Origin of the sequence: Bradyrhizobium sp. SZCCHNR3119, assembly GCF_032487775.1 — a bacterium.
Lineage (GTDB): Bacteria > Pseudomonadota > Alphaproteobacteria > Rhizobiales > Xanthobacteraceae > Bradyrhizobium.
This window is the reverse complement of sequence record NZ_JAUEUV010000002.1, coordinates 1304894-1359018: the sequence shown is the minus strand read 5'-3', so window position 1 is coordinate 1359018 and position 54125 is coordinate 1304894. Positions and strand designations below refer to the sequence as shown.

62 protein-coding genes (2 of these 62 running past the window's edge) are annotated in these 54125 nt (G+C 64.2%); 37 read left to right on the top strand and 25 right to left on the bottom strand.

Going from position 1 to position 54125, the window contains the following annotated elements; translation table 11 throughout:
- The 3 genes in view from QX034_RS33780 to QX034_RS33770 are tightly spaced (at most 2 nt apart) and all read left to right on the top strand, a layout consistent with a single transcriptional unit that may run on beyond the window.
- Positions 1–388, top strand: the final stretch of a protein-coding gene (locus QX034_RS33780) for a fumarate reductase/succinate dehydrogenase flavoprotein subunit (protein WP_316196331.1). The gene continues 1385 nt to the left of window position 1, outside the view; only the last 388 of its 1773 coding nucleotides appear in the window; the start codon falls outside the window, past its left edge; its stop codon occupies positions 386–388.
- Positions 389–390: 2 nt separating this feature from the next.
- Positions 391–624, top strand: coding sequence for a ferredoxin family protein (locus QX034_RS33775; protein WP_022724287.1), 234 nt, complete (start codon positions 391–393; stop codon positions 622–624).
- A gap of 2 nt (positions 625–626) precedes the next feature.
- Positions 627–1604 (top strand): HEAT repeat domain-containing protein, encoded by a 978-nt coding sequence (locus QX034_RS33770; protein ID WP_316196330.1) that lies wholly within the window; start codon positions 627–629, stop codon positions 1602–1604.
- Positions 1605–1640: 36 nt separating this feature from the next.
- Here QX034_RS33770 and QX034_RS33765 read toward each other — a convergent pair whose 3' ends face one another.
- On the bottom strand, positions 1641–2528 hold the full coding sequence (locus QX034_RS33765; RefSeq protein WP_315744401.1) for an MBL fold metallo-hydrolase: 888 nt from the start codon (positions 2526–2528) through the stop codon (positions 1641–1643).
- Positions 2529–2756: 228 nt separating this feature from the next.
- On the opposite strand from QX034_RS33765, the gene QX034_RS33760 reads away from it, so the two are divergent.
- Together QX034_RS33760 and QX034_RS33755 are read left to right on the top strand one after the other, a co-directional pair.
- Positions 2757–2966, top strand: a complete 210-nt coding sequence (locus tag QX034_RS33760) for a hypothetical protein (protein ID WP_315703234.1) — start codon at positions 2757–2759, stop codon at positions 2964–2966.
- A 662-nt stretch (positions 2967–3628) separates the two neighbouring features.
- Positions 3629–4021, top strand: coding sequence for a response regulator (locus QX034_RS33755; RefSeq protein ID WP_315703235.1), 393 nt, complete (start codon positions 3629–3631; stop codon positions 4019–4021).
- A gap of 16 nt (positions 4022–4037) precedes the next feature.
- On the opposite strand, the gene rpsU is transcribed toward QX034_RS33755, so the two are convergent.
- A complete protein-coding gene (rpsU, locus tag QX034_RS33750; protein ID WP_315703236.1) occupies positions 4038–4328 on the bottom strand; it encodes a 30S ribosomal protein S21 in 291 nt (96 codons plus the stop codon).
- A gap of 131 nt (positions 4329–4459) precedes the next feature.
- On the bottom strand, positions 4460–4795 hold the full coding sequence (locus QX034_RS33745; RefSeq protein WP_315703237.1) for a phasin family protein: 336 nt from the start codon (positions 4793–4795) through the stop codon (positions 4460–4462).
- Between the two features lie 264 nt (positions 4796–5059).
- On the opposite strand from QX034_RS33745, the gene QX034_RS33740 reads away from it, so the two are divergent.
- The 3 genes from QX034_RS33740 to QX034_RS33730 all read left to right on the top strand — a co-directional run bounded on the left by QX034_RS33740 (position 5060) and on the right by QX034_RS33730 (position 5917).
- Positions 5060–5269: a cold-shock protein gene (locus QX034_RS33740; RefSeq protein WP_315703238.1), complete on the top strand. Its 210-nt coding sequence runs from the start codon at positions 5060–5062 to the stop codon at positions 5267–5269.
- A 96-nt stretch (positions 5270–5365) separates the two neighbouring features.
- Positions 5366–5608, top strand: coding sequence for a transcriptional regulator (locus QX034_RS33735; RefSeq protein WP_315703239.1), 243 nt, complete (start codon positions 5366–5368; stop codon positions 5606–5608).
- Positions 5609–5683: 75 nt separating this feature from the next.
- Positions 5684–5917, top strand: coding sequence for a hypothetical protein (locus QX034_RS33730; protein WP_315703240.1), 234 nt, complete (start codon positions 5684–5686; stop codon positions 5915–5917).
- Here the strand turns inward: QX034_RS33730 and QX034_RS33725 are convergent.
- The gene (locus QX034_RS33725) at positions 5904–6368 is read right to left on the bottom strand and encodes a cation:dicarboxylate symporter family transporter (protein WP_315703241.1); all 465 of its coding nucleotides are present in this window, start codon (positions 6366–6368) and stop codon (positions 5904–5906) included. The genes QX034_RS33730 and QX034_RS33725 overlap by 14 nt on opposite strands.
- A gap of 63 nt (positions 6369–6431) precedes the next feature.
- Positions 6432–7595, bottom strand: a complete 1164-nt coding sequence (locus QX034_RS33720; protein WP_315703242.1) for a mandelate racemase/muconate lactonizing enzyme family protein — start codon at positions 7593–7595, stop codon at positions 6432–6434.
- Between the two features lie 119 nt (positions 7596–7714).
- Here QX034_RS33720 and QX034_RS33715 point away from each other — a divergent pair, with 119 nt between their 5' ends.
- Positions 7715–8605 carry a LysR substrate-binding domain-containing protein gene (locus QX034_RS33715; protein ID WP_315703243.1) on the top strand — a complete coding sequence of 297 codons (891 nt, stop codon included), beginning with the start codon at positions 7715–7717 and terminating at the stop codon, positions 8603–8605.
- A 999-nt stretch (positions 8606–9604) separates the two neighbouring features.
- Here the strand turns inward: QX034_RS33715 and QX034_RS33710 are convergent.
- Positions 9605–10099: a septal ring lytic transglycosylase RlpA family protein gene (locus QX034_RS33710; RefSeq protein ID WP_315703244.1), complete on the bottom strand. Its 495-nt coding sequence runs from the start codon at positions 10097–10099 to the stop codon at positions 9605–9607.
- 635 nt (positions 10100–10734) lie between these two features.
- Here QX034_RS33710 and QX034_RS33705 point away from each other — a divergent pair.
- Together QX034_RS33705 and QX034_RS33700 are read left to right on the top strand one after the other, a co-directional pair.
- Positions 10735–11049 (top strand): hypothetical protein, encoded by a 315-nt coding sequence (locus tag QX034_RS33705; RefSeq protein ID WP_315703245.1) that lies wholly within the window; start codon positions 10735–10737, stop codon positions 11047–11049.
- Between the two features lie 4 nt (positions 11050–11053).
- Complete coding sequence (locus tag QX034_RS33700; protein WP_315703246.1) at positions 11054–11284, top strand: hypothetical protein; 231 nt, start codon at positions 11054–11056, stop codon at positions 11282–11284.
- Between the two features lie 269 nt (positions 11285–11553).
- On the opposite strand, the gene QX034_RS33695 is transcribed toward QX034_RS33700, so the two are convergent.
- Together QX034_RS33695 and QX034_RS33690 are read right to left on the bottom strand one after the other, a co-directional pair.
- Positions 11554–11814: a hypothetical protein gene (locus QX034_RS33695; RefSeq protein ID WP_315703247.1), complete on the bottom strand. Its 261-nt coding sequence runs from the start codon at positions 11812–11814 to the stop codon at positions 11554–11556.
- A 141-nt stretch (positions 11815–11955) separates the two neighbouring features.
- The gene (locus QX034_RS33690; protein WP_315703248.1) at positions 11956–12627 is read right to left on the bottom strand and encodes an XRE family transcriptional regulator; all 672 of its coding nucleotides are present in this window, start codon (positions 12625–12627) and stop codon (positions 11956–11958) included.
- A gap of 221 nt (positions 12628–12848) precedes the next feature.
- Here QX034_RS33690 and QX034_RS33685 point away from each other — a divergent pair, with 221 nt between their 5' ends.
- The 4 genes from QX034_RS33685 (at position 12849) to QX034_RS33670 (ending at position 16647) form a co-directional block, all read left to right on the top strand.
- On the top strand, positions 12849–14345 hold the full coding sequence (locus tag QX034_RS33685) for an amidase (protein WP_315703249.1): 1497 nt from the start codon (positions 12849–12851) through the stop codon (positions 14343–14345).
- Positions 14346–14451: 106 nt separating this feature from the next.
- On the top strand, positions 14452–14802 hold the full coding sequence (locus tag QX034_RS33680; RefSeq protein WP_315703250.1) for a RidA family protein: 351 nt from the start codon (positions 14452–14454) through the stop codon (positions 14800–14802).
- 15 nt (positions 14803–14817) lie between these two features.
- Positions 14818–16056 (top strand): FAD-dependent oxidoreductase, encoded by a 1239-nt coding sequence (locus QX034_RS33675; RefSeq protein ID WP_315703251.1) that lies wholly within the window; start codon positions 14818–14820, stop codon positions 16054–16056.
- Positions 16057–16272: 216 nt separating this feature from the next.
- Positions 16273–16647, top strand: a complete 375-nt coding sequence (locus QX034_RS33670; protein WP_315703252.1) for a hypothetical protein — start codon at positions 16273–16275, stop codon at positions 16645–16647.
- Between the two features lie 41 nt (positions 16648–16688).
- On the opposite strand, the gene QX034_RS33665 is transcribed toward QX034_RS33670, so the two are convergent.
- The gene (locus QX034_RS33665) at positions 16689–17942 is read right to left on the bottom strand and encodes a polysaccharide deacetylase family protein (protein WP_315703253.1); all 1254 of its coding nucleotides are present in this window, start codon (positions 17940–17942) and stop codon (positions 16689–16691) included.
- A 195-nt stretch (positions 17943–18137) separates the two neighbouring features.
- On the bottom strand, positions 18138–19001 hold the full coding sequence (locus tag QX034_RS33660; protein ID WP_315703254.1) for a polysaccharide deacetylase family protein: 864 nt from the start codon (positions 18999–19001) through the stop codon (positions 18138–18140).
- Between the two features lie 111 nt (positions 19002–19112).
- Between QX034_RS33660 and mgtE the strand changes: the two genes are divergently transcribed.
- From mgtE to QX034_RS33640, 4 genes are all read left to right on the top strand, one after another.
- The gene (gene mgtE, locus QX034_RS33655) at positions 19113–20528 is read left to right on the top strand and encodes a magnesium transporter (protein ID WP_315703255.1); all 1416 of its coding nucleotides are present in this window, start codon (positions 19113–19115) and stop codon (positions 20526–20528) included.
- Positions 20529–20623: 95 nt separating this feature from the next.
- Positions 20624–20911: a helix-turn-helix domain-containing protein gene (locus tag QX034_RS33650; protein ID WP_315703256.1), complete on the top strand. Its 288-nt coding sequence runs from the start codon at positions 20624–20626 to the stop codon at positions 20909–20911.
- Between the two features lie 70 nt (positions 20912–20981).
- Entirely contained in the window at positions 20982–21800 is an 819-nt protein-coding gene (locus QX034_RS33645; protein WP_315703257.1) for an aldo/keto reductase, read from the top strand.
- Between the two features lie 113 nt (positions 21801–21913).
- The gene (locus QX034_RS33640) at positions 21914–22738 is read left to right on the top strand and encodes a hypothetical protein (protein WP_315703258.1); all 825 of its coding nucleotides are present in this window, start codon (positions 21914–21916) and stop codon (positions 22736–22738) included.
- Between the two features lie 16 nt (positions 22739–22754).
- On the opposite strand, the gene QX034_RS33635 is transcribed toward QX034_RS33640, so the two are convergent.
- On the bottom strand, positions 22755–23432 hold the full coding sequence (locus QX034_RS33635; protein WP_315703259.1) for a DUF599 domain-containing protein: 678 nt from the start codon (positions 23430–23432) through the stop codon (positions 22755–22757).
- Positions 23433–23566: 134 nt separating this feature from the next.
- Here QX034_RS33635 and QX034_RS33630 point away from each other — a divergent pair, with 134 nt between their 5' ends.
- The 5 genes from QX034_RS33630 (at position 23567) to QX034_RS33610 (ending at position 26896) form a co-directional block, all read left to right on the top strand.
- A complete protein-coding gene (locus QX034_RS33630) occupies positions 23567–24226 on the top strand; it encodes a glutathione S-transferase family protein (protein ID WP_315703260.1) in 660 nt (219 codons plus the stop codon).
- Positions 24227–24317: 91 nt separating this feature from the next.
- Entirely contained in the window at positions 24318–24686 is a 369-nt protein-coding gene (locus QX034_RS33625; RefSeq protein WP_315703261.1) for a YidB family protein, read from the top strand.
- 205 nt (positions 24687–24891) lie between these two features.
- A complete protein-coding gene (locus QX034_RS33620) occupies positions 24892–25083 on the top strand; it encodes a hypothetical protein (protein WP_315704252.1) in 192 nt (63 codons plus the stop codon).
- 375 nt (positions 25084–25458) lie between these two features.
- Positions 25459–26433, top strand: coding sequence for a hypothetical protein (locus QX034_RS33615; RefSeq protein WP_315703262.1), 975 nt, complete (start codon positions 25459–25461; stop codon positions 26431–26433).
- Between the two features lie 22 nt (positions 26434–26455).
- Positions 26456–26896, top strand: coding sequence for a DUF1489 domain-containing protein (locus QX034_RS33610; protein ID WP_315703263.1), 441 nt, complete (start codon positions 26456–26458; stop codon positions 26894–26896).
- A 38-nt stretch (positions 26897–26934) separates the two neighbouring features.
- Here the strand turns inward: QX034_RS33610 and panC are convergent, their stop codons facing one another.
- The gene (panC, locus tag QX034_RS33605) at positions 26935–27786 is read right to left on the bottom strand and encodes a pantoate--beta-alanine ligase (protein WP_315703264.1); all 852 of its coding nucleotides are present in this window, start codon (positions 27784–27786) and stop codon (positions 26935–26937) included.
- Positions 27787–28050: 264 nt separating this feature from the next.
- Here panC and QX034_RS33600 point away from each other — a divergent pair, with 264 nt between their 5' ends.
- From QX034_RS33600 to QX034_RS33585, 4 genes are all read left to right on the top strand, one after another.
- Positions 28051–28974 carry a division plane positioning ATPase MipZ gene (locus QX034_RS33600; RefSeq protein ID WP_315703265.1) on the top strand — a complete coding sequence of 308 codons (924 nt, stop codon included), beginning with the start codon at positions 28051–28053 and terminating at the stop codon, positions 28972–28974.
- A gap of 409 nt (positions 28975–29383) precedes the next feature.
- Positions 29384–30262 carry an alpha/beta fold hydrolase gene (locus QX034_RS33595; protein ID WP_315703266.1) on the top strand — a complete coding sequence of 293 codons (879 nt, stop codon included), beginning with the start codon at positions 29384–29386 and terminating at the stop codon, positions 30260–30262.
- 101 nt (positions 30263–30363) lie between these two features.
- Positions 30364–31119 (top strand): VWA domain-containing protein, encoded by a 756-nt coding sequence (locus QX034_RS33590; protein ID WP_315703267.1) that lies wholly within the window; start codon positions 30364–30366, stop codon positions 31117–31119.
- 72 nt (positions 31120–31191) lie between these two features.
- On the top strand, positions 31192–31908 hold the full coding sequence (locus QX034_RS33585; RefSeq protein WP_315703268.1) for a DnaJ domain-containing protein: 717 nt from the start codon (positions 31192–31194) through the stop codon (positions 31906–31908).
- A gap of 239 nt (positions 31909–32147) precedes the next feature.
- Here the strand turns inward: QX034_RS33585 and QX034_RS33580 are convergent, their stop codons facing one another.
- The gene (locus QX034_RS33580; RefSeq protein WP_315703269.1) at positions 32148–33896 is read right to left on the bottom strand and encodes a D-alanyl-D-alanine carboxypeptidase; all 1749 of its coding nucleotides are present in this window, start codon (positions 33894–33896) and stop codon (positions 32148–32150) included.
- Positions 33897–34291: 395 nt separating this feature from the next.
- Between QX034_RS33580 and QX034_RS33575 the strand changes: the two genes are divergently transcribed.
- From QX034_RS33575 to clpA, 3 genes are all read left to right on the top strand, one after another.
- A complete protein-coding gene (locus QX034_RS33575; protein WP_315703270.1) occupies positions 34292–34636 on the top strand; it encodes a phasin family protein in 345 nt (114 codons plus the stop codon).
- A 722-nt stretch (positions 34637–35358) separates the two neighbouring features.
- The gene (gene clpS / locus QX034_RS33570) at positions 35359–35694 is read left to right on the top strand and encodes an ATP-dependent Clp protease adapter ClpS (RefSeq protein ID WP_315703271.1); all 336 of its coding nucleotides are present in this window, start codon (positions 35359–35361) and stop codon (positions 35692–35694) included.
- 414 nt (positions 35695–36108) lie between these two features.
- The gene (gene clpA / locus QX034_RS33565; protein WP_315703272.1) at positions 36109–38505 is read left to right on the top strand and encodes an ATP-dependent Clp protease ATP-binding subunit ClpA; all 2397 of its coding nucleotides are present in this window, start codon (positions 36109–36111) and stop codon (positions 38503–38505) included.
- A 101-nt stretch (positions 38506–38606) separates the two neighbouring features.
- Here the strand turns inward: clpA and QX034_RS33560 are convergent, their stop codons facing one another.
- The 4 genes from QX034_RS33560 to QX034_RS33545 all read right to left on the bottom strand — a co-directional run bounded on the left by QX034_RS33560 (position 38607) and on the right by QX034_RS33545 (position 41702).
- Positions 38607–40028: an MFS transporter gene (locus QX034_RS33560; RefSeq protein ID WP_315703273.1), complete on the bottom strand. Its 1422-nt coding sequence runs from the start codon at positions 40026–40028 to the stop codon at positions 38607–38609.
- Positions 40029–40136: 108 nt separating this feature from the next.
- Positions 40137–40472: a cytochrome c gene (locus QX034_RS33555; RefSeq protein ID WP_315769451.1), complete on the bottom strand. Its 336-nt coding sequence runs from the start codon at positions 40470–40472 to the stop codon at positions 40137–40139.
- A 56-nt stretch (positions 40473–40528) separates the two neighbouring features.
- A complete protein-coding gene (locus QX034_RS33550) occupies positions 40529–40690 on the bottom strand; it encodes a hypothetical protein (protein WP_315703275.1) in 162 nt (53 codons plus the stop codon).
- Between the two features lie 55 nt (positions 40691–40745).
- A complete protein-coding gene (locus QX034_RS33545) occupies positions 40746–41702 on the bottom strand; it encodes a helix-turn-helix domain-containing protein (protein ID WP_316196329.1) in 957 nt (318 codons plus the stop codon).
- A gap of 196 nt (positions 41703–41898) precedes the next feature.
- Between QX034_RS33545 and QX034_RS33540 the strand changes: the two genes are divergently transcribed.
- Positions 41899–42939, top strand: a complete 1041-nt coding sequence (locus QX034_RS33540) for a carbon-nitrogen hydrolase family protein (protein ID WP_315703277.1) — start codon at positions 41899–41901, stop codon at positions 42937–42939.
- Between the two features lie 230 nt (positions 42940–43169).
- Here QX034_RS33540 and QX034_RS33535 read toward each other — a convergent pair whose 3' ends face one another.
- The gene (locus tag QX034_RS33535; protein WP_315703278.1) at positions 43170–43625 is read right to left on the bottom strand and encodes a PEGA domain-containing protein; all 456 of its coding nucleotides are present in this window, start codon (positions 43623–43625) and stop codon (positions 43170–43172) included.
- 98 nt (positions 43626–43723) lie between these two features.
- The gene (locus QX034_RS33530) at positions 43724–44656 is read right to left on the bottom strand and encodes a glycine/sarcosine/betaine reductase selenoprotein B family protein (protein ID WP_315703279.1); all 933 of its coding nucleotides are present in this window, start codon (positions 44654–44656) and stop codon (positions 43724–43726) included.
- A gap of 152 nt (positions 44657–44808) precedes the next feature.
- Here QX034_RS33530 and QX034_RS33525 point away from each other — a divergent pair, with 152 nt between their 5' ends.
- Together QX034_RS33525 and tsaA are read left to right on the top strand one after the other, a co-directional pair.
- The gene (locus QX034_RS33525) at positions 44809–45879 is read left to right on the top strand and encodes a transglycosylase SLT domain-containing protein (protein WP_410050931.1); all 1071 of its coding nucleotides are present in this window, start codon (positions 44809–44811) and stop codon (positions 45877–45879) included.
- A 102-nt stretch (positions 45880–45981) separates the two neighbouring features.
- Positions 45982–46476, top strand: coding sequence for a tRNA (N6-threonylcarbamoyladenosine(37)-N6)-methyltransferase TrmO (gene tsaA / locus QX034_RS33520; RefSeq protein WP_315703281.1), 495 nt, complete (start codon positions 45982–45984; stop codon positions 46474–46476).
- 107 nt (positions 46477–46583) lie between these two features.
- On the opposite strand, the gene QX034_RS33515 is transcribed toward tsaA, so the two are convergent.
- From QX034_RS33515 to QX034_RS33500, 4 genes are all read right to left on the bottom strand, one after another.
- Positions 46584–47009 carry an HIT family protein gene (locus QX034_RS33515; protein WP_315703282.1) on the bottom strand — a complete coding sequence of 142 codons (426 nt, stop codon included), beginning with the start codon at positions 47007–47009 and terminating at the stop codon, positions 46584–46586.
- Between the two features lie 66 nt (positions 47010–47075).
- Positions 47076–48287 carry a GNAT family N-acetyltransferase gene (locus QX034_RS33510; RefSeq protein WP_315744368.1) on the bottom strand — a complete coding sequence of 404 codons (1212 nt, stop codon included), beginning with the start codon at positions 48285–48287 and terminating at the stop codon, positions 47076–47078.
- A gap of 101 nt (positions 48288–48388) precedes the next feature.
- The gene (locus QX034_RS33505; protein ID WP_315703284.1) at positions 48389–49141 is read right to left on the bottom strand and encodes a glycerophosphodiester phosphodiesterase; all 753 of its coding nucleotides are present in this window, start codon (positions 49139–49141) and stop codon (positions 48389–48391) included.
- Positions 49142–49167: 26 nt separating this feature from the next.
- Entirely contained in the window at positions 49168–49635 is a 468-nt protein-coding gene (locus tag QX034_RS33500) for a RidA family protein (protein ID WP_315730180.1), read from the bottom strand.
- Between the two features lie 248 nt (positions 49636–49883).
- Between QX034_RS33500 and QX034_RS33495 the strand changes: the two genes are divergently transcribed.
- The gene (locus QX034_RS33495) at positions 49884–50741 is read left to right on the top strand and encodes a cell envelope integrity EipB family protein (protein WP_315703286.1); all 858 of its coding nucleotides are present in this window, start codon (positions 49884–49886) and stop codon (positions 50739–50741) included.
- Positions 50742–50826: 85 nt separating this feature from the next.
- Here QX034_RS33495 and QX034_RS33490 read toward each other — a convergent pair whose 3' ends face one another.
- Together QX034_RS33490 and QX034_RS33485 are read right to left on the bottom strand one after the other, a co-directional pair.
- Positions 50827–52152, bottom strand: a complete 1326-nt coding sequence (locus QX034_RS33490) for a DNA polymerase IV (protein ID WP_316196327.1) — start codon at positions 52150–52152, stop codon at positions 50827–50829.
- Positions 52131–52430 (bottom strand): DUF3572 domain-containing protein, encoded by a 300-nt coding sequence (locus QX034_RS33485; RefSeq protein ID WP_315703288.1) that lies wholly within the window; start codon positions 52428–52430, stop codon positions 52131–52133. Before QX034_RS33485 ends, QX034_RS33490 begins: the two co-directional genes overlap by 22 nt.
- A gap of 217 nt (positions 52431–52647) precedes the next feature.
- Here QX034_RS33485 and QX034_RS33480 point away from each other — a divergent pair, with 217 nt between their 5' ends.
- Entirely contained in the window at positions 52648–53013 is a 366-nt protein-coding gene (locus QX034_RS33480) for a response regulator (protein WP_315703289.1), read from the top strand.
- Positions 53014–53023: 10 nt separating this feature from the next.
- Positions 53024–54125: the 5' portion of a PleD family two-component system response regulator gene (locus tag QX034_RS33475; protein WP_315703290.1), read on the top strand. The gene runs 317 nt beyond the window's last position; the window shows 1102 of its 1419 coding nt (coding positions 1–1102); its start codon is at positions 53024–53026; the stop codon falls past the right edge of the window.

Genomic DNA, 54125 nt, shown 5'->3' with positions numbered 1-54125 from the left:
GCGCAAATATGAGCTCGGCATGCGGCGGCTCGCCGAGGTGCGTGAAGATATGCAGGAGCGCATGATCGCGCGCAACGCGCATGAGCTGCTGCGTACGCTCGAAGTACAGTCGATCATGGATTGTGCCGACATGGCGGCGCATGCCTCGCTGTTCCGTGAGGAAAGTCGCTGGGGCCTCTATCACTGGCGCACGGACTTTCCCGAAAAGGACAACGAAAACTGGTTCTGCCACACGCTGCTTAGCAAGCAGGACGGCAAGATGACCAGCGAGAAGCGCGCCGTCGAACCTTATGTGGTGCCGATCGCGGACGACGAAAAAGATCTGTACGACAAGCAGCGCATCCGCGTCAGCGTCGTGAACGACGACCGGCCACAGATAGGAGTTTGAAAATGCCGCTTGCAACATATCAAACCTCGGTGCCGGTGGTCGTCGACGACGCCAAGTGCATCGCCGATAAAGGCTGCACCGTTTGCGTCGACGTCTGTCCGCTCGACGTGCTCAGGATCAGCGATATGACCGGCAAGGCCTACATGGCCTATGACGAATGCTGGTACTGCATGCCGTGCGAGGCCGACTGCCCGACCGGTGCTGTCACCGTCAACATTCCCTATCTGTTGAGGTGAACATGTCGAGCCCCTTCGAGTCTTATGACAATCTTGAGGATGCCGACGAGCGGTTGCAGGCGGCCGATCCGGCCGAACGGCGGGTCGCCATTATCGCGCTCGGTCATTCCGGCGATCCCGCCGCGGTCGCTTACCTTGCCAATATGGTATCCGATCCCGACTCCGGCGTGCGCCAGCAGGTCGCGATGGCGCTTGGGGAGTTCGACGGCCCGGGGGCGGCAAGCGCGTTGGTGAAACTGCTGGTCGATCCCGAAAGGATCGTTGCCTCGGTCGCGGCCGATAGCCTGGCCGAGTTCAAGGACCCGGCCTCTGCGGACGTCATCCTGCCCCTCGTCAAACATCCTCACGCGTTTGTTCGCATGGGGGCCTTGCGGGCGTTGAAGGAGTTGCGCCGCAAAGACACGCTGAAGCCAGCGCTGGAAGCGCTCCAGGATCAGGATGCGGCAGTGCGTGTGCAGGCGATCGGCGTGATCGGGTTTTTGAAGCTTGAGGAGTCCATTCCCGCGCTGACCGCGCTGATCCACGATCCTGACGCTCATGTGCGGCGCGGAGCGGTCAGTGCGTTGGCGTTCTCGCAGATGAAACCCGCGGCGGAAACCATCACACGGGCGCTCAAGGACGAGGACTGGATGGTGCGGGAGATGGCTGCCGAGACACTGGGACTCAACGCCAACGGCGCATTGGCTGCCGATCAACTGATCGCCTGCCTTGCCGACACGTTCTGGCAAGTGCGGTTGAAGGCCATCCGCAGTCTCGGCCGGATGAAAATCGAGCAGGCGGTGCGCCCAATAGGTCAATGCATCACGCATGAGCAGGCGAACCTGCGCAAGGAGGCGGCCGCCGCGCTCGGCGAGATCGCTCATGCCGAGGGCGGGGCGTATCTCGCGCTGGTTGCCAACGATGCCGATCCTGACGTCCGCAAGAACGCGCGCTGGGCGCTGCAGCAGATCGCGGCGAGGACGGCGAGAGCAGGATCCTGATGAGTCGTGTTTTGGTTTCTGCGGGCGCGCACGGCGTCAGAGAGCGTTGATCGGTACTTTCAAGAAGGTCTTGCCGCTTGGGTCGGGCGGAGGCAAGTGGCCCGCACGGATGTTGACCTGAAGCGAGGGGATGATCAGCCGCGGCATGGCCAGGGTCCTGTCGCGCGCCTCGCGCATGGCAACGAAATCATCCTCGGTCACGCCGTCCCGGACATGGATGTTGCGCGTCCGCTCTTCGGCCACGGTGGTCTCCCAACGGACCTCGCGCCCATTCGGCGCATAGTCGTGGCACATGAACAGCCGGGTTTGCTGCGGCAACGTGTGCAGGATCTTTCGGATCGAGCGAAACAGGATGCGGGCGTCGCCTCCGGGAAAGTCAGCCCGTGCAGTCCCGCCATCGGGCATGAACAGAGTGTCGCCCACGAAAGCAGCGTCACCGATCACGTGGGTGGCGCAGGCCGGCGTGTGTCCCGGTGTGTGCATAACGAAGCCGGTCAGGCTGCCGATCGCATAGGTCTCGCCGTCCTTGAACAGCCCGTCGAACTGGCTGCCGTCCCGGCGAAACTCCGTGCCTTCGTTGAAGACCCTCCCGAACGTGTCCTGGACCGTCAGGATGTGGTCGCCAATTCCGATTTTTCCGCCAAGGCTTTTTTGGATGTAGGGCGAGGCCGACAAGTGATCGGCATGCGCATGGGTCTCGATCAGCCATTCGAGCCGCAGGCCGTTGCGTTTGACGTGATCAATGAGGATGTCGGCAGATTTGAAGCTGATCCGTCCGGCCGCGTAGTCGATGTCCATGACGGGATCGATGATCGCGCATGACGCCGATTGCGGATCCTTTACGACATAGCTGATCGTGCTGGTGTCCGGATCGAAGAAGCCCGTCACCGTCGGCTTCACATCGGTGGCGATGGGATAGGACATGGTCTCCTCCAGTTCTGGGTCCGGCAGTCGGGCCGGCTGTGGCTTTGCCATAGGGTCGCAAAGTGGTCCAGCGCGGCAGCTCGTCTCGGGGCGGCGAGCGATGAGCTGTCAGCCGAGCACGAACTGATCGATCCATCACAGCGATTGTTCCAAATCAATGCTCGGCACGGGCTGCAGGGCGAGCATTGAAGGCCTCAAGAGTCGCTTTCGAAATCCGGAGAATGACACATGCTCAAGGTAGCTAGTCTCATTTGGATCATGCTGGGTACGGTGCTTGCGGGCAGCGCAGTCACCGCGGTGCTGGCGATGCAGGGGCTCGGCGCAAATCCGATCAAGATCATACCTCTCGCGGCGTTAGCCGGCTTCGTGATAGCCATGCCGCTCGCCTACCTCGTTGCCACGAAGATCGGCGGCGGCAGCGAAAAGCGAACTGTGTAGTTCGGCTGCCGGCTGCGCAGAGCGCGGCGCCCCGGCGCGCCGGTCATGCGGGGGCACAACATCCGGCGCGGACTTCGGAGAGCGGTACGAGTGTTCCGTCTCCGAAGCTCGTATTGTCTCAGGGCAGGCTCGCTTGCGGCCTTTGGAAGCGAATAATTCCGGCAATCCATTGATTGTATGTGATTTTTAGCTCTGGTGTCTGATGAGGAGGCGCAGACCATTGCTCGGGGAACTTCAAGTTCGCCGCACTCGCCGTGGGAACTTCTGACGCGGTCCGCGCCACGCGTTTCCTGCGGCCTCCTCATTTTGAACATTTTTTCGGAACGAAACGCGGTCCTTCCGCGTTCCGGGTGCTTGGGGTTGCCGCTCGCTGGAAGGTCACCGTGCTCGGTCGAAGATATCTTGCCCATCAAGTTGCAATGCTCTTGCAGTTCGCGAAGTCCACCAGCGATCCGGGGCTGTCGGCTGTCCTTGTTGAGAAGGCCGCCGAAATGAAGGCTCGGATCGATGAGAATCCGCACGCAGACATGTCGGCGACAGCGCCCGACGTGCTGCGGGGCGGGGACGGGCGATAGCTCCCGAGGTTCGGACCGGAGGGGGCTGGCAGTGACGGACATCGGTGTCACCAGGCGAGGCCGCTTCGTCGGGTCGGGGGAGCAATCGTGGACGAGTTGCCTGTCATTTTGCTGGTGGAAGACGAAGAGGCCTTGCACGACTTCCTCAAGGACGCCCTGACCGATGCCGGGTTCGACCTGACGGTGTCCGTCGCCGCGGATGAAGCGCTGGTGCTGCTCACGAGCGGCGTTGTGAATTATCGTGCGCTCGTCACGGACGTGAACCTCAAAGGCCCAATGAGCGGATGGGATCTCGCAAGGCAGGTGCGTGAAATCGCTCCGGCGTTTCCTGTCGTCTACATCTGCGGTGATGCTGCCGATCAATGGGGCTCGCAGGGAGTCCCCAACAGCATCCTGGTGCAGAAGCCCTTTGCGCCGGCCCAGCTCGTCACGGCCATATCCCAGCTCCTGAACGTCGGCTCCGCCGGTCTCTCGCTCTGAAAGGACGGCTTCTCTGTCAGGTCTGGCGCGGCGCTGCAGCCGCAACGGCAGGCACTCCCGCGCCGCTCTTGCCGGCGGTCGGGCGTTTCTTTGCCGGAGCCGCGATCAGTCCGTCGCGAATGGCCTGCTTGCGCGCAAGCTTGTGGCGTCGCCGGATGGATTCGGACTTCTGTCTTGCGGTCTTGTCAGACGGCTTCTCGTAGAAGCGCTTGCGGCGCATTTCCCGGAATACGCCTTCGCGCTGCATCTTCCGTTTCAGAATACGAAGCGCCTGATCGACGTTGTTGTCTCGAACAAATACCTGCACGCAAATTGCTCCCTAAAGTTGGATTGACGCTGAACAAATCAGTCGAACACAAATCAGTCGAACCTGGTGTCCGGACTCCGAAGTTCGATCGGCTTTGCGGTGATCGCCACCGAAAGGCCGGCTTTAGTGCATCAGGTCTTGTCGTCGAATCCGCTCGTCCGTGCGAGCTCCCGAATATGATGCTCGGCACCGGCAATCTGGCGCTTGACAAGATCGGATTGAGCGTTGGCGATATCCTGCAGGCTGTCGGTCGAGGCCACCTTTCGTGCGTGCTCGAAGCCGATCCGCAGGCTTTCTTCGGAGAACGCAAGCACCTGGCGTGTGAGCTCAGCCGTCGATGTTGCGCTCGCTGCCGCGGATCTTCGCGCCGCATCGAACAACAGCGCGAAGGCTTGTTCGGCCTGTTCGATCGTTTTCTCCGCGAGCGCGCGCAGCTCGGCGGGAACCTCCAATTTCGGTTCAGTCATCGTCGTCCCGCCTGTCAGCCTATAGACATAAGACCCGGACCGGCGCTTGAACAGGGGAGGCTGCCTTCTTTTGATCTTGAGCTCGCTTGCACACCTCAGGTTTTGTTCCCGGCGCACTTGTTCTTTATCGCGAAAGCGCCTACATTGGCAGCATTCGATTAGCCGCTGTGCCTTTTTGAATGCGCCTGCGGGCCCTTCCCGAAGACATCCGACCAGTTGAATCTGAATCGCGTGACGTCGCGCGATTGCTCTTTGGAGAAGAAAATGCCGACAGGTACTGTTAAGTGGTTCAATGGCCAGAAGGGCTTTGGTTTTATCCAGCCTAACGATGGTGGAAGCGATGTCTTCGTGCACATCTCTGCCGTCGAGCGGGCTGGTCTTTCCGGCCTCGCCGAGGGCCAGAAGGTCTCGTTCGAGCTCAAGACCGACAAGATGCGCGGCAAGGTCAGCGCCGAGAATTTGTCGCTGGCTTAAGCCGCTACGCCATTTCACGGATGTACTGAAATGGCCGTGTTGCCCGCTCGATCCCGGGATTGAGCGGGTTTGGCTTGTTGCGAATCCGGATGAGCGATGAGTGGCAAGAAGCCGAGCGAACCCTCTGCCCAAGCGATTGCACGCGCCGACCGGCAGCGTTTGGCGCGTGAGGAGGGGGCGCGAGCGATGGCTGACGTGGAGAAGCGCGCCGTCGAGATTCGTCAGAACATGCAGCGTCTTCGCGCGTTGCGGGAGGCAAAAGAGGCTGAAGAGGCCCAAAAGCCTGACGCGCTTCCCAAAGCCGTAAAGAAGCGACGCAAGACCCGAATTGTGACATAAGACAGCGCGGGACTTGACGACAGTCTGCCCGCAACTGGAAGCCGACACTCTGTCGCAAGCTGAGGAGACGGCTGCATGACGAAAACGGTGCGGATCGTGCCGGAGGTCGAACGTGGCGCGCAATCGATCAGCTTCGTGCTGGCAGTAGGTTCCGTCCGGCAAATGTGCCGCCTCAAGACCACGTTCCAGACGCAGCAGCAGGCGTTGAGCTATCTTCACAAGCATCGGACGGAGTTCGAGCGTGCTGCGCGTGAAAGGCTCTCGCGTGGTGAGGTCGAGGACGGCATCGTTCATCTCACGATGCTCTAGGCCGCGCTTGCGGCTGCCGCTCGATGTCTCCCGCCTTGGCGCGATCGAAATCGTTCTCCCAGAGCGCGACCACGATGGTGCCGAGACTATTGCCGATCACGTTGATCAGAGCGCGGGGCGGGTTCACGAACCGATCGACGCCGAGCAGGAGCACGATGCCCGCGAGCGGGATCGTGTTCATGGTCGCAAGCGTCGCCGCCAAGGTGACGAAGCCCTCGCGCAGGTTGCCCATGCGCGCGATGCCGACGACGACGGTGAGAAAGATGACCGGCGCAAGCAGCATCCGGATCAGCTTGACGAAACCCTCCGCAAGCAGTGCGGTGTCTGCGGCGGCCTTCGGCGCCGCGATGCCGAACAGGATCCCGATGACGGCGCCGACCAGGACCTGCAGCCAGAGCGGACCGAGGATCGGTTGGCGTGCCGTCCCTGCTTCAACTGAGATCGCCGACATGGCGTTTCCTTCCTTTGGTGTTCTTATGGTCATGCTCGAGCCCGGCGCCGGGGCAGGGGGATGTCAGGCGCTGAGCTCGGACATCACCTGGTAAAGATCGGCCTTGCCTTCGAAGCCGATGCCGGGCAGCGGCGGCAGGGCGACGTGACCGTTCTCCACCCGGACATTGTCGGGGAAGCCGCCGAACGGCTGGAACAGGTCGGGATAGGATTCATTGCCGCCGAGACCCAAGCCCGCCGCGATGGCGAGCGACATCTGGTGGCCGCCATGCGGGATGCAGCGCGACGCCGACCAGCCATACGACTTGAGCATCTCCAGCGTGCGCAGATATTCGACGAGGCCATAGCTCAGCGCGCAGTCGAACTGCAGCCAGTCGATCTCCTTGCGCATGCCGCCGTAGCGGATCAGGTTGCGTGCATCCTGGTGGCTGAACAGGTTCTCGCCGGTGGCCATCGGCTTCGCATAATGCTGCGCGAGCTCTGCCTGCAGTTCGTAGTCGAGCGGATCGCCGGCCTCCTCGTACCAGAACAGATCGTAGGCCGAGAGCGCCTTGGCGTAGTCGATCGCGGTTGTCAGGTCGAACCGGCCGTTGGCATCCACCGCGAGCCGGCAGCCTGCAGGCAGTAGGCCGAGCACGGCTTCGATGCGACCAAGATCGTCCTTCAGCGGCACGCCGCCGATCTTCATCTTCACCACCGTATAGCCGCGGTCGAGATAGCTCTGCATCTCGTCCTTCAGTTTGCTGTTGTCCTTGCCGGGATAGTAGTAGCCCCCGGCGGCATAGACGAAGACCTTCGGATTGGCCGCGCGGCCGTGGGCATCCGCCAGGTATTGGAACAGCGGCTTGTTCGCGATCTTCGCGGTCGCGTCCCACACCGCCATGTCGATGGTGCCGATCGCGACCGAGCGCTCGCCATGGCCGCCCGGCTTCTCGTTGCGGAACATGGTGGCCCAGATCCTGTGCGGGTCCAGATTGTCGCCGGCCTGGTTCAGCAGGCTCGCGGGCTCAGCTTCCATCAGGCGGGGGATGAAGCGTTCGCGCATCAGCGCGCCCTGGCCGTAGCGGCCGTTGGAATTGAACCCATAGCCGACCACCGGCTTGCCATCGCGGATCACATCCGTGATGATGGCCACGAGGCTCAGGGTCATCTTGCTGAAATCGATGTAGGCGTTGGCGATGGGCGATGCGATGGGATAGGTCCGTTCACGGATGTCGACGATACGCAAGGTGAGCCTCCGGGTTGCAAACCTGGATGTGGCGGCAATCCGCTGACGATGCCAATGCCGATTTCCTATCAGGCGAGGTGCAAACGGCATCAGCCGTGACATGCGCTCAGGAACCAACCATGGAGCTGATCTGGCTCGAGGATTATCTCGAGCTTGCCCGCACCGGCAATTTCTCGCGCGCCGCCGAAGCGCGGCATCTCACCCAGCCGGCCTTCAGCCGCCGCATCCGCGCGCTGGAAGAGTGGGCCGGGGTGACGCTGTTCGACCGCGCGACGCAGCCGGTGCAGCTGACCGCGGCGGGGCGTGAATTCCAGCCGCTCGCGGCGATGCTGATCCGGCGTATCGCCGATGCCCGCGCGCATGTGCGCGAGGCGGCGGCGGCGGAAGCGGCGACGATCCGGATCGCGGCAACGCATGCGCTGTCGCTGATCTTCTTTCCGCCCTGGCTGAAGCGGCTGGAGGCCGCAGGCCTGATCTGCTGCGTGCAGCTGACCTCGGACACGCTGAATGCGGTCGAGACGCTGCTGCTCGACGGACGCGCGCATTTCATGCTCTGTCATGTGCATGACGAGGTGCCGCTGCGCCTGCCAGCGAGCGAATTTGAATCGGCGGTGGTCGCGAGCGACCGGCTGATCCCCTGCGCGGCGCCGGGCCTGATGGCCGGCCGAGCAGCGCCACTCTCGGAGGCGCCGCGGCTGGCGTATGGTGCGGGCTCCGGATTGGGACGGATCCTGCGCGGCGTGCTCGGTGCGCGATTGCCGCGGCTGTTGACGGCACCGGCACTGACCGCGGATCTCGCCGGCGCGCTGCGCGCCTTGTGCCTGGATGGACGCGGTATCGCCTGGTTGCCTGCGACGCTGGTGGAGGATGATCTGAAGTCCGGCCGGCTCGTCCCGTTGGCCGATGCATCCTGGGAGATACCAGTGGCGGTGCGGCTGTTCCGGCCGCAGATGCGGCTGACGCCGACGGCGGAAGAGATGTGGCGGCTCGCGCAAGGGCAGGGGAGCTGAGATGCGCTGAGTCACGGCGCTGACGTCGTCGTGTTGAAAGCTCTGGGAAGTAAGGTCCTGGGAAGTAGAACCTTGAGAAGGAGTGCCTTGGGAATTCGAGTCCGTGCACGCGCGCCAGAGCTTGTCCATCCGAAATCCTCTTGGCACGTTCGCCGGGCGTGACGCCGCGGCCTCGCGGCGCGATCGCGTCCGAGCTTTGCCGATCGGCTTGGCCCTCGAAAGGCGAGGGCGCAGGGAAGGCCGGATGCAAGGCCTGCACCCATGGCCCGCCTGCAGAAAAGAAAGCAGGCGGCAGTCACCACAGGTACGGCCGTACACCGGCCTTCCCTGCACAATGGTTTTAACGGCTGCTTCGCGTTCTCCCTGGTGCGCCGGGCTTGTTGGCCACCTCCGTGCGAGGCAAAGCCTCGTCGCCTACGCGACAACGCGTTAAACGCGTTGCGCGGTGATACCAGCGTCGGGGTATCGGGACCGCGCGACTTGACCGTGCGCATCGATGTTGTTCGTGGGCATGAAAGACCATGCTGCAACACCGACACGCCCATCGCATCCCGCGCTCAACGTTCGTGACGATCGCGATACGCCCCTCGAGCGAGGCGGGACGGCGCTATACAAGCATGATTTCTGATAAAACGAAAGTGAAAAATTGGCACCGGGAGGGCACGCACGCGCGATCCGCTTGAGCCGGCGTGCGAAATGAATTTTTCGGCGCACGCGCGGCTGGCGGTTCGTGCGTCGACAAGCGCACGGATGGACAGCGTGATCGCGCACTTGCGCGGCCGTCATCATGAAGCCGATTTGCCCGACGGGCGGTCGGCTCGGCGCCAAAGGCGGCATTGCCTTGAACATCCGCCGTGAGAAGGGCATCGAGGCGCTTCCGGCGTGGCGGGACGGCGGTGCTCGCTGCTTCGCAGCAAGCGCAGCACGGATGAGCGTAGCGACATCCGGGATTGCATCCCCGCATGTCGCTACGCTCATGCTGGCTACTTGCTGCGATGCTCAGCCAACCGGTCCCGGGGTCCAGTCATCCCCGACAAGCGGCCTCACTGTTACGTCACGAATGACTCCGCGCTGCAGGCTTGGATCGAAGTGGCGCATTGTTCGCTCGTTGAGATCGATGATGCGGCCGGGCGTGAGTGGCCCGACGTCATTGATCTTGACGATGACCTTCTTGCCGACAGCTTCAACGAGCGCATATTTCGGCTTGGTGCCATAATGGACCCCACCAAATTTCTGACGCAGGCTCGTCTTGATAGCAGCCGCCCACGCAGACGGATTGTAGCGCTCGCCGGAGGCCGTGTTCCGGCTGCCCTCCCGCCATCCGGGCCGGAATGGATTGTACATGGATGCTGCGCCAACGATCGCATCCCCGGACGCGGCGTTGACAACGGCCTTTGAATGAACTGCACCGATTTCATCGCTTCGGGCAGTGGTGACGGAAACGGCAAGCGCCACTACGGCGCCGCAAATGGCGGCGCTGGAGCGAAACACCATCAGAACTCCTTGACTGTTTTTCTTGATCGTCCGGTTCCGAGTGCCGCAAAACAGGAGCGAGCGAACGCGGGAGCGTTGTCGGACTCGCACTGTTCTTTTTGCGCATTCGCCAGTACAGGCGATGGAACCGTTGTGGGAACCTTGGGTGGTTCGCGCACGGGTTCTTAGTTCTCACCGACTAAGACAGCGAATGCGTCAACAGCATGACTGATCGGGGTTCCCTGCCACCGGGTAAGTACGGGTTTACATGCGTCTAGCCGATGTTTGCGCGACGTGAAGAGGAACTCGGCGCATTTCCGATTGCGAGATCGTCAAGTCACGGGCGAATACGTGGCGGCGTGTAGATCAGATCGGCGTTGCGTGATCCACCGTCAGTACGCAGTCGATCGTCATATGCAAAAGCTCTTCCATCTATCATGCTTGCGTGCGGTAATCATGAACCGCCCGTCGGTGTTGATGAAATTCGATCTCCGATGAATACTCGATCTGCCAGCCGTCGGATGATGCTGTGTTCACCCGCTCGACGTCGCCAATGCGCAAACCCGTTTGCGCCGCACTGACGGAACGGCGTTACATCCGAGAGGCCTGCGGAACGAAACGGGTAGTTAGTCTTTCTCTGACTTTGGGAGGTGCCCATGAATTCTCACGCAGTGGAAGGAGCGTGTGCGTTCGCGTGGCGGAACTACTTGCTGCTGCATAGCGATATTGACGAGAACGACAGCGTGCGTTCTGCCCTCTATCGCTACATCGCCGACGTTCGCGATGCCGGCGCAGAGGATTTTGAGGTCCTGCAAATCGCGGCAGTCGCTTACTTGAAGAAGCTGGATGAATTTCATGAGGACGGATTTGCGAGAGTGGCGGCGGATCGAATCCTGGCCGAGTGCCTGGAATCACGCAGCGCACAGCTCGACACGTCGAGTGAGGTCACACCACGGAAGGAGAGGAGCTAACAGCATGGCAGACAATGCGCCCCAGGCAAACCGCTTCGCGCTCGATCCACAAAGGCGCATCGCCGCAGTCGCGGCAGTCGGCATGAATGTCTTAAAGCCAGTGATGCACTTTCAAATCGCGATGCTGAGAATGTGGGCCGACAGTATCGAGAGATTTGCGGGCAGTTACGATAAAGGGGTGGAAGAAGCCGCGGCCACCGTACAGGAAAACGCAGAGAAGGACCGGGCCGCGTAGATTGGCGCAAATGGGCAATTAACTCCGCTCCGGTTCACGAGCAAGCGTAGCCCGGATGAGCGGAGCGACATCCGGGATTGCATCCCCCGCATGTCGCTCCGCTCATCCGGGCTTCTTGCTCATGCAGGCTGCTGGTCGAAGTGTTTCTTTGCCCATGGAGAATTCCTCACATTCGCCCAGAGATCGGCAAGCTGGCCGCTTACGGCGGGCGCGCGCATAGTATGCGTTTCAGGGGGAGGGGCATAAAATCGGAATTAGCTAGATAGTGCCTACCCATAGGCATCGCTGTCGATGCCGTATTCATCGTAGATGGTCAGCGGGTCGCGGCCGGGACAGAGTCGGCACTTGGCCTGGGCGAGACGCAGCTTGACGGCGTCGGGTGTGCGGCCGTTGGCCAAGAGCTTCCGCAGCTCGTCCATATGCACCCGCGGTTGGTGCTTCTCCGGGAGCTGCTCCAGCGCAACGAGTGCGGTGGCGAGCGCTTCGGTGACGACCCAATCGTCGTGGCCCGTGATTCCCGGTCGCGGCATCGGCGCACCTCTCGTCCATCTGAGCTGGAAGGCGTGACGGCGAGCCATTGTAGCGCGATCATGTCGCGTCGGCCATCGCGCGCTGCGAGGTCGCTTTGACAAGACCGCGTCAAGAAGAGGTCCCGAAGAGGTAAAGCCGCCTCACGCCTCGGCGTCGCGGCTTGCAATCCGATGCAGCTGTTCGAACAGGTCGGGCGTTTCGCTGGTGCAGAGGCAGACGCCTTGCGCCGAGTCGGCTTCGCCGGCGTTGAGGTAGGCGTGGCCCATGGTGCTGTCGATGTAGATGCCGTCGCCCTCGTGCAGGATCTCCGGCGCGTAGAACTCGGTGTGCACCGCGATCATGCCGCGGGTCACCATGAAATATTCCTCGCCGCTATGGCGCAACAGTGGGCCGAACTCATCCAAGGTGCGGGCGCGCACCTCGGCGAGCATCGGCACCATGCGCTTTCCGATCAGGTCGGTGCATTGATAGGTGTAGGTGTAGAACTTTGTGTTGACGACCTGGCCCTGGCCGACGCGGCTGATGCTGCGCCGGGCAGTCACGGCACGGCCGGGCTCGGGCCGCGGCGCCACCGGGCTGAACAGTTCGGCGATGTCCATCTTCAGGCCGGAGGTGAGCTGCAACAGCTTGTCGTAGGTCAGCGACATCAGGCCGTTTTCGACCTTGGACAGGGTCGAGAGCGCCATCCCGGTCTTTTCCGCCACCTGCTTCAAGGTCAGCCCCCGGGCCTGGCGCGCCGCCTTGAGGCACTGCCCAAGCTGGGAATGCGGACCCTCGGCCGCATTTGGCTCGTTCACAGCGGTATCTGCCATATCCATCTTTCGGAAAAATCGTTTAGCGGATCGTATCTTGGTCGGCTCTTGGATTGCGTCGCTTGCCCGGTCCGACTCTCGCGCGAATCTGTCGGAATTTCAATCAGCTGCCGGACTAGCCTCTTATTCATGCAGAATTGCCGGCAGGATGCGGCATTTTCGTGCCATGCATTTCGTTTCGCTTATGCTAAATAGTTTTCAGTTTTGGAAAGAGAAGTGCCGTGGAATCGATTTGCGATCAAACTGCCGTCGATCTGATGCAGCAGCTCAAGGGCCGGGCCGTGTCGCCGGTCGAGCTGCTCGAAGCCTGCCTGGCGCGCATTGCCGCCATCAATCCCGCCATCAATGCGGTGGTGACGCTGGATGAAGAGGGGGCGGCCCGCGCCGCAAAGGCGGCGGAAGCGGAGCTGCTCAAGGGCGAGGATCGCGGGCCGCTGCACGGCCTTCCGGTGCTGATCAAGGACACCCAGGACACCGCGGGCCTGCGTACCACCTACGGCAGCCCGCTGTTTGCCGACCATGTTCCGGCGGCCGATCAGGCCTCGATCGGGCGGCTGCGTGCGGCAGGCGCGATCATTTTCGGCAAGACCAACACGCCGGAATGGGCCGCCGGCGCTAATACCCGCAATCCTGTGTTCGGTGCCACCGGCAATCCGTTCGATCCGATGCGCTCATCGGCCGGCTCCTCCGGGGGCTCGGCGGCCGCGCTCGCCTGCGGCATGGCGCCGCTGGCGTCCGGTTCGGACACCGGCGGCAGTCTGCGTAATCCGGCTGCCTTCTGCGGCATCGTCGGCATGCGGCCATCCTATGGCCTGGTCGCAAGCGAGAAGCGCGCCCATGGCTGGTCGTGCCTGTCGACCGATGGACCGATGGCACGCAACGTCGCCGACGCCGCGCTGATGCTGGCGGCGATGGCAAGCGACGACAGCCGCGATCCGCTCGCCTACACGCTGCCGAACGAGCCCATTCGCGGCGTGCTCGGGCGCTGGACGCCGCCGGCGCCGATCGATCTCGGCAAGCTGCGACTCGCCTTTACCGAGGATTTCGGCTTTGCGCCAACGGAGAAAGCCGTTCGCCGCGTGCTCACCAAGCGCGTCAAGCGGATGGCGCCGCTGTTTGCAGGTTGCGAAGAGGCTTCGCCCGACTGCACCGGCGCCGACGAGGCTTTCGCGGTGTTGCGCGCCTCGATGTTCCTGACCAACCACGGCAAGAATTTTCGCGAGCGGCCGGAGATGCTCGGCCCCAATGTCCGCGCCAATGTCGAAGAGGCGTTGCGCTACAGCCTCGACGATTACGCCAAGGCCGCGGCCGTCCAGACCCGGATCTATCGCGCCTACCAGAGCTTCTTCGAACGTTTCGACGTGCTGGTCAGCCCCGCGATCACGCTGTCGCCGCGGCCGTGGTCGGAGCTCTATCCGACCGAGATCGACGGCGCGCCGACGCGGTCTTACTTCCACTGGCTCGCGCTCGCTTATGCGGTGACGCTGACCGGCCATCCCGCGCTGTGCCTGCCGCTCGGCGTGGACGAAGCCGGCCTGCCGTTCGGTCTGCAGATCGTCGGCCCCCGCGGCGGCGATGCGCGCGTGCTCAGCGTGGCCGCAGCGCTCGAAGCAGCCTTCGCTGAAGATCCCGAACTGGGCCGGCCGAAGCCGGACCTCGCGAAGCTCGCCGCCGCACCGCCGCTGTCGTCAGCGCCGGGCTTCAAGTCCTGGGATTGATCCCGGGACCGATCTGGGACTGACGGCGCGCGGTGCCGTCGCCACATGGATGACGCGTGCGCTCGCGGCATCCGCAAGACTGACGAAAGACACATAGGAGACAAAGATGTCCGTTCCGCCCTCATATCCGTTCTCGCTGGTGCGCCGCGCCGCGGGCCTCGTGTTCCTGTCAGGCGAAGTGCCGCGCGCGGACGACGGCACGATTCCCGAAGGGATCACCGCGCAGACCGACCTCACGCTGCAACTGATCGGCGAGACGCTCGCGGACGAGGGGCTGTCGCTGCAGGACGTGGTGTCCTGCACCGTCTACCTGGCCGACCGCTCGGATTTTGCGGCGTTCAATGCGGCCTATCGCAAGCATTTCCAGGATCCGCTGCCGGTGCGCACCACGGTGGAAGCCAAGCTGATGCTGGATGCCAAGATCGAGATCACGATCATCGCGGCCGAACGGAAATAAGCGGGAGTTTCGACCATGAAAAACGCGATCGTTCTCGGCGGCGGCATGGTGGGTGTCGGAACGGCTTTGCATCTGCAAAGCCGCGGCTGGTCGGTCGCGCTCGTCGACCGCAAGGAGCCCGGCCGCGAGACCAGCTATGGCAATGCCGGCATCATCCAGAGCGAGGCCGTGCGCCCCTACGCGATGCCGCACGACATCAGCGGCCTGTTCGACATTGCGACCGGTAGCACCAATGACGTGCATTACGAGCTGCTGGCGCTGCCGTATCATATGCGTCCGTTGCTGCAGTATTGGTGGAACTCGTTTCCGAAGCGGCACGAGCAGATCGCGCAGACCTACGCGCGGCTGATCGGGCGCGCCGCGCCCGAGCATGAGCCGCTGATTGCGGCAGCGGGTGCCGGCAATCTGGTGCGTCGGGACGGCTTCCGGGTGATCCATCGCCAGCAGGCGCAGTTCGACAAGGAGGTCAAAGAGGCCGAAGCGGTGCACGACGCCTTCGGCGTCAAGTTCAGGGTGCTCAGCGCGCGCGAGCTCGCGCAGGCCGAGCCGGGGCTCACCGACAGCGGGCTTGGCGGGCTGCAGTGGCTGGAGCCGTGGACCGTGTCAGATCCGGGCGGGCTGGTCGCATCCTATGCCGATCTGTTCATCCGCCGCGGCGGCAAATTCATTCACGGCGATGCGACGAGCCTGGCACAGACCGGTAGCGGCTGGTCGGTGCGGACCAGCGAGGGGCAGATCGATGCCGAAGCTGCGGTGGTGGCGCTCGGGCCATGGTCGCCCGAATTCCTGAAGCGCTTCGGCTACGACATTCCGATGGTGCGCAAGCGCGGCTATCACCGGCACTACGCCGGCGGCGCGCCGCTCGATCTGCCGCTGCGCGATGCGGCCTTCGGCTATCTGATGAACCCGATGGTCAAGGGTGTGCGCATCACCACCGGTGCCGAGCTGTCGGGCCCGGACGCCAAGCCGACGCCGGTGCAGCTGGCCAAGGCGGAGCGCGCTGCGCGGCAACTGATGGATCTCGGCAAGCCGGTCGAACCGGAGCCGTGGCTCGGCACAAGGCCGTGCATGCCGGACATGTTGCCGGTGGTCGGGCCGGCCGCCCGGCACAAGGGCCTGTGGCTGCATTTCGGCCACGGTCACCAGGGCTTCACCTTGGGCCCGGCGACCGGGCGCATCCTCGCCGAGATGATGAGCGGTGAGTCGCCGGGCGTCGATGTGGCAGCCTGCGCGCCCGAGCGTTTCGCGGCGTAAGCCTGCCAACGAAGCTACGCGTCGCGCGATCCTGACGTGCTCAATGCACCAAAGCCGCAGTCCTGAAGGCTGCGGCTTTGTCGTTTTGCAAGCCGCGAGCGCAGGCCGCGCGCGTTTGTCTTCGATCCGAACGAGTTTACCGCAGATTTGTTCACCTGATCGTGTATAGAACGAGGCAGCTTCGCCACTTCAAGCACCAGCGCCAGGACGAGAACGATGCGATTGCTCGCCATCATTTATCGCGCCATCTCCAACTTCGCGTTCCTGGCGATGGTCTATCTGAGCCTGAACTTCATCGAGAAGTACCACGACCGTGCCGTGCTCGCGATGTTGATCCTGCTCTATGCGGGCATGCGCAGCGTGATCGTGCTGCGCTCGTTTCATTTCTACACGCGGGTCGAACGGTTGGAAGTCGAGATGCGCCGGCTGATCGGCATGATCGGGGAGGGGCCGAGCGGCTCGGGCGCGCGCAAGCAGGTGGTCGCCGACGTGAGCGTCTTGCGCCGCGATGGCGAGATCAAATCCTATATCGACCTGTTCTTCCTCGCCGCTGTCGTCATCCTGTGCGTTGCCAAGATCGTGACGGATTGATCGGCCGTTATTGCCGGCGGCAATCGCGCAAGTCGTAGTGGTCAGCGCTTCCGCAAGCTCGCCAAACGAACCGCGCGCGAAGCCGGCTTGCCTGCGGACTTTGTTGAAGCCTTCGCTGCAGACTTGGCTGAAGTTTTTGCCGGGGTCTTTGCTGCGGATTTGGCTGCTGGATTCGGCGGCACAAGCGCCATGCTGGCGAGATGGCGTCGAGGCGGCGCGACCGGCATCGGCGCGGGTATCGCGAACAGGTTCGCGGCGGGCACCGGCAGCACGGTCGCGAGCTTGCCCGGTGAGGACGGGTTGTCCGCTTGCGGCCAGGACGCCTCGCGCCGGAGCGACGAATCGTCGGATGGTCCGGCAGACAGCAAGTCGAGATCCGCAGCCGTCGCGCGCGAGTGGGTGACCGAGCCGGCGAAGTTGAAGCTCGGGAGCGCCGGCCATTGCGCCACCGGAACCTCGCCGGCGTGCGGGTGCACCAGCCATTCCTGCGGCTCGGTCGGCGTTGCCGGCCGGTCGGGCGTCGCCGGCACGACCTGGACGATGCGATAGCCGCGCGCCTTCAATTCGTTCAGGATCTTCGGCAACGCGGCGACCGTGCGGGCGTGAATGTCGTGCAGCAGCAAGATGCCCTTGCCGCGCGCTTCCAGCCGCTTCATCGCGAGCTCATAGACGCGATTGGCGGAGATATTGCGCCAGTCGTCGGCGACAAAATCGGCGCTCCAGACCTGCAGCCCGAGCGAAGCGGCATACGTCTCTACGCCCTCGCCACGCGAGAGGCCGGGCACGCGGAAGAACGGCGTCAGGGCCGAGGGATCGGTCAGCGCGGCCGACACCGAGGCGATGCCCTGATCGACCTCGGGCTTCGACTGCTCGACCGTCATCTTGTTGAACGAGAGCGGATGGTTCTGGCTGTGCGTGCCGATGGTGTGGCCCGCGGCGGCGAGCTTGCGCACGCCCTCCGGGCTGGCCTTGGCCTGGCGGCCGATCGTGAAGAAAGTCGCCTTCACGCATTGATCGGCGAGAACCTGCAGCACCTGGTTGCTGTATTTCGGCAGCGGACCGTCGTCGAACGTCAGCACCACCTCGTGATCGTGCAGCGGCAACGTCTCGCGATACTGCATGGCGCCGATGCGCGGATGCGCAAGCGGATCGACGACCAGCACGCGCGATGTGCCGAGCGCATCCGGATGACCCGGGCACTCCGCGGCCGCTGCCGCGCTGGTGCCGAGCAGCGCACACACCAGGACGGCGCTCCAACGCCGCTTGCCGAGGCAAACCGAACGATTGTCACTCATCACGCAGCTTGCATCCTCATTCCAGCGCCGCAACCTCAAGCGGCGCAAATTCTAGCAGGGATCAGCCATAGCTGCGACCTGCGATCGGCGCCACGGGCGCATTTGCATTTCCGTTGTGGCGCATTTGCAGGCGGCGCAGCTTTACAGGTGGCGCAGCGCGCGCGAAAGACTAGCCATCGCCGCATGAACGACGCATTAATCGCGAGCGGCGTGGATATCCGGCTGCGCAGCCTCGTCCGATTGCTTCGTCGCTGGCGGCACGATGTGGACCACCTTGTAGCCGTGCTGCTTGAGATAGCGGAGGAAGGCGGGCAGCATCGCATCCGTGCGCGGCTGCGGGTCGTGCAACAGGATGATGCCCTTGCGATCCTGTTCGAGCCGGCTGGTCAGAATCTTGAGTTCCTGCTCGGGCGATATCGGGTTCCAGTCCCCGGCCCACAGATCCGCGCCGAACACGGCGATGCCGCGAGACTGCAGCAGCTGCAGCGTCGCCGGGGTCGATTCGAAATAGGGAAAACGGAAAAAGGGCGTCGATGGCGTGGTTGTCGACACCCCGTGCAGCGCCTTCTCATCGGCGGCAATGCCGCGGTCGATCTCCTGGATGGCCTGTGCCGGTGTCAGGTGCGCAAGATTGGCGTGGGTGTAGGTGTGATGCCCGATCGTGTGCCCTTCGGCGGCGATCTTTTGCACCACCGAGGCTCGTCCCGAAGCCGGCTCGCCGACCAGGAAGAAGGTCGCGCGCACGCACTCCTTGGCCAACTCGGCCAGTACCTTGTTGGTCCTCGGCGGCGAGGGGCCGTCGTCAAAGGTGAGCACGACCTCGTGATCATGGAGCGGCAATGTCTGCGGGAAGCTCTTCAAGCCGACGCGCGGGTAAATCTTGGGATCGACGGTGAGCACACGTGACGTGCCGAGCGTGCCCGCGCGCGGACATTGGGCCGACGCGCCGGTCGCGGACGCCGTTGCCGCTGCGGCCACGCTGTGGGGCAGCCCAAGCCAAAGTCCGAGCCCAAGCAGAATGGCCGCTGCGTTCACCCAAATTCCGATCTGGCTCTTCATCTGGCGCCTCGGCAGCATGTTTCTGATTGCGTCGCGTGTGGCCCATTAGGTAATGCGTCAAAGCACGTTTCAGACCAGTTTGCGTGATCTGTCAAACCCGCGAGGCCCGCCATGGATGAACAATTGGACGTGGCCCATGATGCAGCGGTTCTCGACCGCGCTCCCATGCGGATGGACAACGGCGAGATCCGGCCCGAGTTCATCGAATCCATCACCGCAGCCATTGCGTCGGAGGACGAGGCGTTCCTGCGTGCGGAGATTGCGGAACTGCATGAAGCGGATCTCGGCGACCTCATCGCGGCGCTGGCGCCGGAGGATCGGGTTCGGCTGGTCGAGCTGACCGGCACCGATTTCGATTTTTCCGCACTGAACGAGGTCGACGATGCCGTCCGCGAGGAAATCCTCGAGGAACTGCAGCCGGAGACCGTCGCAGAAGGCGTCCGCGAGCTGGAATCCGACGATGCCGTCGAACTGCTCGAGGGGCTCGACGAGAAGGATCAGGAGGAAATCCTCGACCGGCTGCCTCCGTCCGAGCGCGACGTGCTCGAGCGCAGCCTGGACTATCCGGAGGGCTCGGCCGGCCGGCGCATGCAGAGTAAATTCATCGCCGTGCCGCTGGATTCGACCGTGGGCCAGGCGATCGACTACATGCGCGAGACGCCGAACCTGCCGGACCGGTTCTACGAGATCTATGCGGTCGACGGCGTGCAACATCTGCAGGGGGCGGTCGCGCTGGATGCGCTGTTGCGGGCGCGGCGCCCGGTGCCGCTCGCTGAGCTGATCGATGAAGACCGCCGCCGGGTCTCGGTCACCGATGATCTCGCCGAAGTGGCGCGCCTGTTCGGCAAATACAATCTGGTCGCGGCGCCGGTGGTCGATGCCGACAACCGGCTGGTCGGCGTCATCACCATCGACGACGTCGTCGACGTGATCGAGGAGGAGGCGGACGAGGACTTCAAGGCGCTGGGCGGCGTCTCCAGCGATGAGGAGCTCTCTGACAGCGTCTGGACCATCGCCAAGGGCCGCTTCAACTGGCTCCTGATCAATCTTGCCACCGCATTCCTGGCATCCTCGGTGCTCGGACTGTTCGAGGGCCAGCTCGAGAAGATGGTCGCGCTTGCGGTGCTTGCGCCGATCGTCGCGAGCCAGGGCGGCAATGCCGCGACGCAAACTATGACGGTTGCAGTGCGCGCCTTGGCCACGCGCGAGCTCGGCTCCAACAACGCCTTTCGCGTCGTCTTGCGCGAGGGACTGGTCGGCCTCGTCAACGGCGTTGCCTTCGCCCTGATCACAGGCGTCGCTGCGGTCGCCTGGTTCAAGATCCCCGGGCTTGGCATCGTGATCGGGCTCGCGATCATCTCGAACCTGGTGGCCGGCGCGCTCGGCGGCATCCTGATCCCGATGGTGCTCGATCGGGTGAAGGCGGATCCGGCCGTCGCGTCCGGTACTTTCGTCACCACCGTGACCGACGTGGTCGGCTTCTTCGCCTTTCTCGGCATTGCGACATTGTGGTTCGGGCTTAAGTGACCGGATCGAATAGCTGAGAGATTTGAAGGGCTTTTATCGTTAATCCGACCTTAACGCGGCTGCGCGAGAGTGGCGCACCGAGACGGAGTCGGATCATGCAACGTTTGCGCTTGAAGGCAGATGGACGGATCGTGGAGCTGCGCGACGGCCAGGAATTTCCACTGGCGCCGGCTGCGGCACCCACCGCGCCTGCCGAGGTTCGCGACCTCAGGCGCCGCGCCCATCTCACTCAGCAGGAATTCGCCGCCAAGCTCGGGGTCCCCGTCGAGACGATCCGGAACTGGGAGCAGGGCAAGCGCATGCCGCGGGGGCCGGCCCGCGCACTTCTGACAGTGATCGCGCACGCGCCGGATACGGTGTTCGCTGCCTTAGCCAAGACTTAAGCTCAAACCTAGTCTCGCATGGCACCATCTGCAGATGCGGACATAATGCCTCCCATCGGAGGGCGCGGCCATGCAAGCGATCGAGGCCAACGGCGCCAGCATCCCGGCGATCGGACTGGGAACCTGGGAATTGCGCGGGCGGAGCTGCGCCCGCATCGTCGAGCAGGCCTTGAAGCTCGGCTATCGCCATATCGATACCGCCCAGGTCTATGAGAACGAGCGCGAGGTCGGGGAGGGGCTGCGTGCCTCGGGCATCCGCCGCGATGCCGTCTTCCTGACCACAAAGGTCTGGACCACCCACTTCGCGCCCCATGACCTCGAACGCTCGGCGAAGGAGAGCCTGGCGCGGCTGCGCGTCTCCGAGGTCGACCTGTTGCTGCTGCACTGGCCGAATCCGCAGGTACCGCTGGCGGAGACCCTGGGCGCGCTGGCGCATGCAAAGGCGCTCGGGCTGACCCGCCACATCGGCGTGTCGAATTTCACGGTGGCCCTGGTCGAGGAGGCGGTCGCGGCCAGTTCCGAACCCCTGGTGTGCAACCAGGTCGAATATCATCCCTATCTGGACCAGACCAAGGTGCGCGAGGCCTGCGCCCGCCACGGCCTCGCCGTGGTCGCCTACAGTCCGGTGGCCAGGGGCAAGATCAAGTCCGATGCGACGCTGATCCGAATCGGACGCGCGCACGGCAAGACGCCGGCGCAGGTCTGCCTGCGCTGGCTGGTGCAGCAGAATGTGGTCCCGATTCCCCGCACCTCGCGCATCGAGCGGCTGTCGGAGAACATCGCCATCTTCGATTTCGCCTTGTCGGATGCAGAGATGGACGAGATCTTCGCGCTCGCTAGTCCTGAAGGACGGCTCACCAACTTCGCCTTCGCGCCGAAATGGGATTGAGGCCCGACCGCGGCTTGCTATGCTCGGGCTGAGATGGCACACGCGATGGCCAGCGCGCCGCGTGGCGGCGCCAGGGCCTCGGCGATGACCGCGCGGACGCGCGAAGAAGCAGCATGGAACGGTGGCAGTTTATCCGTTGGGGCATCGCGGCGTCGGTGCTTGCGCATATCGTCATCGCGGCCCTGATTTTCCTGTCGACCGGCGTGCGGCGCTTCGAGCCTCCTGCACCGGAGGTCGTGGCGGTCGACATCGTCGATCCGGATGAGCCTGCGAAGGCGCCTGAACCCGCGCCGAGCCCTTCACCGACGCCTGACCTCGCCTTGCCCAAGCCGGACGTCTCGCCGGCGCCCGCGGCGGCCGCACCCGCTCCGGCACCCGCACAACAGCCGACCCCGGCGCCAACGCGCGAAGCCAAAGTGCCACAGCCGCCCGAGCCGCAGCCAGAAACGAAGCCGTCCGCGCAGCCGCAAGCTCCGGCCCCGTCACCGGCAGCACCGAGCTACGTCCCCGCGCAACCGGACCTGACGGTCAAATATGGCGTGATGCTGGGGCTACCGCCGCCCTTGCCGCCTTTATCCGCGTCAGGGGACGGTTCGGAGGACGGCAAGGATGCCGGACCTTCGGCGAACACCAATCTCTCTGCCAATCTCGTGGCGCCGTTCCGGCAGCATCTGAAAAGCTGTTCGAAATTGCCGGCTTCCGTGTCCCGTTCCGACAACATCATGGTCAAGCTTCGCGTGGCCATGATGCCGGACGGTCGGCTCGCGGCGGAGCCCGTGCTGATCGCGGGCACCGCCTCGGTCAAGGCGTTGGATCTGAAGCAGAGCGCCGTGCAGGCGCTCACGGCCTGCCAGCCTTACGGGATGTTGCCGCCGGACCGCTATCGCGAATGGAAGGTCCTCGAACTGTCGTTCACGCCCCAGGATTTCGTGGACTGAGGGACGCTGCTCCCACTCAATGGCCCATGGCCTCCCAGGCGCTGGAGGCGAATTGCCGGCGCCAGGTCACGATGACGACGGCCGCCGTCGTGACGAATAGCGCCCAGGGGCTCACGAACCACCCGAGATAGCCGAGCGCGAAAAAGAAGGCGCGCTGGCCGCGATTGAAATGGCGGCCGCCGGCCTCGAACAGGCGCGTGGTTCGGATCACATGGGCTTCGGCCTCCGGCGTGCCGCGCTGCGGCGCCAGCGGCATGCCGCCGATCAGGATCGCGACATAGTTGAACAGCCGATAGGCCCAGGCGAACTTGAAGAAGGTATAGATGAAGATCAGGACCAGTCCGACGCACTTCACCTCCCACAGGGCCGGGTGCGGGCTGAGGTCGACCGGGAAGGTCTTGAACACGGCGAGCGCATCGCTGGTCGAGCGCAACAGCGCAAGCCCGCCGCCGATCGCGATCAGGCTCGAGGAGGCGAAGAAGGCGGTGCCGTTCTGCAGGGACGACATGATCTGCATGTCGACCATGCGCGCGTCGCGCTCGAGCAGGCGCCGGATCCAGACCTCGCGGTACGCATTCATCCGGGCCGAGAGGCTGTTCCGCCCATAGGCCGTGTGCTCCAGGGTGATGGCATAGACCACCCATTCCAACACGAAAAAAGAGACCGCAGCGATATCGACGGTATACGTGCTCATCCTGTATTCCTTGCCAACCGCGAGTGTCCTGAATCCGAAGCTTGCTTCAGCCGTGGCTTGGCTGCGCGGGACCAAGGCAGACGCCGCGCGGCTCGGCATCGCAAGACGACGTCGCAATGGAGACAGGTTCGGACATGACGTTGAAGCTCGTAATCGGCAACAAGAATTATTCATCCTGGTCGATGCGGCCGTGGCTGGCGATGCGCGGCTGCAACATCGCCTTCGAAGAAATCTTCGTGCCGCTCTATACCGACGACAAGGCTGACAAGGATCGGCTGTTGAGCTTCTCGCCGGCGGGAAAAGTGCCGATCCTGATCGACGGCGACATCACCGTGTGGGATTCGCTTGCGATCATCGAATATCTCGCGGAGCGTTTTCCCGACGCCGAGCTGTGGCCGAAGGACCTCGCCGAGCGCGCCTATGCGCGCGCGATTTCGGCCGAGATGCATTCCGGTTTCGTGCCGCTGAGGAGCGCGTGTCCGATGAACTTGCACCGGCCGGTGCGGGCAATCGCCTTGTCGGAGGAGGTGAGGGCCAATATCGCGCGCATCGAGCAGATCTGGCAGGAGTGCCGCCTTCGCTATGGGACGCGCGGACCGTTCCTGTTCGGCGCATTCAGCGCGGCTGACGCCATGTTCGCCCCGGTCGTCCACCGCTTCCGCACCTTTGCCATCGACGTCACGCCGCAGGCGCAGGCGTATATGGATACCATGCAGGCGATGCCCGCCTGCGCGGAATGGACCCGGGACGGGCTTGCGGAAACGCTGGTCATCGACCGGATCGAGCAGATCTGAGCGCACAGCAAGATGACCGCGGGGAGCTTGGGCCTGCCCTGTGCGTCCTGGTATGCTTGCTGAAGTGGATGTAGCGGACGGAGCGGTAGCGATGGGATTCCTCGACGAACTCAAGAACTCGCCGGCCTTTCGGGGCGCTCTGGGGCAATTGGAGGCCGCCGTGCTTCCCGTCGTCCTGAACGAGGTCTTCGGCCAAGGCGGGCAGGGCGGTTTGAGCGCGATCGTCGCCAAGCTGGAGCAGGCCGGTTACGGCGCCCAGGTCAAATCCTGGCTCGGCAACGGCCAGAACCTGCCAATCTCGGCCGAGCAGCTGCAGCAGGTGCTCGGCAGCGACGTGGTGAAGCAGCTCGCGGCCCGCTACAACATTCCCGTCGACCAGCTCTCCAAGGTGCTTGCCGAGCAATTGCCGCTGGCCGTCGACCACGCGAGTCCGGACGGGAGGCTTCCCCATACCGCCTGATCGGCCGGATCGCCGGAATGCGGGGCGCGCTGCCGCTCCCGGCGGGCATCATGCTGAAAAGGTTTGCAAAATTGACGTATTCGCCATGCGCGCTTCGCTGGCCAGGGAGCGGGCCTGCGTGCTATAGACGCCATTAATATAAGAGAGCCGGATGGCTCCGCCGCGGGGGACCGTTGGCGGCCCGGCGTTCAAGCAGGAGAAGGCGTTGAAACACAAATTCCCCGTCGGGGCGACCGTCACCTTTACCGCAAGCAGCGTCTCGCGCCCGGCCGCCAATGGTACCTATGAGATCATCCGCCAGCTCCCGACCGAGGGCGACGACTACCAATACCGCATCAAGAGCTCGACGGAGGCGTTCGAGCGCGTTGCCAAGGAAAGCCAGCTGGCGCAGTCTTAGCGCGCACTCTGGACTGAGGCGGCGAGCAGCTTCGGCCAGTGCGATTTATTTGACCCCGTTGCCGCGTGGCTGCGGCCCGATGGAACAAGGAGGGGAACAACCGCCGCTGCGCTGCTGTGCTCGCTGGACGCCGCGCAGAGGAGGGGCAGAGGGGGTAACGACGGGACGTTCCATCCGCTTGCGGATGGGGTGGGGATAGCGGGTCGCCTTGAACCACTCTCCGCGCGCACAGCGGTCGGAATCGGCCTATGGTCGGGTGGCTGGGCCGCCTGAGGTCTGTGTTGCATTTGGCCATTGCTGATCGCCTATCGCGGCCCCGCGCTCCGGGCGCGACTATCGCAATCGATCGCCGGCTCGCCAAAGGGACCGTTGCGCATGAACTTGACCTTGCCCGACCAATTCTGGAGCTCTCCGGCCTTCCCGATGTGGCTCACCTTGGCGGCCGCGGCCTTTTTCGGCCTGGTCGTCCTGGTCACGCTGTTGCGCGCCGAGAAGTCGGTTGCCAATGGAGCGCTCACGGTCATCACCCTGTTGGCCGTCGGGATCGCGGTTGCGTCCACGATGCGAAGCCTGGATGAGGGCGGCCATAGCGAAGCCAGCGAGAACGTGGCCATGCCGGCGGGCACCATGCTTCCCGCGCTCGCCTGCGTCGACGATCTCGCGGGCGATCTCGTGCTGTCGAACTGCGAGAAGAATCTGTTCGGGGCGGCCGACGCCACCGCGGCCGCGGTGAGCTATGCGGGCGCCATGATCTCCCGCTTGACCGCAACCGGCGACGTGACTGCCGCCAACAAGATCATGACCCCCGAACTGCTCGCGCTGCGTCGGGCGATCGAGCGCGACCGCTACGGATTGATGGCCTATGTGCTGCTCACGCGTGACCGCTGCACCCCCTCCGACTGCTACGCGTTCCGCTCCGTGACCGACCGTCAGCAGCTCGTCAGCAATATGGAGGGGCGAACCTATGAGGGGTTGGTGACGCGCTATGCGTCGCAGTGGAATGTCCCTCAAGCGGCCCCCGGCGCGCAATCGCAAGCGGCGACCGGCAGCTTTGCCGGACTGGCGCCGTCCATGCCGACGGGCAAGCCCACCAATGCGGAGTTTCCGAGCGCGTCCTCGACGCCGCCGGTCAGCATCATGGTTCCGGAGCCGACCGCATCGACCTCGCGCTCGGCCGCAACCGGGGGCGCGGCTTCGGCCGCTCCCGCGCCGCGGGCGCCGTCGCCTGCGGTCGCGGCGAGCCACGCCCAGGCGCCGGCCAAGAAGCCTGCGGCGCCGAAACCAAAGCCGCCTGCATCGACGCCACAGGCCGCACCCGAGGCAGCCGAACCGGCGCCGAGCAACGAGTAAGCGCTAACCCCTCTGTAAGGCCATGTCCCTCCATTTGATCAAGCTGGCCGTCGGCTGCGAGTCGGTCAACGAACTGAAGGAATGGATCGCCGAGCGCATGCAGGCGGCCAGGAAGAAGGGGCTGCCGGAGCACCACGTGCATGTGACCCGGATGACGCCGAAGCGGATCGAGGAGATCCTGGCCGGCGGATCGCTCTACTGGGTGATCCGGGGCGAGATTGCCGCGCGCGAGAGGATCATCGCCGTCGAGCCGTTCCGCGATCGCGACGGCATCGGACGCTGCCGCCTGGTGATGCAGCCGAAGGTGATCTCCGTCTCGCCGCGGCCGATGCGTCCGTTCCAGGGCTGGCGCTACCTGAAGCCGGACGATGCGCCGCCCGATCTCGGCAAGGCGAGCGCCGACAGCGTGGCCGCCATGCCCGAGCCGATGCGGCGTGAATTGCGCGATCTCGGGCTGCTCTGATTCGTCGGTGGCACCTCAGCCTGCCGGGCTGCGTAGACTTACGCCCCGATGTTGTCGATCAGCCGGGTCTTCCCGAGTTTGGCTGCCACCAGGATACGCCAAGGTCCGTCCTTGGCCGAGGCGAGCGGGGCGAGCGTCTCCGCGTGGCGAACCTCGAGGTAATCGAGCACGAAACCGGCGCTCGTGATCAATTCGGTCCCGCCCGCAACTGCGGCTTCGATGCTGCCTCCGGCGCGCAGCCTGCCGGCAACCTCCTTCATGGCCTTATAGAGCGTCGGGGCGGCGCGGCGTTCCTCCGCGGACAGGTAGACGTTGCGGGACGACATCGCGAGGCCGTCGCGCTCGCGCACGGTGCGTGAACCGATCACCCTGACGCCGAGATCGAGATCGCGTGCGAGTTGCGTCACCACGCGCAGCTGCTGATAATCCTTCTCGCCGAACACAGCGATGTCGGGCCGGCATTGGGTGAAGAGCTTGGCGACCACGGTTGCGACCCCGCCGAAGAACTGCGGGCGGTAACGATCTTCGAGGCCGGCCAGAGCTGCCCCCTCCGGGACAATGCGGGTTGCAAAGCCATCCGGATACATCGCCTTCGCGTCGGGATGCCAGATCAGGTCCACCTTCTCGGCGGCGAGCTTTGCTACGTCCTCCTTCCAGGTGCGCGGATAGGATCCGAAATCCTCGGTCGGTGCGAACTGAGTGGGGTTGACGAAGATGGAGACGGCCACCTTGTCGGCGCGCCGCTTTGCCAGTCGCACCAGGGACACATGCCCGTCATGGAGCGCTCCCATGGTGGGGACCAATGCAAGCGACGCCTTTCTTGCGCGCAAGCCATCGAGCGCACGACGCAGTGCGGACAGGTTGCGGACGATCAGGGGACTTCGTGACATTTTTGCTCGATCTGCAGACTGAAATGATGAGGTCGTGTGTTAGTTCTTGACCGGTTGACGGCCGACCTTATCAAGGACGATGCGAGACCACCAAGCGTACTTAGCACGTCTGCTGCTGCTGCCGCACGCATCCGCGTCGCAGGCCGCTCGGTCGTGAGTCAGACGCCGGCGCGTCGCGCATTGCGATGCGGGCTTACAATACGCGCGCATTTAACTTGACCGCAGACGAGCGTGACTCGAAGATGATCGCGAGGGGTCGTTGACATGCTGGTGCAGACGAGCCAGGGGCAATCGGGTTCGGCCCATGTGATCGTGCTCGGTAACGAGAAGGGCGGTTCCGGCAAGTCCACGACCGCTCTGCACATCGCCGTGGCCTTGATGAAGGCCGGCCAGCGCGTCGCCACCATCGATCTCGATTGCCGGCAGCAGAGCTTCACCCGCTACATCAACAACCGCAGCGCCTGGGCGCGCCGCACCGGTCTGCCGCTCGAATTGCCGACGCACTACTGCATCAAGCTCGGCCAGACGATGCAGATCGCCGAAAACGAGAACGCCGAATTCCAGCAGTTCATCGAGGCCGTCGCCGCGGTCGAACATGCCTTCGACTTCATCGTGATCGATACGCCGGGGACGGACAGCTACCTGATGCGGCTCGCGCATTCGATGGCCGATACGCTGGTGACGCCGATCAATGACAGCTTCCTGGATTTCGACGTGCTCGGCACGGTCGATCCTGCCACCTATGCGGTGACCGGCGAGAGCCATTATGCGGAGATGGTCCGCGACGTCAGGCGCAAACGGCGGCAGGTCGACGGTGCGAGCACCGACTGGATCGTGGTGCGCAATCGGCTCTCGATGCTCGGGTCGCGCAACAAGCAGTTGGTGGCGGAAGGGCTGAGGGAGCTGTCGTCGCGGCTCGGCTTCCGTTCGATCGACGGCTTTGCCGAGCGGGTGGTCTATCGGGAATTCTTTCCGCGCGGCCTGACCGCGCTCGACGATATCGACGAGGCGACGCTCGGGACCCGTCCCAATCTCGGCCACGTGACGGCCCGGGAAGAGGTCATGACCCTGTTGCGGCAGCTCAAGCTGCCGCTGGACGAGCGCGGACGGCGCCGCGCCGCGAACCGGGCGGAATGGTTTGCCCAGGTCGATAAGCCGCTGGATGTCCACGACATCATCAGTGCCTGAGACGTCGGGGGCAATCGCTTCGGCTTGCCTAAGGTTCAGCTTGCCTAAGGTTCGACTTGCTTAAGGTTCGACTCGCCTGAAGTTCGCCTTGCCAAAAATGTCCGGATCCGGCGAGGGGTCCCGCAAATCTACGGATTTGTCGCCGCGCGACCCGGGAACCCGAATTGCGCGATCCGCTTTACGGACAATTAGGCATCGGATTGAATTCTTCCATTGCCATCCAGCGCCCAAAGAGAGCGGGCGCGTGCCCCAGGTTATGCTGCACAGCAGTTAGCTGCAACGCACAACGATGAGGCGGCCGATACACAACATTTAGTCTTCCGGTCACAGGGCCGTTACATATATTAAACACAAGGGGCAGTCAGAGTTCGGTTGCAACCGCTAAGGGCTGAGGAGCCCGAGGACGAACATGAAACGTGGAATCAGCGTTCTGTTGTCTGTCAGTGTTCTGGCCGCGGCCGGCTACGTGACCATGAGCAAATGGGCGATCCGGCACGAGACGCTTCGTTTCCATGACGCATCCCGCGACAATCGCCTGGTCGAGGTGGATGTGGCCGTCCGGCGCGACAAGGAGATGCAGGCCGACGCCGGGATGATCAAGCTGCCGGTCGCGATCCTCAATCACGGAAATACCGTCAAGTTCACCGAGTATTCCTTCCTGGCCAACGTGTTCGCCGCGCGCGGCTACATGGTGGTCAGCATCCAGCACGACCTGCCGACCGACCCGCCGATGGTGACCAAGGTCGGCGAGATCTATGTCGGCCGGCTGCCACAGATTCAGCGTGGCGTCGCCAACATCAAATTCGCCGTGGAGGAGATGCGCCAGGTCGAGCCCAACGCCGATTATGGCCATCTGACCATCGTCGGCCATTCGATGGGTGGCGACATCTCGATGTATTTCGCCAAGCAGTATCCCGATGAAGTTCGCAAGGTGGTGACGCTCGATAATCTGCGCGTGCCCTTCATCACCCAGGGCAGGTTCAAGATCCTGTCCTTCCGCTCCAACGATCCGCAGTTCAAGACCGATCCGGGTGTGCTTCCGAGCGACGATGTCTGCGAGAAGGAAGGCATCACGGTCGTGAAGACCGACTTCCAGCATAACGACATGCGCGACACCGGCCCGGAAGAGGCCAAGGTGTCGATTCAGGCCATGCTCGACAAGTTCCTGGCGGATAGCGACAGCGCAAGCGACGTATCGCCGGTCAAGACCAAGTCACCGCTGACCGATCCCGGCCCGGTCGCGCCCTATGCACCGGTGGCAAAGCCCGCCAAGCCGCTGACCCACTAACAAGGGAGCGCGCCTGCCGCCGGGCCGCCTTCCGAGCCCGGGAGCGCATTGCAGGTCCTGCCGCGGCTGCCCACATCCCAGGGGCAGCTTCGTGAGCGAGGATGACGACCGACCCCACCAAGATACGCCCCGACGAGGCGACCTCGACCAGCGCCGAGACGCGACACGGCAGCGTGCCGGAGGAGGCGCGCTCGAGCGCTTCCGCCATTGCCGACTTCGTCGCCAAGGCCCGCTCCATGGCGCCAGCGGCGGGCACCCGAGGCCGGCTGGTCTTCGCGCTCGACGCCACCATGAGCCGACAGCCGACCTGGGACATGGCCTGCGCGTTGCAAGCCGACATGTTTCGCGAGGCGGCTTCGCTCGGCAGCCTCGATATTCGCCTGATCTATTATCGCGGCTTCGACGAGTGCCGGGCCACGCGCTGGATTTCCGACAGCGCCCAGCTCGCGCGCTTGATGGGCAAGATCGACTGCCGCGGCGGCAACACCCAGATCGGCAAGGTGTTGAGTGAAGCCCGCCGCGACGCCACCGCGTCCGGTGTGCGGGCTCTGGTTTTCGTCGGGGACGCGATGGAAGAAAGCGTCGACGAGCTCTGTAACAAGGCCGGCGAACTCGGCATCCTCAAGGTGCCGATCTTCATGTTCCAGGAGGGACATGATCCCACAGCCGAACAGGCCTTCCGTGAGATCGCGCGGCTCAGCGGCGGCGCCTGGTGCCGCTTCGATCCAGGTGCTGTCGCTCAGTTGCGCGAGCTGCTGCGCGCAGCAGCCGCTTATGCCGCCGGCGGCCGGGAGGCGCTGCTGCAGCTGTCCGCACGCGAAGCGGGCGCGGCGCGGCTGCTTGGGCAGATGAAGTAGCGGCACGGCCGGCGTCGGGCGAGGCGTAATCTCCGTCCTGCTTTTTCCGGAGCACGCGACTATATTCGGCCCATGACTCTCGTTGCAGGCGCCGTCGCCGTCATCACCCTTTATTTGCTGCTGCAGATGTTTCGCGCCGCGAACCCTGCCGTGCTCGCGCGCGCGATCAAGATCGTGGGCGGCATCCTGTGTCTGGCCGTGGCGGCCTTTACCGGAATTCGCGGCGAATTCGTCGTGGCCATCCCGATCGGGCTGTTTGGGGCCGGTCTGTTGGGCTGGGCGCCGTCCGGCATCGGCAATTTCGGAAATATCTTCGGACTGGGGTCGAAACGCTCTGCGGGCAACAGCTCGCAGGTGCGCTCGCAATTCATCGAGATGATGCTCGATCACGACAGCGGACGGCTGGCGGGTCGGTTCGTCGCCGGTCCGCATACCGGCCGTTCGCTCGACGATTTCGATCTGCCGCAGCTGGCGGCGATGATCCCGACGCTCGACGTCGATAGCGTCGCGTTACTTGAAAGCTATCTGGACCGCCGGTTTCCCGCTTGGCGTCAGCACGCGGATCGAGACGCGGCAGGGGGGCAGCGCCGCGCGGCGGCGAACGGCAAAATGACGGCGGAGGAGGCCTATCAGATCCTTGGCCTGCAGCCGGGGGCGGGGCGGGACGAGATCGGGCGCGCCCACCGTGCGCTCATGAAGAAACTGCATCCCGATCAGGGGGGGTCTACGTATCTCGCCGCCCGGGTAAACGAGGCCAAGGATACTCTGCTTCGCACGCATCACGGCTGACTCCGGCAACGCCACTCACGCCACAAGACCGAAACCGCTTCCATCGCTTGCTCTGCCGACGCCGGCAGTCGCCCGCCGTTGACCGGCGCGATCGATCGTTCATGGTGAAGAAGTTCTAGCCCTAAATTCTTGACGAGAGGTTTGCGCGGCGGCTGTTGGCGGCCGCGGTCAAGGCGAGACAAACAAAAAAGGCCCGTGCGCGTGGCGCACGGGCCTCATGGTTGCAGGATTTGCCGTTCTTAGTTGTGCACGGTCATGCAGGAGATGTCGGCGCGCTTCAGCTTCTTGCAGACGGCTTCGGCTTGATCACGATCCAGACCGGCGAAGCGGGCGCGGATCAGCGTCTTGTCGCCCTTCGACACGGTTTCAGTGAACGGATCCGCCTTGCTGAGCAGGCCTTGGGCCTGGCTCCGCGCGGTTTCGATTCGCTTCTGGGCTTCCGCTTCGCTTTCCAGGGCGCCGACCTGAACGATCCATCCGCTGTGAGTGACGGTGACTTTCGTGGCAGCTTCCGAGGCCGGAGCGGCGGAGGCCTGCTGCTGCAGCGGGGCCGGAGGTTGCGGCGCCGGCGCGGCATAAGCCATGGCCTGCGAGGAGGCCGGCGGCAGGCTCGAGGCGGGCAGGACGCCGAGGATGCCGTTGCCCGTGCCGTGGCCGGGCGGCTGCGGCGGCAACTCGGCCCGCTGCGGCTCGGGCCGATAGCCGTCATTCCGGGCGGCTTCGACCGGGGCTACCGGCTGCGGGGAGGCGGAGGCGAGCTTGACCGGACCGGCCTTGACCTGAACGGTCTTCACTCTGACCGGCTTCATCGGCTCGGTGGAGCCGGGCATGATCGACATCGGCTGGCTCTCGATCACGCCCGAGGTCATCGGAGCCGGTTCGCTCTTCGCCTCGAACTTCTTGTTGTCCTTCGGCTGCGTCGGCGGCAAGGCGGCGGTCGCCTCCGACAGCGCCGAGAAAACCCTCGCGGCGCGGCTCGGTGCCGGGGCGTCGGGAGCGGCCGAGGCGACCTGTGTCGCGCCTTGGTCGGCCGTCTCGGGGGATGAATCGGAGCCGCTGCGTTCCGTGATCGCCGCGACCGTGCGCCTGGACGCGGCCTTATCGAGATTCTCCGCCAGCAGGTTGCGCATGATGGCGTCGCGGGAGCCGCCGCTGCGGCCGCCCAGCACGACGCCGACCAGGAAGCGGTTGCCGCGATGAAGCGAGGTGACGAGATTGAAGCCCGACGCGCGCGTGTAGCCGGTCTTGATGCCGTCGACGCCATCGACGCTGCCGAGCAGGTGATTGTGATTGCGGATCGACTGACCGCGATAGTTGAAGACCTCGGTCGAGAAGTAACGATAGTAGCGCGGGAAGCGATCCTGGATCGCGCGGCCGAGGATCGATTGATCGCGCGCCGTGGTGATCTGGTCATCGTCCGGCAGGCCCGAGGCGTTCACGTAAGTGGTGCGGCTCATGCCGAGCGCACGCGCCTTGCGGGTCATCATCTTGGCGAAATTGTCTTCGTCGCCGCCGATGGCCTCGGCAATCACCACTGCGGCGTCGTTGGCCGAACGCGTCACCAGGCCCTTGATGGCATCCTCGACGCGGATCGACTGGCCCGGGCGCAGGCCGAGCTTGGTCGGCGATTGTTCGGAGGCGTGCTCGGAGACCGACATCTCGGTGTCGAGCTTCATCTTGCCGGACTCCAGCCGCTCGAACAGCAGATAGAGCGTCATGATCTTGGTCAGCGAGGCCGGATGCCGCAGCGCATCGGGGTTGGTCGCCGTCAACGTCGCTCCGGAATTGCCGTCGACGATGATCGAGGCGAAGGCGGGACTGTAGCTGCCCTCGTCATTACGCGGCGAGTGGCGCGATGCGTGATGGTGCCGATGATGTCGACGCGCTTCGGCGCTGTCGACCGTGAACACCGCCGCGGTCGCGAGCGTGAGCATCCCGTAGATGCCAACCCGCACCAGGCGCGAGGAAGCCAAGTTTTTGCGAAGCATGAAATCCCCGTCCAATTTCTGACTTGATCACCGGCTCGTGAGGCAAAATTGTGCCGAACGCTCCCGTGACCTTGAGCCTGCCGGGCTGCCGATTGGCCGATAACGGTGACCACAGATCGAAAGACCGGAACTGAGGTTTTGTTAAGACGCTGTTTCCGAACAGCTTTTGCTGGATCCGCCGGCTTTTTTTGCGGCAGGACCATAGGAGAGGTTAGGGCGGGCGGGTTGCCAAAAGATTAAAGAACTCTTGCGGAGATCTCCGGGATATCCCTCTAATCCCACCTGTTGTGCATTGCACAAGATTCTTGCTTTCATTGTGCGGTGCAGTATATATGGCCTACGCCTCAGAAGAGCGAAGGCCTTCTGAGTTGCGCTTCGTCAGGGAAAGGGATGCCATGTTTAAGGTTGAGGACTTTCAGAACTACGGCAAGGAGCAATTCGAAACCGTCGTGAGCTCCGCGACGTCCGTACAGAACGGCCTGCATGCGATCGCCACCGCCTACGGCGACTACACCAAGAAATCGTTCGAAGACACCAAGTCCTTCGTCGAGAAGCTGTCGGGTGTAAAGTCGCTCGACAAGGTGTTGGAAGTTCAGAACGAATACGCCAAGTCAGCCTACGAGACCTTCGTCGCCGACTCGCAGAAGATCGCGAGCCTCTATTCGGATCTGGCCAAGCAGGCATTCAAGCCGCTGGAAGGTTTCGCTGCCAAGTTCACCCAGCCGGCCGCGACCCACTAAATCGGCGTTCGCCCGCTGTGGGACGACAAAAGCCCGGCGATCGCCGGGCTTCTTTTTTGGCTGATGTTCGACATCAGTTTTGCTTCGATTGCCGACGCCTGCGCGGAACCATCGCCTTCGTCCGGCCAACGATCCTCCATTTTCAAGGGGCAGGACAATCAACGGCAACGGGCGCGACGATGATGACGGGCTCATGGATCGCGGCAAGCGCTGTTGGCGGCGATGTCCATCGTGATCATCGCGGCCTACGACCGGTCGTGTCGGTCACGAGCAGGAGGAAGCTACCGACGCTTGCGAGAAGCGCGCCGTTGAATGCCGGTCACGCGGATCATAAAAACTGAGGCAAAGACTTCACAGCCCGTCATTGCCTGCGGGGACCGGTTCCTCGTTGATGTCCACTGAATCCGCTTTGTAAAATCCGGACGAATTGATTAACCTCTTCCACCGTCGCCTGGGTGGAGAGTCGGTCCTTGCGGCGAGCGTGGTTGACCGCGATGCGTGCTTGCGGCGAGCCGGCAGCTGACCCATATTGCCGGTGTCGGTCCAGCCGGACCGGTCGGCTGGGAAAGGCGATCTGGGACGCTGGTCCGGGCAGCCAGAGTGGCTCCGGCGGGGACAAGGCAGAAAACCCGTTGAGGGATTCTGCCGTAATATCTAACGCGTGTACCATGTCGCAGCTAACGTCCAGATTTGACCTGTCAGCGCCTCTGCCACTGCCCAATATGAGCAGCAACGAGAATCGGCCCGGCGGAACCGGCGGCGGCCCCGTCACGTCCGTCATCACCAAGGTCAAGCCGAAGACCAAGCGTCCGAACCTCTATCGCGTCCTGATCCTGAACGACGATTACACGCCGATGGAGTTCGTCGTTCACGTCTTGGAAAAATTCTTCAACAAGGACATCGAGGCCGCGACCAAGATCATGCTTCACGTCCACCACCACGGCATCGGGGAATGCGGGGTGTTCACGTACGAGATCGCCGAAACCAAGGTGACTCAGGTGATGGATTTCGCCCGCAAGCACCAGCACCCGCTGCAATGTGTGATGGAGAAGAAATAGGCAGGGAAGATAGGGCCGGGCCGGTCTTGCCGACTGCTGTCTTGACCGACGCGTCTTGGCGGACGTGGTGGCTGGAGTCGACGGGTTCGCAAGCCGGCCTCTTTCGATTTCGTAGCCTTTGATCTGCAGCCCGCCATCTTCGCGCGACATGCCCTCACGCGATCGTTTCGCAACCGATCGTTCTGTGGAATAGGCGCAAGAGCAGACTCCCCGGACCGCAAAATCCATCCAACTCGGCGTCAGCGCCGGTCCGCCACGGTCGGAACGGGTTTTGCATTGACGATCCGGTGAACGCGTAATCGGGCGGCTCTGCCGGTCTTTTGTCGCACTCGATTATAACTATATTTGACAAAGGTTGTTGTTGCCTGACCGGGCGGCGGCGATCATGATGCCAGGGGGCCATAGAGGACGCGCATGCCGACTTTTTCTCAAAGCCTTGAACAATCCCTGCATCGTGCGCTGGCGATTGCCAACGAGCGTCATCATCAATACGCGACACTGGAACATCTCCTGCTGTCCTTGATCGACGACTCCGATGCAGCGGCCGTGATGCGCGCATGCAGCGTCGATCTCGACAAGCTGCGCGGCAGCCTCGTCAACTATCTCGAAACCGAATTCGAAAATCTGGTCACGGACGGCAGCGACGATGCCAAGCCGACCGCGGGGTTCCAGCGCGTGATCCAGCGCGCGGTGATTCACGTCCAGTCCTCCGGACGCGAGGAGGTGACCGGCGCCAATGTGCTGATCGCGATCTTCGCCGAGCGCGAAAGCCACGCCGCGTACTTCCTGCAGGAGCAGGACATGACGCGCTACGACGCCGTCAACTACATCAGCCACGGCATCGCCAAGCGGCCGGGCGTCTCCGAGGCGCGCCCCGTGCGAGGCGTCGACGAGGAGACCGAGACCAAGGGCACCGAGGACTCCAAGAAGAAGGGCGAGGCGCTGGAAACCTATTGCGTCAACCTCAACAAGAAGGCGCGCGACGGCAAGATCGATCCCGTCATCGGCCGCAACTCGGAGATCAACCGCGCCATCCAGGTGCTGTGCCGCCGCCAGAAGAACAACCCGCTGTTCGTGGGTGAAGCGGGCGTCGGCAAGACCGCGATCGCGGAAGGCCTCGCCAAGCGTATCGTCGATAGTGAGGTTCCAGAAGTTCTGGCCGCTGCCACCGTGTTCTCGCTGGACATGGGCACGCTGCTCGCCGGCACGCGCTATCGCGGCGATTTCGAAGAGCGCCTGAAGCAGGTGCTGAAGGAACTCGAGGCGCACCCCAACGCAATCCTGTTCATCGACGAGATCCATACCGTGATCGGTGCGGGCGCCACCTCCGGCGGCGCGATGGATGCGTCCAACCTGTTGAAGCCGGCGCTGGCGTCCGGAACGATCCGCTGCATGGGCTCCACCACCTACAAGGAGTACCGCCAGCACTTCGAGAAGGACCGCGCGCTGGTGCGCCGGTTCCAGAAGATCGACGTCAATGAGCCGTCGGTCGAGGATGCGATCGCGATCCTGAAGGGATTGAAGCCGTATTTCGAGGATTATCATCGCCTGAAATATACCAACGAGGCGATCGAGGCCGCGGTGCAGCTCTCCTCGCGCTACATCCACGATCGCAAGTTGCCGGACAAAGCGATCGACGTGATCGACGAATCCGGCGCGGCGCAGATGCTGGTGTCCGAGAGCAAGCGCAAGAAGACGATCGGCATCAAGGAGATCGAGACCACGATCGCCACGATGGCGCGGATTCCCCCGAAGAGCGTCTCGAAGGACGATGCCGAGGTGCTCAAGCATCTTGAGCAGACCTTGAAGCGGGTGGTGTTCGGTCAGGACAAGGCGATCGACTCGCTGTCGGCCTCGATCAAGCTGGCGCGCGCCGGCTTGCGCGAGCCGGAGAAGCCGATCGGCTGCTACCTGTTCTCAGGGCCCACCGGCGTCGGCAAGACCGAAGTGGCCAAGCAGCTCGCGGCTACACTCGGCGTGGAGCTGTTGCGCTTCGACATGTCCGAATACATGGAGCGGCACACCGTATCGCGCCTGATCGGCGCGCCTCCGGGCTATGTCGGCTTCGACCAGGGCGGTCTCCTGACCGACGGCGTCGACCAGCATCCGCATTGCGTGGTGCTGCTGGACGAGATCGAGAAGGCGCATCCGGACCTGTACAATGTGCTGCTGCAGATCATGGATCACGGCCGGCTCACCGATCACAACGGCAAGCAGGTCAATTTCCGCAACGTGATCCTGATCATGACCACGAATGCGGGCGCCGCTGACCTCGCCAGGCAGGCGTTCGGCTTCCATCGCTCGAAGCGGGAAGGCGACGATCACGAGGCGATCAACCGCCAGTTCGCGCCGGAATTCCGCAACCGGCTCGATGCGATCGTGTCGTTCGCGCATCTGTCGGTGGACGTGATCGGCATGGTGGTCGAGAAGTTCGTGCTGCAGCTCGAAGCTCAGCTCGCCGACCGTGACGTCACCATCGAGCTGTCGGAGCCGGCCAAGGCCTGGCTGATCCAGCACGGCTATGACGAGCAGATGGGCGCGCGCCCGATGGGCCGCGTGATCCAGGAGCACATCAAGAAGCCGCTGGCGGACGAGGTGCTGTTCGGCAAGCTGAAGGGCGGCGGCCATGTCCGCGTCGTCCTGGTCAAGGACGAGGCCGATCCGGAGGCCGAGAAGATCGGCTTCGAGTTCGTCGAAGGCCCGGTCACGCCCAAGTCGGAAGTGCCGGCGGCCCGCAAGCGCAAGCCGAAATCGGGCGGATCCGGCGGCTCCAAGGGGCCGGCCTCGAAGGGACCGCTGGTGAAGGCCTGATCGGCGCGAGCTGGAAGATCATTCAACTGAAAGGGCCGGCTCTCGCGCCGGCCTTTTCTTTTGCCCTTCCGCGGAGTGGCCATCGCGGCCGCTCCGCCGGTTCACTCGCCCTTCAGCCGCTGTCCGTCCCGGACCCGGACATGCTCGGCGCCTCTGGCTCCGGCCGGCGACAGGCGGAGCATACTGAGCGCCGCACCAAGCAGCGCGAACCCCACGCCGGTCGACAGTGAAAACCGCGTCCCCTCGGTCGGACTGATCGCCAGGAACATCGCAACCAACGCCGCGCCCATGGTCTGGCCCAACAGCCGAGCGGTGCCCAGCATGCCGCTGGCGCCGCCGGCGCGCTCGCGCGGGGCTGCCGCGATCATGGTGCGATTGTTCGGGGTCTGGAACAGGCCGAAGCCAAGCCCGGCCAGCGCCATCCGCCAGACCACGTCCAAGGCCGAGGGTTGGGGCGGCAACAGCGCCAGCGCGCCAAGGCCGCAGGCGAACAAGGTCAGGCCGACACCGCCGAGCAGGCCCGCCGGAACACGGTCGATCAGCCGGCCCGAGATTGGCGCGGCGATCCCAACAGCAATCGGCCAGGGCGTGATCAACAGTCCCATCTGCACGGCCGAATAGCCGAAATGACTTTCCAGATAGAAGGGGATCGCCACGAAGGCGAGCATCTGACCGCAGAAGGAGGCGATCGACGTGGCGATCGAGAGCCCGAAGATCGGAATGCGCAGCAGGTCGAGCGGCAATAGCGGCGAGGCCATGTGGGTCTCGCGGTAGAACAGCGCCACGCCGGAGATGCCGGCGACGGCGAATTCGATGGCGCAGGTCAAGAGCGCCTCGCCATGTCCGAGGCTGTCGATCGCGGCGATGCCGAAGCCGAAGGTGAGCGCGCTCAAGGCTGCGCTCTGCCAGTCGAACATGTGCGGCGAGCGCAGCGTATGCGGCAGACAGCGTATGCCCAGCGCGAACGTCAGGAAGCCGAGCGGCACGTTGATCGCGAACAGATAGGGCCAGGTCCCGACCGAGAGGATGCCGGCCGCGATGGTCGGGCCGACGGCCGCCGAGACCGCGACGACCATCGCGTTGACGCCGATGCCCCGGCCGAGCAGCGCATGCGGATAGATGAAGCGCACCAGCGCTGAGTTCACGCTGAGGATACCGGCGGCACCGAAGCCCTGCAGGATGCGGGAGAGCGTCAGCAACAACAGGGTGTGCGACAGCGCGCAGGCTGCGGAGGCGATGGTGAACAGCACGAGGCCGGCGAGATAGACGCGACGGTAGCCGATGATCTCGCCGAGCGAAGCCAGCGGCAACAGCGAGATGGTAACTGCGAGCTGGTATCCGTTGACGATCCAGATCGAGAAGGCCGGGCTGGCGTTGAGGTCGCGCGCGATGGTCGGCAGCGCGACATTGGCAATCGCGCCGTCGACGACGGCCATGATGATGCCGAGCGCGATCGTGACGATCGCCCAGTTTCGCTGCGGCAGAGGAAGGCCATCGGCGTGGACGACAGGCGAGTCCGGCATCACTCGGCGGGCTCCGGGGTCGACCGCGGTTGCGGTCCGTGTGGGGGACGGCCTGCGACAACCGTTCCGGCGGAACCCCGTTCCTCGAGCAGCCCCCTCAGGCGCCGGTCATTTCCGCTTCGGATGGACCTGGATCGCCTTGAGGTAATTGACCACGGCCTCGGCGTCGGCGCGGTCGAATTGGAAGGTCGGCATGTCCGGGTGGATCGTCGACAGACCGCTCTGCAGACGCTGGGCAAAATCTTCGTCGTAGAGTTTGGGGTCGCCAAAAGTGCGGAAGGGCGGGGCATCCGGGTGCGGGCTGGCTCCAGTCTGACCTACCGCATGGCATCGACTGCAAAGCGTTTGCAAGAGCGCTTTTCCTCGCGCCTGCTCGCTGTCCAATGCATGGCTGGGACTGCCGACGACCCAGAGCAGCACGGCGAACAGGATGAGCTTTTTCATGCGAGCATTCCGTCGCGCGAGATGGCGGGGGCCGACGGCGGAGCTTCGGGCACGGCCTACCAGCGTCCGGTCAGCTTTTCATAGACGTAAAGCGCGACCAAGCCAATCGTGACCAGGGTCGAGACGACGGCGATCACGCGCCCCCAATCGAAGCGCGTGTTGTCGCCCTTGTTCAGCATCAGCAGGGCAAACAGGGCTTTGGGTGCAAAGCGGCGCATAGCACGGTCCTGCTGCGCCGGACCTGCGGAAGTGGCCCGGCGCGTTGCTGGGAGCTTAGCGTGTTTTGGCGCTGCGCCGCCACTCGCGCGGTGACAGGCCGAACTGTTCGCGGAACGCGCGACCGAAATGCGAGAGGTCGTTAAAGCCCCAGCTGAAAGCGATCTCGCTGATCTGACGATGTGTATGCGTCGGCGAGCCGAGGTCGCGCTTGCATCGCCTGAGACGCTCGGCGAGCATGTAGCGCCGGAACGAGGTCTCCTCGTCGGAGAACAGATCGTTGACGTAGCGCGCGGACAGACCCAGCTCGCGCGCGACCTTTGGCAGTGACAAATCGGGATCGGACAGCCGTGCGCTGATATACGCCCTGATGCGATAGAGCAGGGCCGCGCGATGGCTGGAGCTGGGCAGGGGCTGCGTGCGGAGCCGCTCGGCCAAGGTCATGGCCAGCAGGTCGGCGGCCTGCTCCGACAGGCGCTCGGCATGCTCGGCCCCGATGTGATCGGCGCGCTCGCATAGCTTGATGATGAAGTCATAGGCGAGCGGCTGCAGCGGGCTGTCGGCGCCGAAGGTAATCGCCGTCACCGCTTCGATCGCGCCAATCCTGCGCTGCAATATCTGGCGGGGGAGCTTGAACACGGTCTGCCTGAACGCGGCATCGAACTGCAGCTCATACGGGCGCGTCGTGTCGTAGATCGCGAACTCGCCGGGCCGAATCACCGTGTCGCGGCCATCCTGGACCACGCCGCCGATCCCCTCACGTCCCAGCGCAACCAGGACGAAGTCCGCGTCAGCGCGGGAGATCCGCTGTGACGTCCGGTATACGCGTTGACGGTCCGAGCACACCTCGGAGCAGACGGCCCGTCCGAACGCGGTGTGCGTCACCGAGCCACGAAAGGCGCTGCCGAGATCGGACGTGCAGTCGAGGCCGACATAGACGTCGCAGACGATGTCCTGCCAGAGCGCCAGCCTGCGATGGCCCGGGCTTCCGTCGGTGGTGAACAGGATCGGCATCGGTCCGTCTCCTTCTGCACCTCTGTCGAATGGATAGCCTCAAGGCAGCAAATTCCGGGCCGGCTGGGCGATTGGCCGCCCCGCAGTCGAATTTTCGTTCCCTGCAAGACGAGCGCGAATACCGCCTGGGGTCAATAGTGCACGCGAGCGTCGAGGCGGCGGGGCGCGCCGCGATGTGCAACAGGGAGCAACAGCGATGGGAATCGTACATCCGAAATACAAGGTGGCGGTGGTGCAGGCCGCACCCGCCTGGTTGGACCTCGAAGCCTCGATCAGGAAGACCATCGCGCTGATCGAGGAGGCGGCCGACAAGGGCGCCAAGCTGGTCGCCTTCCCGGAGGTGTTCATCCCCGGCTACCCTTGGCACATCTGGATGGACGCGCCGGCCTGGTGCATCGGCCGCGGCTTCACGCAGCGCTATTTCGACAATTCGCTGTCCTATGACAGCCCGGAGGCCGAGGCGCTGCGTGCGGCCGTGCGCAAGGCGAAGCTCACGGCCGTGCTCGGCTTATCCGAGCGCGACGGCGGCAGCCTCTACATCGCGCAATGGCTGATCGGTCCGGACGGCGAGACGATTGCCAAACGCCGCAAGTTGCGGCCGACCCATGCCGAGCGCACCGTGTATGGCGAGGGCGACGGCAGCGATCTCGCCGTACACGAGCGACCCGACATCGGCCGGCTCGGCGCGCTGTGCTGCTGGGAGCACCTGCAGCCGCTCTCGAAATATGCGATGTACGCCCAGAACGAGCAGGTGCACGTCGCGGCCTGGCCGAGCTTCTCGCTCTACGACCCGTTCGCGCCGGCGCTCGGCGCCGAGGTCAATAATGCGGCCTCGCGCGTCTATGCGGTGGAAGGATCGTGTTTCGTACTGGCGCCCTGTGCGACGGTGTCGCAGTCGATGATCGACGAGCTCTGCGACCGCCCCGACAAGCATGCGCTGCTGCATGTCGGCGGCGGTCACGCCGCGATCTTCGGTCCGGACGGCAGCTCGCTGGCTCAGAAGCTACCGCCGGATCAGGAAGGTTTGCTGATTGCCGAGATCGATCTCGGCATGATTGGCATCGCCAAGAATGCCGCCGATCCCGCCGGGCACTATTCGCGGCCGGACGTGACGCGGCTGCTGCTCAACAAGAAGCCGTTCAACCGGGTCGAGCAGTTCGCGCTGCCGGTGGACGGCATATCGCCGACTGCTCAGGCCGGCGAGGTTTCGGCGGGGCGACCCGTCGAAGCCGCCTGAAGGATGGTGTCACGGAGTCCGCGATCACTGCGCAACTCACCGTTGCGCGCTCTCGCGATCGCTGCGTCGATGGCGACTGCACGCCGCCTTGTCCATCCGTACGTCGCCCGCCACAAGCCGAGCGTCTCCGCGTCGTGACGGCTTGGTTCGGCGTGCAGTATCGCGGCGAGGGACCGTGGCGTTGCCGCCCTGGTGTCCAGCTTTCTGAAGTCCGCGTCGGACGAGGACGCTTAGGTGCCGGCTTCCGGCTTGTGCGACGGAGCAAGCTTGCGAGGCCGTGCGGGCCGCGCCGGTGCCGGGGCACTATGCGGCTGCAGCGTGACGATCACGGGATTGGGCTTGTGGTCGGTGGCTGCGCCGGTCGCGGCATCGACGCCCATGCCGATCAGCCCGCCAGCAAGGACGTTGCCCGCGAAGCCGGCCGCGCCCGCGGCCGGAATGTCCTTCGTCAGCGGCACGATCTGGGTCTCGTAGCCTTCCTTCGCGATGGTGACCGTGACGTCGGCATTGCGCTTGGCCACGAACGCACAAGGCGTCATGCACGTCATCGGTGCTTCGAGACCCGAGACCGTCGCCTCCGCGCCCGATGGCGTCGATGCGACGCTGATCGTTTCCGTTGTCCCTCGCGTCACCGACGCGCAGCCGCCCACCATGGCGCACAGCGCCAAGCACCCCAAAACACGCATTAAAACTGTTCCCCCAGCACCCTGCGGCAATCAAGCGCAACCGGGGAGGCGGGGCAAGGACAAAGCCCTATCGGAAAGGGAGTTCTCTGGGAATTCTGTTAGCTGTTGCCCTCGCGCAATCCCTTGGCCACGGCCTTTTGCGCGTCGAATTCGGCGCGCCGCCGCGCCAATTCCTCCGGGCTCAGCAGCGCGGGATTGCTGTAGTCCCGCTTCCAGCCGGCATCCTCGCTCCAGCGCAGCGGCGACTGCATGGTGGTTTGCGGGCCAGGTGCGCTTTCCAAGAGCTGCAAGGCCAGCTCGAGCGTCAGGGCTTGCGAGGCGGCATCGTGCGGCTTGCCGGCGGAATTGCCGAGCGGAAAATCCGAGAACAGAAAGCGCGGCACCGCGACGTGCTCGACGATGTCCTTGGCGCAGCCCATGATGACGGTGGCGATGCCGTTCGCTTCCAGATGCCGCGCCACCAGGCTGACGGTCTGGTGACACACCGGGCAGTTCGGCACCAGCACGACGGCATCGACGTCGTCGGCACGACAGCGCGCCAGGATCTCCGGCGCATCGGTCTCGATGGTGGCGCGATGGCTGCGGTTGGTCGGTGCGCCGAAGAAGCGCGGCGCGACTTCGCCGATGCGGCCCTCGCGGGCGAGCCGCATCAGCTGTGGCAGCGGAAACCAGGTGCCGGAGTCCTCGGCCGAGGTGTGCACGCGGTCATAAGCGATGTGGGAAATGCGCAGATCATGCGTCTTCGACGTATCGCCATCATAGACCGAGTAGAACTTGGCGCCGCCATTGTATGGCGCACCGGGGCCTTGATTGCCCTTGGCGGGATCGTAAGGCGCCGCCGTCGTGACGATGGTGACGCGCGATTGGCGGAGCGGCTTCTTCAAGGGCTGGAATGGCGCGGATGTGTAGTGCGCCCACCGATAGGGCGTGTCATAGCCGATTGCGAGATAGTAGTCGCGCGTACGCGCCATATAGGGCAGCGGCACATCGTCGTCCGGCGCGAAGCCGAACCGATCATCGGCGTCTGTCATGCCTGACGTTCCTCGGTAAAATAGTCGTTGCGTGAAATTGCTGACGTTGGACGCGGTGTGTCAAGCTGCCGCGTCGAGGAACATGCAGCGGCCTCACGCTTTGAGGGGAGGGAACGCCGACCGGTTCCGACTGGATCATGCAACCTTTGCAGATGCTTGCCGCAATCCGCCTCTTCTGTATGGGCCTCTGCCTGGCGTTCGCAGCGCCAGCTGCTGCATTGGCCGAAGAGACGGCCAAGCCGCCGGTCGCCGAGCCGCCGCCCGCGCCACAGGCTTCGTCGCCAAGCTCCGCTCAGCCGGCCAAGGATGACGCGAAGCCGGATGCGCCCCAGGAGAAGGCGGAGGAGAAGGCCGCGCCTCCGGCCCCTGCCGGGGCCGCCGCGCAAGCCACGGAGCCCAAGCGGGAGGATCCGAGAGAAAGCGACACCCGCGAAGCCATCTGCCTGATGATCGAATCCGCGGCCCGGGCGAACAACCTGCCGCTCGAATTCTTCGCCCGCGTGATCTGGCAGGAGAGCCGCTTCCAGGCGGACGCGGAGGGACCGGTCACCCGCAATGGCCAGCGCGCGCAGGGCATCGCGCAGTTCATGCCGGGGACAGCGGATGAGCGGCGGCTGCTCGATCCGTTCGACCCAGTGCAGGCGCTGCCGAAATCGGCTCAATTCCTGGCCGAGCTGCGTGACCAGTTCGGCAATCTCGGGCTGGCCGCAGCGGCGTATAATGCCGGCTCGCGCCGGGTGCAGGACTGGCTCGCCGGCAAGGGCCAGATGCCCTATGAGACGCGCAATTACGTCTCGGCCATTACCGGGGCGACGATCGACGATTGGGCCACGGCGGGCAAGGGCGGCAAGCCGCCACCGAACTCGCCACCCACCTCCTGTCATCAGCTGATGGCGCTGCTCAAGCGCGCGCCGAATCCGTTCGTCACCCAGCTCGAACAGCACGTCGCGCTGGCCGCGGCCAAGCTCTGGGGCGTGCAGCTCGCCGCCGGCTTCGACCGCAACAAGGCGTTGGCGATGTATGCCCGCGCCATCCGGGGACTCAGCGCGATCATCGGCGACCGCGATCCCAGTCTATTGTCGTCGGTGATGCGCTCGCGCGGCTCCCATCCGTTCTACCAGGTGCGGATCGGCGCCGACACGCGCGCTGAGGCCGACGACCTCTGCAACCGCATCCGCCGCGCCCGTGGCGCCTGCTTCGTGCTGCGCAACAGAGGCGTGTGACGACCAGCCTCGGCGGCCGATGGGGGCGGTGAGATTGCGCGAGCGCAATTGCGGTGTCCGGGCAATTGGGTAGACTCCGCGCCAGACAATTGGACCTTGCTGATGACCACAGAGACCGATCTTCGCCCGGGGGAAGTCACCGTCGAGGCGCCGCCGCCGCACGATGCCCAGCTCTATTTCATCGGACGGATCCGCACGCCCTGGACCTCCAGGCTGGAGACGCCACGGCAGGGCAGCCATGAGGGGCCGGTGTGCCGGCTCGAAATCTTCGAGCCGTGGGTGCCGGCGCTGAAGGGCGTCGACTTCTACACCCATCTGGAGGTGATCTATTGGCTGCACCGCTCGCGCCGCGATCTCGTGCTGCAGAGCCCGAAACATCACGACGAGAAGACCCGCGGCACCTTCTCGCTGCGGTCGCCAGTGCGGCCCAACCCGATCGGGACCTCAACGGTGAAGTTCGTCGCCCTCGAAGGCAATACGGTGCTGGTGCGTGGGCTCGATTGCCTCGACGAGACGCCGCTGCTCGACATCAAGCCGGACCGCTGCGTGTTCTCGCCGCTCTCGCAGCAGCAGGTGGTGGGTGTCGGCGGCAAGTAGCAAGCGCGACACCGTCATTGCGAGGCGCGCATGCGCCGAAGCAATCCAGAATCTTCGTTTGGCTCAGGATTGCGTCGTTTCGCTCGCAATGACGGAAGCAGCAGTAATCAGCCCTTCAGGGCCGCTGCCAACTTCGCCGCGTGCTCTTCCAGCACCTTGGGGTCTTCCTTGCGGCTCGCGGGCGGCAGCAGGGAATCGCCGGTATGGCGGGGCATCACATGCACATGCAGGTGGAACACCACCTGGCCGCCGGCGTGCTCGTTGAACTGCTGGATGGTGATGCCGTCGGCATTGAATGCCGACTTGGCGGCGCGAGCGATCTTGCGGGTCGCGCGCGCCACATGGAGATAATCCTCTTCGGTGATGTCGAGGATGTTGCGGGCAGGGGCCTTCGGGATCACCAGCGTGTGGCCGGGCACGCGCGGCATGATGTCGAGGAAGGCCAGCACATGGTCGTTCTCATAGACCTTGTAGCTGGGGAATTCGCCGCGCAGGATTTTTGCGAACGGATTGTTGGGATCATAGGCGGTCATTGCTGCACCTCGGGGCTCCTCGGACGGCGCTACTTTCCTCGCCGTCCGCCAAAGGTCAAGGGCCGGTCAGGACGGCTCGTCCATCGCTTTGCGGAACGGCCCGGCCTCGGTGAGCTCGCGGCCGACCTCGTCGACATAGGCGCGCTCGCGCTTCAGATAATCGTCGATGGCGCGGCGCAGGCCGCGATCGGCGATGAAGTGGGCGGAATAGGTGGTCTGCGGCAGGTAGCCGCGGGCGATCTTGTGCTCGCCCTGCGCGCCGGCTTCCACGACCCTGAGCCGGCGCTCAATCGCAAACTCGATCGCCTGATAGTAGCAGACCTCGAAATGCAGGAACGGGTGGTGCTCGATCGCGCCCCAATTGCGCCCGAACAGCGTGTCGGAGCCGATGAAGTTGATCGCGCCTGCGATCCAGCGGCCCTCGCGTCTGGCCATCACCAGCAGCACGTCGTCGGCCATGCTCGCGCCGATCAGCGAAAAGAATTTCCGGTTGAGATAGGGGCGGCCCCATTTGCGCGAGCCGGTGTCCATATAGAAGTCGAAGAAGGCGTCCCAGGCCTCTTCCGTGATGTCCTTGCCGGTCAGCCGGTGGATCGTGATTCCATTCGCCAGTGCGTCGCGCCGCTCGCGCTTGATCGCCTTGCGGTGGCGGGAATTCAGCGTCGCCAGGAAATCGTCGAAGGTTGCGAAGCCCTCGTTGTGCCAGTGAAACTGCTGGTCCGTGCGCTGCAGGAAACCCTGCCGTGCCAGCAGCTCCCATTCATGCTCGCGGGCAAAGGTGACATGGACGGAAGAGGCCTCGCTGATCCCGCATAGCGCAATCAGCCCCTGCGCGAGCGCATTGCCGATTTGGGCCCGGTCTTCGCCGGCACGGATCAGGAGGCGGGGACCTGTGGCCGGGGTGAACGGAACCGAGACCTGCAGCTTCGGGTAATAGCGGCCGCCGGCGCGCTCATAGGCATCCGCCCAGCCGCGGTCGAAGACATATTCGCCTTGCGAGTGCGATTTCAGATAGCAGGGCACGATGCCGACGATCCGCTCGTTGACCTTGGCCACGAGATGGCGCGGCGCCCAGCCGGTGCGGATCGTGGCGCAGCCGGAGGCTTCGGCAGCAGACAAAAATGCGTGCGAGACGAAAGGGTTATAGGACTGGCTGAGATCGTCGCACGAACTCGGCAGCTTTGCCGGACCTCGCGGATTGGCGCAGGCGTCCCAGTCGGCGGCCGGAATCTCGCCAATCCCGGGCAGAGCTTCGAGCGTGATCTCAGATGATGCCATCGAACCCTTGGAAGCCCTTGGAAGAGGTGGAGGGACGAGCGCTTCCCGTCAGGCCCCTCGCTTTAAGATCGTGCATCGCAGCAGCAACTGCAAGGTCGCTCTCAAGCCTCCGGCACAAAGCCTTCGAAAATCATCTGATCTGCGTAGCGGGCGGCGGCCTGGCGCTGCTCCGGGGTACGCACCGTCCAGGCCAGCAGCGGGCAGCCGAACACATTGCGCGCGATCCAGGGCGCGGGCGCCGGCAGCTGATTGACCCAATAGGCGACGAAATGCGGCTGAGTGCGGAACCCGTGCTTCAGATGCAGCATGCTGTCGCGCTGCTCACGCGTCAGCTTGTTCCAGTAACCGTCCTCATAGTTCCGCTGGGCGACGATGCCGCGCGGCAGCTTCGGCATGATCTCGCGCAGCGCCATCACCTGGTCCGGGTCGAAGGACATCCCCACCACGGGACCCGAATAGGTGGCCAGCACCTCGGCCATCCGTTTCACCAGGCGGCGATCGCCGTTGAAAAAGCTTTTCACCTCGATGACCAGCGGCACGCGGCCGGCGACGAGGTTGCAGAGATCGGCGAGCGTCATCATGCGCTCACCGGTGTTCTTGAAGGGGAGCGCTTGCAGCTCGGCTGCGGTCTTCTCGATCAGATAGCCGGAGCCCTCGGTGAGCCGGCCGAGCTCATGGTCATGATGCACCATGGCCTCGCCATCGGCCGACAACTGGATGTCGCATTCGATGGCGAAATTGCCGGCCACTGCGGCGCGCGCCGCGGCCGGCATGTTCTCGACCACGCCGCGGGCGATGTCATGCAGCCCGCGATGGGCGACGGGGCGGGCGGTCAGCCAGTCAGGTGCACGCATGTTGGCCCCGTCCGCTCTGCCAAGCTTCAGGCGATTTCGAACACGCCTTCGACTTCCACCGCCGCATCGGCCGGCAGCGCGGCGACGCCGACGGTGGTGCGGGCATGGCGGCCCTTGTCGCCGAACACGGCGACCATCAGGTCCGAGGCGCCGTTCAGCACTTTCGGGCCGTCCAGGAAATCCGGCGCCGAGTTGACGAAGCCGCCGAGCCGAACCACGCGCACGACCTTCTCGAGGTCGCCGACCGCAGCCTTCACCTGGGCCAGCAGGTTGATGGCGCAGCCGCGGGCGGCCGCCGCGCCGTCTTCCACCGAGACGCCAGCGCCGAGCTTGCCCTTGGCGATCAGCTTGCCGTCTGCGCCGAAGCAGACCTGGCCCGAGACAAACAGCAGATTGCCTGATCGGACGAAGGGGACGTAATTCGCCACCGGCGCCGCGGGCTGAGGCAAGGTGATGCCCTGAGCCGCCAAATTCTGTTCAACCGTACCCGCCATGGATATCCCCGTCTGGTCATGAATGGCCGATCCGACGGTCGGACCGGCGGCTTTCTTTGGCGTATCGCACCGTCACTTGCAAGTCGGCCGCAGAGCCATAACCAGCTGCCGAAATCTGCAGCAGCGCCTCCAGTCGCGGTCCGCGTGCGACTGGATCATTCGCACGTTTACGTGAGGCAGCCCCAGTTGCGACGCAATGCCACGATCTCTAATGTGACGGTTCTTTTATCGGCCTTGGAAAGACTCACATGGCTCATTCGTTTCGACCGGCGATCGGTGCGCTGGCTATTGCCGCAATGTCCTTCGGCTCGGCGCAGGCCGCGGCCGGAGCGCCGTTCCTGCCGCATCAGGCGCTCTACGATCTGAGCCTGGTGAAGTCGCGCGGATCGAGCCCGATCAACAGCGCGCGCGGCCGGATCCTTTACAATTTCTCGGGCAATGCCTGCGAGGGTTACACCTCCGAATTCCGCCAGGTCTCCGAACTCGACGTCGGTGAAGGCAAGGTGACGTTGAGCGATTTGCGCTCGACGGCGTGGGAGGACGGCGCCGGCAAGAGCTACCGGTTCAAGATCGACTCGCGGACCAACGACACCGACTCCAATCCGGTCGATGGCATTGCCGAGCGCACCGGTGATCATATCACGGTCAAATTGAAGCAGCCGGAGCCTAAGACCTTCACGCTCGACGGCAAGACGGTGTTTCCGACCGAGCAGATCCAGCGCATCATTGCCGCGGCTCGCGAGGGTAAATCGTTGCTTGAACTCACCGTCTACGACGGCTCGGACAATGGCGAGAAGGTCTACAATACGTTGTCCGTGATCGGGCAGCCGATTCCCGCCGACAAGGCGGTTTCCGCGCCTGATCCAGCGACTGCGAGCGAGCAGATGAAGGGGCTGACCCGCTGGCCGGTTACCGTGAGCTATTACGACAACGAGGCGAAGAAGACGGAAGGCGAACAGACGCCGATCTATTCAATGTCGTTCGAGCTGTACGAGAATGGCGTGTCGCGTTCGCTGGTGCTCGACTACAATGATTTCGTCATTGCCGGCGCGGTGAGCAAGTTCGACATCAAGGACAACAAGGACGCCAAGCCCTGCAGCAACTGACGTCGTCGAGTCGTCGGTCTCTTGGCCTTTCCGGCTTCGATGTGACGTCTTTGGCGGGCCTGCGCGCTTCGGTTACGATCCCGCCTCAGCCGGTCTTTTCCGGGCCGTCGTAGGCGATGCCGCGGATCACGGCGCTCAGGCCGAATTTCTTGCGCAAGGCGTCCATCGCGCGCTCGGCCTGCGCCGAGCGGCGGTCGAGCATGTCGGCATCAGCGGCTTCCGACCCCGGTCGCAACGCGCTGACGCCGGCGCCCATCAGACGGAAGGCGGTGCCGTCGGTCTCGCGCGCCAGCATGTCGCGGCAGACCGCAAAGATCTTGCCGGCCAGCTGGGTCGGTGCGCCCACGGATTGCGAACGGGTGCGCTGGCGGAAATCCGCCGTCTTCAGTTTCAAGGTGATGGTGCAGCCGGACAGATCGCTCGCCTTCAGCCGGTGCGAGACTTTCTCTGAAAGCCGCCACAGCAGCTTTTCCAGGGTGGCGTAATCGCGGATATCGTCCTCGAACGTGGTCTCGCTGGAAATGCTTTTGGCGCCGCGATCGGCAACGACCTTGCGGTCGTCGATGCCGCGCGCCAGGCGCCAGAGCCTGCGGCCGTCGCTCGGAAACTGCTTCATCAGCTCGATCTCATCGGCCCGCTGCAGGTCGGCGATGGTGCGAAAGCCACGGCTCGCCAGCCGCTCCTGGGTGGCGGGGCCGACGCCGAAGATGAAGCCGACCGGCTTGTCCTTGAGCATGTCGCAGGCTTGTTCCTGATCCAACGTGGCGAAGCCGCGCGGCTTGTCGAGATCGGACGCGATCTTGGCCAGGAACTTGTTGCAGGACAGCCCGACCGAGACCGTGATGCCGATGTTCGTCTCCACCTCCTGGGCAAAGCGCGCCAGCACCTTGGCCGGGATCATGCCGTGGACGCGTTCGGTCCCGGACAAATCCAGGAATGCCTCGTCGATCGACAATGGCTCGACCAGCGGCGTCAGGGCCTGCATCGCCTGTCGCACCTCGCGGCCGACGCGGACGTATTTTGCCATGTCGGGGCGGATCACCACCGCAGACGGGCAGAGCTCGAGTGCCTTGAACATCGGCATCGCCGAGCGGACTCCGTAGGTCCGCGCGATGTAGCACGCCGCCGAAACCACGCCGCGCTTGCCGCCGCCGATGATGACGGGCCGATCGGCGACCTCAGGATTGTCGCGCTTCTCGACCGTCGCGTAGAACGCGTCGCAATCGATATGGGCGAGCGTGAGCGCGGGCAGCGCGCGATGCCGGACCAGGCGCGGTGAGCCGCACGCGGTACAGCGCCTGGCCTGTGCGTCGAGATCGCTCAGACAGTCCCGACAGAAGCAGGCCGGCCCGGTTGCCGCGCGCGGTCCTGCATCCGGCGGGGGGGCGCTCACGGCACGTCGCGCTCCCATTTGCGGTCCCCCAATACCTCCCGCGCCGCCATGATGTTGGTCGGATGAAGCTTGGAGGCGGCCGCGAAAGCCTTAACGCTCTCGTCGTCCCGCAAAACGAAATCGAGCACATTGACGAGGAAATTCGGGTCGGTCGCCGCCGAGCGCAGCGTCTCCGGGCCGATGCCGGTGTCGGCCAGGAACCGGCCCAGGCGCTCGGGTTCCCCCGCCAGGAAGGAAAGGGCCTGAACCGCAACGATTTCAGCCACTTCGCGGGGATTCTGAACAGGCTTTTTCAACGGCCGATTTGCCTTTCCGTTAACTTCTCGTCTCTACTTTGCGATCATCATGCCCGAGTCTTCGGAATCTGTTCAAGCAAGTGGAAACCATCTTCCCGAAGATGGATGATCAACTTTAACGGCTTTACGCGAATCTAGGGCGAGTTTGAATTAGATGACACGGCGGGCAGGGGCGTCCGCCGGAGGGCAGGCCGGTGTCAATGAATGGGAGGGACGGATGGGAAAGACCGTCCTGATCGTGGAGGACAACGAGCTCAATATGAAGCTCTTCCGCGATCTTCTGGAAGCGCATGGCTATCAGACCGCCGGCACCAGCTCCGGTGTGGAGGCGCTCGACATCGTCCGCAAGACGCGCCCCGATCTGATCCTGATGGATATTCAGCTGCCTCAGGTCTCCGGCCTCGAAGTGACGCGCTGGATCAAGGATGATCCGGAGCTGCGTTCGATCCCGGTGGTCGCCGTCACGGCATTTGCGATGAAGGGCGACGAAGAGCGCATCCGCGAGGGCGGATGCGAGGCCTATCTTTCAAAACCGATCTCGGTCGGAAAATTCATTGAAACTGTGCGACGATTTATCGGGTAGGGAGTCTTCGATGTCCGCGCGTATTCTTGTGGTCGACGACGTCCCGGCCAACGTGAAGCTATTGGAAGCACGGCTGTCTGCCGAATATTTCGACGTGCTGACCGCGGCCAATGGCGCCGAGGCGCTGCAGATCTGTCAGCGCGCCGAGTGCGACATCATCCTGCTCGACGTAATGATGCCGGACATGGACGGTTTCGAGGTCTGTCGCAGGCTCAAGACGAACCCGGTGACGCATTACATCCCGGTGGTCATGATCACCGCGCTCGACAGTCCCGCGGATCGTGTCCGCGGACTGGAGGCCGGCGCCGACGACTTCCTCACCAAGCCGGTCTCGGACGTCGTCTTGATCGCGCGTGTCAGGTCACTGACGCGGCTGAAGATGATGACCGATGAGTTGCGCATGCGCGCGCTCACCTCGCTCGAGATCGGCGTGCAGGCGCCGGAGCGCAATGCGGTCGCCGATACCGGACGCGGCGGGCGGGTGCTCCTGGTCGATGACCGGCCGTCGTCCTATGAGCGCTTGGCCCCGCTGCTTGCGACCGAGCACACGGTCGACGTGGAGCCCAATCCGGCGGAGGCGGTGTTCAACGCCGCCGACGGCAACTATGATCTCGTCATCGTCTCGCTCGATCTCGACAACTTCGATGGTCTGAGGCTGTGCAGCCAGATCCGCTCGCTGGAGCGGACCCGCCATGTTCCGATCCTGGCCCTGACGGAAGCGGAGAACAACACGCGCCTGTTGCGCGGGCTCGAGATCGGCGTGAACGATTATCTGTTGCGTCCGGTCGACAAGAACGAGCTGATGGCACGGGCACGCACCCAGATCCGCAGGCGCCGCTACACCGATCATCTGCGCGACAATGTGCAGAACTCGATCGAGATGGCGATCACGGATGGGCTCACCTCGCTGCACAACCGTCGCTACATGGAAACGCATCTCGCCACGCTCGCGGAGCAGGCGGCAAGCCGCGGCAAGCCCCTGGGGCTGATGATGCTGGACATCGACTTCTTCAAGGCCATCAACGACACTTACGGTCACGATGCCGGTGATGACGTGCTGCGCGAATTCGCCATGCGCGTACGCCGCTCGATCCGCGGCATCGATCTGGCCT

Bases quoted from the DNA above. Each gene is read 5' to 3' on its own strand.
- QX034_RS33610 (WP_315703263.1), top strand. From the start codon at position 26,456: ATGTCCCTCCATTTGATCAAGCTGGCCGTCGGCTGCGAGTCGGTCAAC.
- QX034_RS33760 (WP_315703234.1), top strand. From the start codon at position 2,757: ATGCTCAAGGTAGCTAGTCTCATTTGGATCATGCTGGGTACGGTGCTT.
- QX034_RS33595 (WP_315703266.1), top strand. From the start codon at position 29,384: ATGAAACGTGGAATCAGCGTTCTGTTGTCTGTCAGTGTTCTGGCCGCG.
- QX034_RS33615 (WP_315703262.1), top strand. From the start codon at position 25,459: ATGAACTTGACCTTGCCCGACCAATTCTGGAGCTCTCCGGCCTTCCCG.
- QX034_RS33695 (WP_315703247.1), bottom strand. From the start codon at position 11,814: ATGCCGCGACCGGGAATCACGGGCCACGACGATTGGGTCGTCACCGAA.
- QX034_RS33510 (WP_315744368.1), bottom strand. From the start codon at position 48,287: ATGGCATCATCTGAGATCACGCTCGAAGCTCTGCCCGGGATTGGCGAG.
- QX034_RS33540 (WP_315703277.1), top strand. From the start codon at position 41,899: ATGGGAATCGTACATCCGAAATACAAGGTGGCGGTGGTGCAGGCCGCA.
- QX034_RS33480 (WP_315703289.1), top strand. From the start codon at position 52,648: ATGGGAAAGACCGTCCTGATCGTGGAGGACAACGAGCTCAATATGAAG.
- QX034_RS33635 (WP_315703259.1), bottom strand. From the start codon at position 23,432: ATGAGCACGTATACCGTCGATATCGCTGCGGTCTCTTTTTTCGTGTTG.
- QX034_RS33705 (WP_315703245.1), top strand. From the start codon at position 10,735: ATGAATTCTCACGCAGTGGAAGGAGCGTGTGCGTTCGCGTGGCGGAAC.
- QX034_RS33625 (WP_315703261.1), top strand. From the start codon at position 24,318: ATGGGATTCCTCGACGAACTCAAGAACTCGCCGGCCTTTCGGGGCGCT.
- QX034_RS33715 (WP_315703243.1), top strand. From the start codon at position 7,715: ATGGAGCTGATCTGGCTCGAGGATTATCTCGAGCTTGCCCGCACCGGC.
- QX034_RS33725 (WP_315703241.1), bottom strand. From the start codon at position 6,368: ATGTCGGCGATCTCAGTTGAAGCAGGGACGGCACGCCAACCGATCCTC.
- QX034_RS33580 (WP_315703269.1), bottom strand. From the start codon at position 33,896: ATGCTTCGCAAAAACTTGGCTTCCTCGCGCCTGGTGCGGGTTGGCATC.
- QX034_RS33745 (WP_315703237.1), bottom strand. From the start codon at position 4,795: ATGACTGAACCGAAATTGGAGGTTCCCGCCGAGCTGCGCGCGCTCGCG.
- QX034_RS33775 (WP_022724287.1), top strand. From the start codon at position 391: ATGCCGCTTGCAACATATCAAACCTCGGTGCCGGTGGTCGTCGACGAC.
- QX034_RS33550 (WP_315703275.1), bottom strand. From the start codon at position 40,690: ATGCGCCGCTTTGCACCCAAAGCCCTGTTTGCCCTGCTGATGCTGAAC.
- QX034_RS33670 (WP_315703252.1), top strand. From the start codon at position 16,273: ATGCGATTGCTCGCCATCATTTATCGCGCCATCTCCAACTTCGCGTTC.
- QX034_RS33680 (WP_315703250.1), top strand. From the start codon at position 14,452: ATGTCCGTTCCGCCCTCATATCCGTTCTCGCTGGTGCGCCGCGCCGCG.
- QX034_RS33640 (WP_315703258.1), top strand. From the start codon at position 21,914: ATGGAACGGTGGCAGTTTATCCGTTGGGGCATCGCGGCGTCGGTGCTT.
- tsaA (WP_315703281.1), top strand. From the start codon at position 45,982: ATGACCACAGAGACCGATCTTCGCCCGGGGGAAGTCACCGTCGAGGCG.
- QX034_RS33590 (WP_315703267.1), top strand. From the start codon at position 30,364: ATGACGACCGACCCCACCAAGATACGCCCCGACGAGGCGACCTCGACC.
- QX034_RS33505 (WP_315703284.1), bottom strand. From the start codon at position 49,141: ATGCGTGCACCTGACTGGCTGACCGCCCGCCCCGTCGCCCATCGCGGG.
- panC (WP_315703264.1), bottom strand. From the start codon at position 27,786: ATGTCACGAAGTCCCCTGATCGTCCGCAACCTGTCCGCACTGCGTCGT.
- QX034_RS33600 (WP_315703265.1), top strand. From the start codon at position 28,051: ATGCTGGTGCAGACGAGCCAGGGGCAATCGGGTTCGGCCCATGTGATC.
- QX034_RS33535 (WP_315703278.1), bottom strand. From the start codon at position 43,625: ATGCGTGTTTTGGGGTGCTTGGCGCTGTGCGCCATGGTGGGCGGCTGC.
- QX034_RS33555 (WP_315769451.1), bottom strand. From the start codon at position 40,472: ATGAAAAAGCTCATCCTGTTCGCCGTGCTGCTCTGGGTCGTCGGCAGT.
- QX034_RS33645 (WP_315703257.1), top strand. From the start codon at position 20,982: ATGCAAGCGATCGAGGCCAACGGCGCCAGCATCCCGGCGATCGGACTG.
- QX034_RS33495 (WP_315703286.1), top strand. From the start codon at position 49,884: ATGGCTCATTCGTTTCGACCGGCGATCGGTGCGCTGGCTATTGCCGCA.
- QX034_RS33690 (WP_315703248.1), bottom strand. From the start codon at position 12,627: ATGGCAGATACCGCTGTGAACGAGCCAAATGCGGCCGAGGGTCCGCAT.
- QX034_RS33500 (WP_315730180.1), bottom strand. From the start codon at position 49,635: ATGGCGGGTACGGTTGAACAGAATTTGGCGGCTCAGGGCATCACCTTG.
- QX034_RS33735 (WP_315703239.1), top strand. From the start codon at position 5,366: ATGAGTGGCAAGAAGCCGAGCGAACCCTCTGCCCAAGCGATTGCACGC.
- QX034_RS33490 (WP_316196327.1), bottom strand. From the start codon at position 52,152: ATGGGAGCGCGACGTGCCGTGAGCGCCCCCCCGCCGGATGCAGGACCG.
- QX034_RS33575 (WP_315703270.1), top strand. From the start codon at position 34,292: ATGTTTAAGGTTGAGGACTTTCAGAACTACGGCAAGGAGCAATTCGAA.
- QX034_RS33525 (WP_410050931.1), top strand. From the start codon at position 44,809: ATGCTTGCCGCAATCCGCCTCTTCTGTATGGGCCTCTGCCTGGCGTTC.
- QX034_RS33560 (WP_315703273.1), bottom strand. From the start codon at position 40,028: ATGCCGGACTCGCCTGTCGTCCACGCCGATGGCCTTCCTCTGCCGCAG.
- QX034_RS33730 (WP_315703240.1), top strand. From the start codon at position 5,684: ATGACGAAAACGGTGCGGATCGTGCCGGAGGTCGAACGTGGCGCGCAA.
- QX034_RS33630 (WP_315703260.1), top strand. From the start codon at position 23,567: ATGACGTTGAAGCTCGTAATCGGCAACAAGAATTATTCATCCTGGTCG.
- QX034_RS33770 (WP_316196330.1), top strand. From the start codon at position 627: ATGTCGAGCCCCTTCGAGTCTTATGACAATCTTGAGGATGCCGACGAG.
- QX034_RS33740 (WP_315703238.1), top strand. From the start codon at position 5,060: ATGCCGACAGGTACTGTTAAGTGGTTCAATGGCCAGAAGGGCTTTGGT.
- QX034_RS33700 (WP_315703246.1), top strand. From the start codon at position 11,054: ATGGCAGACAATGCGCCCCAGGCAAACCGCTTCGCGCTCGATCCACAA.
- clpS (WP_315703271.1), top strand. From the start codon at position 35,359: ATGAGCAGCAACGAGAATCGGCCCGGCGGAACCGGCGGCGGCCCCGTC.
- QX034_RS33585 (WP_315703268.1), top strand. From the start codon at position 31,192: ATGACTCTCGTTGCAGGCGCCGTCGCCGTCATCACCCTTTATTTGCTG.
- QX034_RS33545 (WP_316196329.1), bottom strand. From the start codon at position 41,702: ATGCCGATCCTGTTCACCACCGACGGAAGCCCGGGCCATCGCAGGCTG.
- QX034_RS33665 (WP_315703253.1), bottom strand. From the start codon at position 17,942: ATGAGTGACAATCGTTCGGTTTGCCTCGGCAAGCGGCGTTGGAGCGCC.
- QX034_RS33515 (WP_315703282.1), bottom strand. From the start codon at position 47,009: ATGACCGCCTATGATCCCAACAATCCGTTCGCAAAAATCCTGCGCGGC.
- QX034_RS33660 (WP_315703254.1), bottom strand. From the start codon at position 19,001: ATGAAGAGCCAGATCGGAATTTGGGTGAACGCAGCGGCCATTCTGCTT.
- mgtE (WP_315703255.1), top strand. From the start codon at position 19,113: ATGGATGAACAATTGGACGTGGCCCATGATGCAGCGGTTCTCGACCGC.
- QX034_RS33530 (WP_315703279.1), bottom strand. From the start codon at position 44,656: ATGACAGACGCCGATGATCGGTTCGGCTTCGCGCCGGACGACGATGTG.
- QX034_RS33650 (WP_315703256.1), top strand. From the start codon at position 20,624: ATGCAACGTTTGCGCTTGAAGGCAGATGGACGGATCGTGGAGCTGCGC.
- QX034_RS33675 (WP_315703251.1), top strand. From the start codon at position 14,818: ATGAAAAACGCGATCGTTCTCGGCGGCGGCATGGTGGGTGTCGGAACG.
- QX034_RS33710 (WP_315703244.1), bottom strand. From the start codon at position 10,099: ATGGTGTTTCGCTCCAGCGCCGCCATTTGCGGCGCCGTAGTGGCGCTT.
- QX034_RS33765 (WP_315744401.1), bottom strand. From the start codon at position 2,528: ATGTCCTATCCCATCGCCACCGATGTGAAGCCGACGGTGACGGGCTTC.
- clpA (WP_315703272.1), top strand. From the start codon at position 36,109: ATGCCGACTTTTTCTCAAAGCCTTGAACAATCCCTGCATCGTGCGCTG.